Genomic DNA, 55,038 nt, shown 5'->3' with positions numbered 1-55,038 from the left:
AGTCAGCTGCTTGTTGCAAGGTGGCATGGTCAAGGCCACCGAGTTGAGTGCTCATGACAGGGCGCCGTCCAACTCGGCTTCCAGCACCATGCACTGGAACATGGCTTGCCCGATGTATTTGGTGACGGTGCGCTCACTCACGCCGATGCGCTGCGCAATCTCGCGGTAACTCAAACCGTCGATCTGGGCCAGGCAGAACGCCTCGGACACCTTTGCCGGCAACCGATCGAGCATCGCCTGCAAATGCACCAACGCTTCCAGCACCAACGCACGGTGCTCTTCCGAAGGTGCACACGCCTGCGGCCGACTCGCCAACACCTCAAGCCACGCTTGCTCTACCTGTTTACGCCGGAAAAAATCCACACACACATTGCGCGACAACGTACTGAGATACGCACGCGCATGCCCTTCGCTGCCAAATTCACGGGGATGGGTTAAGAGTCGAACAAACACATCATGGGCCAACTCGGCGGCATCGCTGACGTTGCCAAGCTTTCGGGCCAGCCAGCGCTGAATCCAGCCATGGTGAGCGCTATAGAGGCAGCCAACGCTGAGGGGGGAGGCGACGGGCTCAGGAAGCGGAGGCATAAGGAGCCCTACGAATAAGAATTGTTCCCAATAATAATTAGAAACGGAAGGCACTACAACGGGCAAACATCGCCAAAATCATCCCGGCCCCGGACGCTGATTGACAACACCATCGCCCAGGGACACGTCCCTAATCGTCGAGTGATGGTGATTTTGGAGCGCTGATGCACGGGGTTGTTTTTTGCGGTGCAGAACAGTGATCATCGCCCTCCCCCCGTACGCAGAGGAACCGAGACCATGGAATTGACGCTGGAAGCTGTGGCGCTTTTTGCACTTAAGTTGGTGCATGAGCAGGACGGCGGCAGCCCGATTTTGCGCGATGACCCGGTGATGGTGGGCTATGACAGGGAGGTGTTTGGCCTGCTGGTGCGCCAGGCAGACCTGGCCGCGATTCTGGTGAAAGTTGATGAATGTGTGGGGCAAGCGCTTGTCGCGGTGGGCGGCATCGATACCGTACTGGGGCGCGAATTGCAGCGGTTGGCCGCAAGCGTGCAGAACATCGATCAACTCGACGAACTGCCCGCCCCGTTAGCCACGCTTAAGGATTACTTGAAAGACATCCAGTAAGGCAACCTACCGCCGCCCTTCCACCGCCATCCGCACCGCCAACCCCATCAGCACCGAGCCCATCAACCAGCGCTGCACCACCTGCCAACCGGGCCGGGTGACGAAGAACACCGCGATGGAGCCCGCCATGGTGGCAATCGCCGCGTTGACGCTCACACTGATGAAAATCTGCGTAAAGCCCAACACCAAGGATTGCGTCAGCACACTGCCGTGGCCGTTCGGGTCGATGAACTGAGGCAGCAATGACAAATACATCACCGCCACCTTGGGGTTCAGCAGGTTGGTCACAAGGCCCATCGTGAAGAGCTTGCGCGGGCTGTCCTCTGGCAAGTCTCGTACCTGGAACGGTGAACGGCCGCCGGGCTTGACTGCCTGCCAAGCCATGTAAATCAGGTACAGCGCGCCGCCGAAACGTAGCGCGTCATACGCAAACGGCACCGCCATCACCAGGGCGGTGATTCCCAAGGCCGCGCACAGCATATAAACCAAGAACCCCAGCGCCACGCCGCCTAGCGAAATCAACCCGGCCGTACGCCCCTGACAGATCGAGCGCGAAATGAGATAGATCATATTCGGGCCGGGCGTGAGCACCATGCCGAGGGAAATCAGCGCATAGGCAAGCCAGTTGGACAGTTCAGGCATGGTTCGGCTCCGTTTGTTGAAACATCTGGCCAAGGTTGTAGGGTTGGTCGCCATGGTAGGGCGTTCAAAATGCGCGCGTTAGATACAGATCCGCGAGCAAAACGGCATACACCCAAAAAGGCAGACACATGATCGACTTCAACAACAAAGGCTTCTTCAAACTCAAACAAAACAACGAATACGCCGAACGCGTAAGCGCCCTGCTGCTGGACGGCGAGGAAGTGGTCGACGCGTACAAGGCCATGCGCGATGGGGTGGTGTTTACCACCAAGCGCATCATCGCGGTGAACGTGCAGGGGATTACCGGCAGCAAGAAGGACTTCACGTCGCTGCCGTACAAGAACATCGTGGCGTATTCGGTAGAAACGTCCGGGACGTTTGATCTGGATTCGGAGTTGGAGGTTTACTTTTCTTCGTTGGGGAAAGTGAGGTTTGAATTCACGGGGAAGACGTCGATTGTGGAAATTTCGCGATTGATTTCCAAACATCTGCTGGGCTGATCGATAGGCAAAAAAGACCGGCAAGTTCTGACTGAAAGGCAACAACCATGCGTGCCAGTCGGCGATGAAACCAGCTGATTTTTCCCACGAAAACCATCGAAACAGTCCGATTCCCGCCACTGCCCCCATGCCCATAGGCTCACTCCCCCCCCCACACAAGAAGTGAGCCCGGCATGTCAGAACGCGCCTACCCCCTCACCGAGGAAGAACAACTCAAACAGCGAATCCTGACGCCGCAACCGGTGCGGCATTTCGGTGAGTTCGATCATTTGACGGGCAAACAACGTAAGCCAGCTGAGCCTGGAAAAACCGTAGAACCATGAACCACTCAATTATGGGCGTTGTACCTAACGAAGACTTTGCATCCTTTGAAGAAGCGTTACCGCTGTCCACTCAAGAGCTGATGGAAATCATGGGTTGGGAGAAACTCCAGGATTGCGTATTTGACTATCTATTAACGGTAGAACAAGTAAGCAAAATAGAAGACGCGACGGGTCAAAAAAGCCCCCTCACCTTGATTTATTTCTCACCTCACACGAATAAGTTGGCTAAAGAGCATTAATAACCCATGCGCAGACTCTCACTAACCAACAAAAAACTCCGCAACATCCCCAGGCGCCTCAAAGCTCTCACCCGCTGGGCCGACAGCTTCGAAGGCAGCTTCTACTCAGAACTGCCGCTAGAGCGAGGGTTCGAAAACGAAAAAATCCCCGTGATCGAATCCCTCGTCGAAGGCAAACAAACCACACCGGAAATTCTGGCTCACTGTGCTCAACAGCTAATCAGGGCGGCGGGCTACTTGCTTGAAGCCAGGCCGATCGATGCTCCCGAATGCTGGGTTGTCGCCAACATCATGATTCCCGATATGTTCTCCAGCGAGGTCTGTGTCTATACGGACAAACGCCGCTTTCTGGGCAGTACCCAACCCTTTGACTACGAGCAATTCCGTCAAACCCGCATTACGGGCCGAAGCCTCGCCAGTGAGTGGGGCCTGACGGTTCCCTCAGGGCTTCATGAGGTCGGCTTTCACTTTGTGCATGAGGACGAAGACGGGCATACCTTTGAATCGGAGCATTGGTACTACGGCGAAGTCAGTGCGACCGATGAAGATCCGGGGGGTGAACGTTGGAAGTACCAGACCTTCCAATCATTTCGGGCACAAAACCCGGATTCGTTTGCCGCTACGCTTGAGATCGTCCCGTGACTGACGGAATTTCTCGATAGCAGTGTGCCAGGCATATGCATGGGGGCTGAACCACCGCTATCGGGTTCACGCCCCCTCCCACATTAGGTCGGTCTACCTCACGCGCTATGCAGTTAGCCACGATGGGCCATCAGCTCGCCTTCACCCCACTCCCCACCCCGTCCACCGGAACCTGCTGCGCCGGGTCCGTCACATCAAACACATGCTGCTCACACCTCTCCCCTTTGAACTGAAACTCCACCAAATACACCTTGGCCTTCTCCGGGCTAAACGTGCTCATCACTGGCCCGCAGTTGTAGTAAACCCCGTTGCCCTGGCTGCCTGCCGTGCTGGAAACGGTGAGCTTCTTGCCAGGATCAGCCAGGGTTTCCAGTTGCGGGAAACGTTTGAACCCCGCACTCGCGACCGTTTGGTTGAGCTTGGCGATCCAGTTGAAGACTTTGCCTTCGCCGGTGTCCATCACGGTGCCGAGGGTTTCCATGCGCTGGTCGGGGTCGCCTTCGCGGCGGATGGAGAATTCGACGGGGTTGGTGCCGCCGTTGGCTTTCATGATGACTTTGGCGTGGTCGGCGTCGACGGCTACGGTTTTTTGGCGCAGCTGGATGCCGTCTTTGAGCAAGGTTGGGGATGAGTTGCGTTGGTTGGATTGGCAGGCGCACAGGGCTAGGGTGATGAGGGAAAGCAGAGCAATTCGCTTCACAGGGGGATGTCCTTATCGGTGTGAATGGGGGTGATGACTGGACCTGGAAATAAACAGAATGTTCCGCATTGGCGCGGTTGAGATACAGGTACTGCGGTTTGGCAGGTGCACCGAGGTGATCCCTTCGCAGCCTCGCTAAGGCTCGACAGCTCCCACAGGGGATTGGCGGCGGGTCAGAAATCCAACCGTGCGCACAAACCGCCTTGTGCCAAGTTGTGCAGTGCCAGGCGGCTACCGATTTTACCGACGATCATCTCCACAATCGCCAACCCCAACCCGGCGCCGTTGGCGTTACCCCGGCTGTAGAACCGTTCGAACAAGCGGCCCAGTTCCGTTTCATCAATCCCCGGCCCCTGGTCTTCCACGCGTAGGCTGGTGGCACCAATCACCACTTTCACTTCGCTGCCAGCAGGCGAGAAATTCAGCGCGTTGGTCACCAGGTTTTGCAACGCAATCGCCAGGGCGACGGGCTCGGTTTCCACCCAAACCTCCTCCTCTCCCTCCAGCACCAGTTCCACGCCTTTTTCCATGGCCAGTGGCGCCAGCTCAGCCAGTTCTTCGCGCACCAACTCCGTCAGTTGCACACGACTGCGCACCGGGTTGTTCAGTTGCGGCTCGATACGGGCCATGGTCAGCAGTTGGCTGCCGATGCGGGTGGCGCGGTCGACGCCGTTGACCAGGAAGTCCAGGGCTTCGCGGCGTTGTTCCGGGGTCTCGGCGCTTTGGGCGTTTTGCGCGTGGATACGCAGGATCGCCAACGGCGTGCGCAGTTCGTGGGCGGCGTCGGCGATGAAGCGGCGTTCGCGTTCCAGCAATTCATCGACTTGCACCAGCAGCCGGTTCAGCGCGGTTTGCATGGGTTCCAGATCGCTGGGCAAGGGTGCCAAATGCAGGGGCTGCAAGGTGTGGCTGTTGCGTCCGCGAATCGATGAGGCCATCGCACGCAACGGTTTCAGACCCCAGCCGATGAACAACCAGATCAATACCGTGAGCAATGGCACGCCAATCAGCGTGGGCCAGAGGGTGTGGCCCATGATGCGCTGGATCACGTCCTGGCGGATGTCATCGCGCTCGCCCACCCAAATCAGCAATCCCTGTTGTGGGTCGGCCAGAAGAAAGGCGCACCAGTCATTGCCGTTGTCCATCAGGTCATGGGAGCCGAGGGTCGCAGGCGGTGCCGCCAGCACCGGCGCTTCGGCAGAGCGCACCAGCAGTTGGCCGTCAGTGCGCCACACCTGAAAGGTCAGGCGGGTTTCATAAGGGTGGGCGACGCCCTCCTCGCCCACGCGGCTCATCGCCTGGTCAAACGCCTGATACAAACGGTCCCAGTCGGCTTCATCGGGATCGCGCTGGCGCAATACGCCCTGCAGCAGGCGCGCACTTTGGGCGAGTTGGGCGTCGTAGACCTCTTCGATTTCGTGGTGGCTGTCGCGCAGCACCAACCAACTGATCAGGGCATTGCCCAGCAGGATCAGCACCAACACCGGGATGAGGATGCGTGCGCGTACCGAGTTCATGAGGTGAGTACCAGCACGTAGCCGACACCGCGCACGGTGCGGATCAGCTCTGTGGATAACTTTTTGCGCAGGTTATGGATCAACACTTCCAGGGTGTTGCTTTCGACTCGGTCCTGCCAGCCGTACAACGCTCGGGACAGGCGCTCGCGGGTGACGACTTTGCCGGGGCGCACCATCAGTTGGTGCAGCAGTTGGTACTCCATCGGCGTCACGATGATCTCCGCGTCCTGGTAGCGCACTTGCTGGGTCGCCGGGTCGAGGCTGATGCCGGCGTGTTCCAGCAGTGGTTGCGCACGCCCCTGGCTGCGGCGCAACAGAGCACGCACGCGGGCCTTGAGTTCTTCGACGTCGAAGGGCTTGACCAGGTAGTCGTCGGCACCGGCGTCCAGGCCGGCGATGCGTTCGGCGGTGCCGTCGCGGGCGGTGAGAATCAGCACCGGCAGGTCGTGTTGCTCGGCGCGCAGTTGCTGCAATAGGTCGAGGCCATCGAGCCGTGGCAGGCCGAGGTCGAGCAGGAGTAAATCAAACGATTCGGTACGCAGCGCATGCAGGGCCGCGACGCCATCCTGCAACCAATCGAGGGTGTAGCCTTCGGCTCCCAAAGCCACGCGAATCCCCTGGCCGAGGGCACGATCATCTTCGACAAGAAGTAGGCGCATTGTTGGTGCTCTGTAGGAAACGGCGAAATCATGCCGGGTTTTGCGCGGGTCCCCCCGGCAAAGATGTTACGGCTCGTTGCCAACTAAGGTTGCACTAAGGTTGGTTTAGCACTGTGAAATCTCCCACATCTGCTGAGAGCTTTTCCATGCGCAAAATTCTCCTGTTGTCCCTCGTCCTCGCCAGCCCCCTGGCCCTCGCCGGGCCGCAGTGCACCACCGCCGAGCGCTCGCAATGGCAAGACGAAAAAGCCTTCCAGGACAAGCTCAAGGCCGAAGGCTACACAATCAGCAAGTTCAAGGTCACCGACGGCAACTGCTACGAGATCTACGGCTTCGACAAAGACAAGCGCAAGGTCGAGATCTACCACGACCCGGTCACCGGCAAAGCCGTGAAGACTGAGATCAAGGGCTGATGCCAGGCGACTCCCTGCGCCTGTGGGACCCATTGGTACGACTGTTTCATCTGTCGATCGCCGGGGTCTTCGTCGCCAATTACTTCTTTAACGAAGCGGGCGACGACTGGCATGTCTGGCTGGGCTACTACGCCATGGCCTGGCTGCTGGTGCGTTTGGTATGGGGGTTTGTCGGGCCACGCAGCGCACGTTGGGCAGACTTTTGGCCGACACCCAAACGCCTGAATGCTCAGGTGCGCTCACTGCTCAACGGTCAGCCGCAGCATCGCCTGGGTCATTCGCCGATGGGTGCGCTGGTGATGCTGTTGATGTTGCTGGCCTTGCTCACAGTTGGCGTCAGCGGCTTTCTAATGGAAGAAGTCGATGCCCTGTGGGGCGCTGACTGGCCGCTGCAAGTTCACGAGACGGCCGCCAATGTGTTGCTGGGCCTGGTGTGTATCCATGTACTGGCGGCGGTGTTTGAAAGTATTCAGGTGCGGGACAACCTGCCGTTATCCATGCTCACCGGTCGCAGGAAGCGCCTGCCGGATGAGCGTGCGCAGTAATCCTTTTATCCACAGGTCTCCTATGCGCTCCGCCTTATTGATTTTCAGTGTGCTGGTGGTGTTTTTCGCCGCCTGGCAAAGCCACCCGCCCCATGTGCTGGCGCCGTTCGCCCAGGTGAATCCGAACACCGAAAAAGTCGCAGCGGCCCCCCAGTACACCAGTCGATTTGTGTCGACACAGCTCACCGACTTTGTGCACTCATCTTCCGTCACCGCCCTGCCCGGAGGCGACTTGATGGCGGTGTGGTTCGCCGGCTCCCGCGAAGGCGCCGCCGATGTGCAGGTGCGCACCGCGCGCTTTGACGCCCGCAGCGGCGAATGGGGTGCCGAGCAGGTGCTGGCCACACGAGAAAGTACCCGCGACGGTACCCAGCGTTATATCCGCAAGCTCGGCAACCCGGTGATCGCGTTGGCGCCGGATAAACGCCTGTGGATGTTTTATGTGTCGGTGTCAGTGGGCGGCTGGGCAGCCAGTGCGATCAATGTGATGGTGTCGGATGACTTGGGCGCCAGCTGGTCGGCACCTAGGCAACTGGTGACCTCGCCGTTTTTCAATATCAGCACCCTGGTGCGTGCCGCGCCGGTGTTCCACGCCGACGGCTCCATCGGTTTGCCGGTGTACCACGAGTTCATGGGCAAGTTTGCCGAGTACCTGTACTTGAGCGCAGACGGCGCAGTGATCGATAAATTCCGCATCAGCCGTGGCAAGCATTCGCTGCAACCGACCATCGTGCCGCTGGACGGCCAGCGCGCCGTGGCGATGTTGCGTTACGCCGGCGACACCCATCACCGCGTGCTGGCCAGCCGCACCACGGATGCCGGGCAAACCTGGAGCGAGCCTTACCCGCTTGAGCCGGCCAACCCCAACTCATCGCTGGCGGCCGTCGCCACGCAAGACGACGGTTTGCTGGTGGCACTCAACGACCTGCAAGACGGCCGTTTCAAGCTCAGCCTTTACGGCACCGACGCCCAGCTCAGCCAGTGGCGCACGGTGGTGGAGCTGGACCAATCGCCGGACCCACTGGGCCAACCGTTCTCCCCCGAGGCTTACAAAGCGATTATCGGCGAAGGTTTCCGCGCATCCAGCGGCGCCAGGCGCCTGCCTTTGGAAGAACGCTTCCTGAGCAGCCTGGATTACCGCGTGTGCAAACCCGTTGGTTGCGACTTTGAATACGAGTACCCGTATTTCAGTCGCAGCCCGGACGGCACCTACCACCTGGTTTATTCGTGGAATAACACCTTTATCAAACATGTCAGCTTCAACGAAGCTTGGCTGGCGGAGCGACTGTGATGGTTTCCCTGTGGCAGGCCCATTTGAGTTTTGTATTGCTGGGTTTTGTGGCCCTGTGTGCGCTGCGTTTTACCGCACCTTGGCGGCCGTGGTTGCTGCCGATACTGGTGGCGGTGAGTTTCATCCCGGTCAATGAGCTGCCGTTGGCGGCGTATGTACGCAGTTTTACCGATGACCTGGCGATCAGCACGTTGGTGTTGTTGGCGTGGGTGGCATTGAGTCGATTGGGACTGGTGCAGCCGCTGGGGCGCCCTCACCGCGTGCAGATGTTGGGGCTGTTTGGCGTGCTGTGCCTGGTGCTGTACCCGGCGACGTTGGGCCTGACGTATTTCGATCCATACCGCTGGGGGTTCAACCCTCGGCCGATGATTGTGCTGGTGGCCGCCGTGGCGCTGCTGATGTTGGCACTGCGTAACACGCTGGCGGTGTGGATGCTGGCAGTGGGCACGCTGGCGTTTGCGTTGCGACTCAAGGCGTCGGAAAACTACTGGGATTATCTGGTTGATCCGTTGCTGGCGGTCTACTGCGTCATCGCTGGATTAATGCAATTCAAACTGTGGGAGCGGGCTTGCTCGCGAATGCGCGGTGTCAGTCGGTACATGTTTGGCTGACCCACCGCTTTCGCGAGCAAGCCCGCTCCCACATGAGCCCCTTTCCACATAAGATTTGTAGTGTTTTTTAGAATGAGGAAAAAAATGACTGCGTTGCAATCACGCCGCCTGCGCTACGGCGTGGGCGCAATCGGCTTGGTGTTTATGTTGCTGGCTGCACTACGGCTGGTGTTCGTCGTCGGCTTTTCGGGCCTGCCGTTAAACACCCCGCACCTACTGGAAACCCTCGGCATCGGCCTGCGTTTCGACCTGCGCCTGGCGGTGTTGCTCTTGCTACCCCTGGTCGTGCTGGCCTGGCTGCCGCGCTGGAACCTCATCACCTTGCCCGCCTTGCGCTGGCTGGCGCGCGGGTATCTGGTCGTGGCGTTGGCCGTGGTCGGCTTGGTGTACATCATCGACTTCGGCCACTACGCCTACCTTGGCGTGCGTATCAACGCGACCGTGCTGCGTTACCTGCAAGACGCGCAGATTTCTCAACAAATGGTGTGGGAAACCTACCCCGTGCTGTGGATAACCGCCTGCTGGCTGGCAGCCGTGGCGCTGTGGGTGTGGGCGCTGGTGTGCCTGGAACGGTTGACCCTGGATCAGCCCAAACCCGTCATCGGTAAATGGACGCTCGCTTCAGTCTCGCTGATCGGCATTGTCGCCGTGCTGCTGGCCCTGCTCGGTCGCGTCGCCAACCTCAACCTGGAAAACCCGGTGCCCCTGCGCTGGAGCGATGCGTTCTTTTCCGGCAACAGCCAGGTAGCCGCCGTGGGCCTTAACCCGGTGCTGTTTTTGTACGACACGCTCAAGGTCGGCCAATCGCAATTTGATGAGCAAAAGGTGCGCGAGCATTACCCGCAAATCGCCCATTACCTCGGGGTAGACAACCCCGATGCGCAGCAACTGAATTTCACCCGCGAGCAAGACGTGCAGCCCTATCGACTGGCGGGAGAGCGCCCGCCCAATGTGGTTTTCGTGATGCTTGAATCCCTCGGCACCAGTGCCGTCGGCGCCTACGGCAACCCGCTGAACCCCACGCCGAACCTGGACAAACTGGCTACCCAAAGCTGGTTCTTCAAGCACTTCTATGTGCCTGTCACCGGCACTGCCAAGACCGTGTGGGCGAGTATCAGCGGCGTGCCGGATGTCACTCGCCAGGAGACCGCTACGCGCAACCCGTTGATCACGCGGCAACACACGCTGATCAACGCGTTCGAGGGGTATCAGCGGTTCTACATGATCGGCGGCAACGCCGGCTGGGCGAATATCAATGCGCTGATCCGCCAGAGCATCGACGGTGTGCAGTTGTATGAAGAAAGCCACTGGCGTTCGCCACGGGTAGACGTGTGGGGTATTTCTGACCTGGATCTGTTCAAGGAAGGTGACGCGTTGTTACGCGCCGTCCCCAAAGACCAACCGTTCTTCGCCTACCTGCAGACCTCCGGCAATCATCGCCCCTTCACCATCCCCAAGCAGAACGATGGTTTCCAGATAGCAGACGTGACCCTGGAGCAAGTCCAGGCCGCCGGTTCGCGCAGCGTCGAGCAATACAACGCGGTGCGCCTACTGGACTACAACATCGGCCGCCTGATGGAAATCGCCAAGGCCGGCGGCTGGTACGACAACAGCATTTTTGTATTCTTCGGTGACCACAACACACGCATCAGCCAAATCCCGCACATGACGCCCGCCTTCGAACAGCTGGGACTGGAGAGTAACAACGTGCCGCTGCTGATCCACGCCCCCGGCCTCAAGCCTCGGGTCATCGACGAAGCCGTGGGCCTGGCCGACTTGCTGCCCACCGTGGCGGGCATGGCAGGCATGCCGTTTCGCAACGCTGCAATGGGCCGCGATATCCAGCAGCCAGCCCCCGAGGGCGAACGTGTGGTGCCGCTGGTATTGCGCGAAGGCACTTTCCCGATCATCGGCGGCGTGACCCAGCACTTCCTGCTGCAGATGCAACACGATGGCAGTTCGCCAACCCTGCATGACCTGGCGTCGCAAACCCCGCGAGAAGACGTGGCCGAGCAGCACCCCGAAGAATTTCAGCGTCTGCAGGGGCTGACCCGAGGGCTGCACGAGAGTGCGCGGCTGATGTTGTTCCAGAACGTGCGCGAGTGATTATTCCGGCTGGAAGGTTTCGAGGTAGGCCAGGATGTCGGCGATCTTGTCCTGGTCACTGATGCCCCAGAAGATCATGCGCGTGCCGCTCACGACTTTTTTCGGCGCTTCGATATAGGCGGCGAGTTTGTCGCGGGTCCAGACCACCCCGGAGTTTTTCATCGCGTCGGAATATTGATAGTCGGTGGTGGTACCGGCAGGTCGGCCGATGATGCCGTTGAGTTCAGGTCCAAAACCGCCACGCGCGCCTTCGCCGATGCTGTGGCAACCGCCGCAGGTCTTGGTGAAGAGCTTGCCACCCGCCTCGGCATCGCCGGCAGCGAACGCAGGGCTGGTGGTGAGGATCAGGGCGAGGGTCAACAAGGCAGACTTCATGGGAGGCTCCACAGCAGGTGTAGCGGGCGATTATGCCTGTTTGTCAGGAACGCATGCCCATCCAGATCACGGTTTCGGTCCAGGCGGTGACCACCGGTGTGAGCGCGCGAAACCACGGGTCACGCACATCAATCTGCGCAGCCGAATGGTCGTGGTGGTGTTGTTCTTCCTCAACGATAGAGGCAATCGCGGCCACGGCTAGCGGGTCGATCTCCCGCAGTGTGTGCAGTTGATGGGCGAGATGTTTGAGCACCACGCTTTCAACCGCAACAGTGGTGGCGACGATGGCTTTGCGTCCGCACAGGCCAGTCATCAACCCCAACACCAAACCACCGAGGCCACACAGCCAGTAGCTGCGGCAACGGCGGTAAGCGCGCCTTTGCAACTCGGCCTGGAACACAGCGCGATGGCGACGCTCGTGCGACAGAAACTCCTGCAGTTCAGCCACCATGCTCGGGGCAAAGAACCGCGCCATGAACAACTGGCCGCTGTAGATACAGATCGCGCCATGCTCACCGGCATGGTCGACTTTGATCATGCGGTTGCCCAGATCCGGGTCGTTCACGGTTGACTGCCTTGTGCGAGGTTTCTTGAGGTGGGCGGAGTATCCTGCAACGGCATTCTTATGACCACCCATCGCCTTGAATACATCCAATCGAACCTATTTAGACGTGTTCTACTCCACGTTAATGAACCCTGATGGTGGAGTAAGGATCATGGCTCAGCCATCGATTTTAGTATTGGAAGACGACGAGATCATTCGCTCGTTGATGGTGGATGTACTGGAAGATTTCGGGGCGGTAGTGACTTCGTTCCCATCGGCAGATGAAGGGATGATTTACCTGGAACGTGGCGATGACCCGGTGGACCTGATTGTCAGCGATATTCAGATGCCGGGGTTGCTCAATGGCTACGATTTGAGCCGAGTGGTGGCGCATCGTTGGCCAACGGTGCCGGTGGTGCTGACGTCCGGTAACGCAAAGTTGGCGGCGCAACTGGGGAGTTCGGTGCGGTTCCTGCCCAAACCCTGGAGCAGCGAACATCTGATCGAGTGCGTGCAAACCGCGCTGACGCAGCAAGGATCACGCATGCATTGATAGCGCTGCGATATCACTTAAACCGAACTTCGTCACAGGCTCTGCGGTCATTAATGAGGCAAGGAGCGACTTTTCTGATCCGCCGGTCAGCCTTTTCGCCTTGTGCGTTTAGGTGAATGCTTTGAGGTGTGTAGAATCGTCGCCCATTTCACGCGTCATTCATGGCCGAGAGGCCCACAGTTCGAGCTTATTGAATGCATTCACAGGCCACGCCCTCTTTGCTGGAAACGCTGCGCACAGGCACTGCCCTGCTGCACGTAGCGTTGGAAAAGCGCCTGCCGTTTTTCTCCGAGCGCCTGGATACCGAGTGGTACCGGCGTTTGCTCCAAGCGTATTACGGGTTTTATGCGCCAATGGAAGTGGCGCTGTACGACAGTGGTTTGATTACTGAAGGCTTCGACCAGGTACTGCGTGTGAAAACGCCAACCCTTCTGCACGACCTCAACGCCTTGGGTGTGGATGAGCGCACTGCCCACGCCCTGCCGCGATGCACCGAACTGCCAACGTTCGATACACCCGACGCCTGCCTCGGTGCCTTGTATGTGCTGGAAGGTGCGACGCTCGGTGGCCAGGTTTTGCGCCGGGAAATGGCCCAACGCCTGGGTGTGAATGCCGATAACGGTGGAGCGTTCCTTGATGTATACGGCGCCGAGACCGGTCGACGCTGGAAAGACTTTCTCGATTACCTGGGCAGTCTGCCGCTGGACACCCCCGCCAAACAGCGCGCGGTGGACGCAGCCCGTTCGACATTCAGCTGCTTTGAGCAATGGCTCGACAGCCAGGAGGTACTGCTATGAAACCCGACGATTTTGAAGAGCTGCTTGCCAACTGCGCCGACGAGCCCATCCGTTTTCCGGGAGCGATTCAGCCCCACGGCGTGCTGCTGACCTTGTCGGAGCCCGACCTTACGATCATCCAGGCCAGCGCCAACGTCGGCACCTTGTTCGGCCACGCGGCCGAAGCATTGCTGGGCCAGCCCTTGCACACACTGTTGGGCGCCGAGCCCGCCAAAGCCGTGCTGGAGATGGCGCAGAGCAACACATTCATCGATGCACCGCCGCTGCACGTCACCTTCAACGGTGCACAATTTGAAGGCTTGCTGCATCGCCATCAAAACGTGCTGGTGCTGGAATTCGAACCGCTGCTCAAAGACTTCCGACCACGCGCACTGAACGGTCGCACCAGTGACCTGGGCAAGATGCTGCAGCGCTTGCAGTCGGCGAAAACCCTGCAAGCGCTGTACGAAATCAGCGTGAATGAAATCCAGGCGATGACCGGCTACGACCGCGTGCTGATCTACCGCTTCGAAGACGAAGGCCACGGCCAGGTGATCGCCGAAGCGTCGGCGCCGTCCATGGAACTGTTCAACGGGTTGTTCTTCCCGGCGTCCGACATCCCCGAGCAGGCCCGCGAGCTGTATCGCACCAACTGGCTACGCATCATCCCGAATGCGGCCTACGAGCCAGTGCCACTGCTGCCCAAACTGCGCCCCGACACCGGTCAACCGCTGGATTTGAGCTTTGCCACCCTGCGCAGCGTGTCGCCGATTCACTGCCAGTACATGCAGAACATGGGCGTGTTGTCGTCCATGAGCATTTCGCTGATGAAGGGCGACAAACTCTGGGGCCTGATCAGCTGCGGTAACCGCGAGCCGTTGCTGGTACCCAATGACCTGCGCACCGCCTGCCAAACCATCGGCCAGGTGCTGTCGCTGCAGATCAGCGCCATGGAAGCCTTGGAGCTGAACCGCCAGCGCGAAGAAAAAGTCGAAGCCCTGGCACTGCTGGCCGAGGCTATGCAGGCCTCGGAGCAAAACGTGTTCGACGGCCTGGCCCAGCAAGGTCAATTGCTGATGGACCTGACCCTGTCCGGCGGCGTGGCAATCATCGAAGACAAACAACTGCACCGCTACGGCAACTGCCCGGAGCCGGCGCAAATCCGTGCCTTGCACAAGTGGCTGCAGGAAAACGGCGAGCCGGTGTTTTCCAGTCACAACCTGGCCTCGGTGTACCCTCCGGCTGTCGAGTTCCAGCAGGTGGCCAGTGGCGTGTTGGCCATGAGTTTGCCCAAGCCTGTGGATAACGGCGTGCTGTGGTTTCGCCCGGAAGTGAAAGAAAACATCAACTGGAGCGGCGACCCGAAGAAGCCGCTAGACCTGGAAACCTCCGACGCCGGCCTGCGCCTTCGCCCACGTACCTCGTTTGAAATCTGGAAAGTGGAAATGGCCGGCATCTCCACCAAATGGAGTCATGGTGACCGCTTCGCCGCCAATGACCTGCGCCGTTCAGCGCTGGAAAACGACCTGGCCCGCCAAGTGTTGCGTGAGCAGCAAGCGGTACGTGCGCGTGATGAACTGGTGGCGGTGGTGTCCCACGACTTGCGTAACCCGATGACCGTGATTTCCATGCTGTGCGGCATGATGCAAAAAGCCTTCAGCTCCGATGGCCCACACACCTCGCGGCGGATTTCCTCGGCCATCGATACCATGCAGCAGGCCGCTGGCCGTATGAATGTCTTGCTGGAGGACCTGCTCGACACCTCAAAAATCGAGGCCGGACGTTATGTGGTCAAGCCGGTTTCCTTGGACGTGAGCCAGATATTCGAAGAAGCCTATTCCCTGCTCGCACCACTGGCGATGGAGAAAGGCATCGATTTGTCGTTCAACACCGAGCCTGGCCTGCAGATCAATGCCGACCCGGAGCGCCTGTTCCAAGTGCTGTCGAACCTGATCGGCAACGCCATCAAGTTCACGCCGCGCCAAGGCAATATCGGCATCAGCGCCATGAGCAATGGCGAGGAGATTGTGTTCTCGGTACGCGATTCCGGCGAGGGAATTGCGCCGGAGCAATTGCCACATGTGTTTGATCGCTATTGGACACAGACGGAAAACAACCCGACCGGCAGTGGGTTAGGGCTGTACATCACCCAAGGCATCATCCAGGCGCATGGCGGCAAGATCGTTGCCGAAAGTGAGGTGGGCCGTGGCAGTGAATTCCGCTTTACGGTGCCCAAGGTGATTGGGGACTCGCACACTTGATCGGGCGTCATACTTTGATGCCAAGCGTTTAAAGCGCTAGGGCCAGGCCCTCTGTAAGTTGCGCGCTCGTCTTGATAACGGAGCAAGTCATTGCCCGTTATCAATAACGCCAACCTAATATCAGAGGGAAATCTCCATGATGGGTCCGCTTAACAACAACCACGTCTATCCGCTTCCCGTCGACACCACGACCGAAGAGCCCGCACCTACTCGAAAAAAACGCAGCCCGGATGCCGATCCAGGCATCGAGCCGGAGAATGCTGTCAGCAATGAGCGCAGTCGTCAGCGCAAAGGCGGTGGCCTAGACAGCCTAGGTCGCGGAAACCTTCTTTAACCTTGCCTCTCGGGGGCAGCGTTCGCGCTGCCCTTGCCTGTTCTGCTTAACAAAACGCCGACATTCATTGCGTTAACCTCCCCGGCTGAATCTTGCTTGGAACCTGTGCCCGCATGCCCCACTCCGACACGCTGCCTGCCGTACTCGCCGGCCCTATGCTTCGCCGTCTGGAACCCCAGCGCCTGGTGCTGTGGCTGGTAGGCAGCCGCGAACTGACGCTGACGTTAAGACTGAGTGTCGCTGAACAGGCGCGGGACATCCGACTGGACCAACACCAGTGCCAAATCGTACCAGTTGGCCGCCAGGCGTTTATCCATCTGATCGACGTACCACTGGAAGACGCCCTGCCCCAGGACGTGGTCATCTGCTATGACCTGCTGATCGATAACGCCGGCATCGCCGAGTGGGCGCCCCATCTGTTGTACGCCAACGCGCGCACCCCGAACTTCATCCTTCACAGCCGTCTCCATCAACTGGTGCATGGTTCTTGCAGAAAGCCCCATCACCGCGCCGACGAAGGCCTGCTCTGTGTCGACCGCCTGTTGGCTGAAGCCCACATCCCGGCCGAACGTCCAGCCTTGCTCATGATGAGCGGCGACCAGGTGTACGCCGATGATGTCGCCGGGCCGATGCTGCGGGCGATCCACGCCTTGATTGCACGCCTGGGCCTGTTCGACGAATACCTGCAAGGTGCCGTGGTAAGCGACAGCGCCAGCCTCTATGGCCATCGGGCCAGCTACTATCATCGCGCCGACCTGTTGCCGGCGCTGGACAGCAACGAAACCCTGCGCGAACGCTTCTTTGGCGGGGTGAAAAAACCAATCTTCACCAGCAGCACGGCCGACAACCACCTGGTGACCTTCGCCGAGGTACTGGCAATGTACTTGCTGGCCTGGTCGCCCACACCTTGGACACTGATCACCCCGCACCCGCCGCAACTGAGCGTCGAAGAACAGGCACGATATGCCCGAGAGCAGGTGCAGATCGACCGGTTCCGCGACGGCCTGCCAGGCGTCGCACGGGTGTTTGCCCACCTGCCTACCTTGATGATCTTCGACGATCACGACATCACCGACGATTGGAACCTCAGCGCCCAATGGGAAGAAACCGCCTACGGTCATCCGTTCTCCAAGCGCATCATCGGCAACGCCTTGCTCGCTTACCTGCTATGCCAAGGTTGGGGTAACCAGCCGGCGGTGTTTGGTGAACTGGTAAGCCACACCCAAGCGCTTGCCAGCCAGGTCAAGGCCAATCACCTGGACGCAGCCGCACAGGATGAACTGGTCGACGCGCTGCTGAAATTCCAGCAATGGCATTACATATTGCCAACCACCCCGGCCCTGGTGGTACTCGACACGCGTACCCGACGCTGGCGCAGCGAGTTCACCCTCGCGCAACCCTCGGGCCTGCTGGACTGGGAAGCCTTGAGCGAACTGCAACAGGATTTGCTCGACCACCCTTGCGCCATCATCGTCTCGCCCGCGCCGGTCTTTGGCGTCAAGCTGATCGAGACGGTGCAGAAGGTGTTCAGTTGGTGTGGCCACCCGTTGCTGGTGGATGCCGAAAACTGGATGGCCCATCGCGGTGCCGCCCAGGTGATCCTTAATATCTTCCGTCACTCGCGCACGCCGGGTAACTACGTGATTCTCTCCGGTGACGTGCATTATTCGTTCGTCTACGAAGTGCTGATCCGCCATCGCAACGCCGGCCCCCGGATCTGGCAGATCACCAGCAGCGGCATCAAGAACGAATTTCCGCCACGCCTGCTGGAGTGGTTCGACCGCCTCAACCGTTGGCTGTACTCCCCTCGCTCGCCCCTCAACTGGTTCACCCGTCGCCGCACCATGCAGGTGGTGCCGCATATTCCTGAGCACGCCGAGGCTGGTGAGCGGTTATGGAACTCGGCGGGGGTTGGCCAGGTGTTTTTCAACGAGCAGGGTCAACCGGTGGCGATTTACCAACACAACGCAGATGGGAAGGCTCGGACGAAAATGGTAGCACCGAAGTAATAGCTCATTGCCACCCACCTAAAGCAGCACCACCGTCCTATTCAAAGCACCCAAGCCACGTTGTACAGTAGCGCCAGCCACGGAGTATCGGCGTCAAATATGAGCAGGCCTTAAGCGCCTGCCACCGGCAAGGAGCAGGCAAATGGACGATATTTCCGGCAATAGCCCGTTGATGGATGATTTTTCCCACCTCAACGCGGACATGTTGCACACCATTCTGGAGTTGGTCAGCGACGGAATCTGGGATTGGAACGCCAACACGGGGTTCGTCTACCGCAGCCCTGGGTGGTACGAGATGCTGGGCTACCCGCGCCACTCCCTGGAAAACACCGTGTTTACCTGGGAGAGCGTGATCCACCCAGAGGATTACCCCCAGGTGATGACGATCTTTGATAACTACATCACTCGTCGCGCGCCCCACTACCAAATCGAATACCGATGCCGCAAACAAGATGGTAGTTACCTGTGGATCGAAGACCGTGGTTATGTGATTTCGCGCAATGCCGACGGCTCGGTGGCGCGAATGGTCGGTGCGCACCGCGATATCGACCTGCGCAAAAACTCCATTGAGCAACTAGAGCGGCGTAATCAATCCCTGGAGGCCCTGGTCACCGAGCGCACGCGCGAGTTGTCACGGGTCAACCAACAACTGCAATTGCAGTTGGATGAAAACCGCTCCCTGGCGGAACGAGACGCCCTGACCCTGGTCGCCAACCGTTATCGCCTGGAAAAGGTGTTGCTGGAAGAATCCGACCGCGCACAGCGTTTCCGCCTGCCGCTGGCACTGATCGCGGTGGATATCGATGACTTTAAGCCGATCAACGACCTTCACGGTCACAGCGTGGGCGACCAGACCCTGGTGCGAGTGGTGGAGTGCCTGGAAAACTGCGTGCGCGAAGGCGATCTGCTGGCTCGCTGGGGCGGGGATGAGTTCATGGTGATCCTGCCGGAAAGCTCACTGGAAACGGCGAAGGCCGTGGCCGAGAGCGTGCGCCAGAAACTCAAGGACATGCCACTGGGAGGGGCTTTGAACGTGACCCTGAGCCTGGGCGTGGCCGAACGCCAATTGGGTGAATCCCCCGCTGCCTTGATGGCGCGCGCCGATCAAGCGTTGTATCGCGCCAAGGCGGCGGGGAAGGATGGGGTTTCAGAATAAGTGCTGGGTTACCGCACCGGTGGCGCGTACTGGATACCGCCGTTGTTCCACAGGGCATTGAGCCCGCGCTTGATCTTCAGCACGCTGCCTTGGCCGATATTGCGCTCGAACACTTCGTCATAGTTGCCCACCTGCTTGACGATCTGCACCACCCAGTCCTTGCGCAGTTTCAGGTCCTTGCCGTACTCGCCGTCGGCGCCCAGCAGTCGCGCAACGTCAGGGTTGGTGGTGGTCTTGGCCTGCTCTTCGACGTTCTGTGAGGTGATGCCCATTTCCTCGGCGTTAAGCATGGCGAACAGGGTCCATTTGACGATGCTGAACCACTCGTCATCGCCTTTGCGCACCAGCGGTCCCAAGGGTTCCTTGGAGATCACTTCCGGCAAGACTACGAACTCATCCGGGTGGGCCATTTTGATGCGCTGTGCGTACAGTCCCGACTGGTCGGTGGTCAGCACATCGCAGCGCCCGGACTCCAAGCCTTTGGCGCTTTCGTCGGCAGTGTCGAAGGTAATCGGCGTGTACTTCATGCCGTTGGTACGAAAGTAATCGGAAACGTTGAGTTCAGTGGTGGTGCCGGCCTGTATGCACACGGTCGCACCGTCCAGTTGCTTGGCGCCGGTCACTCCCAGCTTGTTGTTCACCAGGAAGCCAATGCCGTCGTAATAGGTCACACCGGTGAACACCAGGCCCATGCCCGAGTCACGGGAACTGGTCCAGGTGGTGTTGCGTGAGATCACGTCAACCTCACCCGACTGCAACGCAGTGAAACGCTCCTTGGCAGTCAACTGGCTGAACTTCACTTTCGACGCGTCGCCGAACACGGCGGCGGCCACCGCATGGCACACATCCACATCGATGCCGGTCATCTTGCCTTTGCTGTCCGGTACACCAAAGCCTGGCAACCCATCGCTGACGCCACACTGGATAAAACCCTTTTTCTGAATCGCATCCAGCGTCGCGCCCGCGTGCGCGGTGCCGGCCAAGCCCAAGACGGCGGTGGCGCTGAGTGCGGCCAAGGTGGTTTTCAATCGGTTCATGCAAGGCGCTCCCTGTCATTCCTTATTATTCGGCGCTGCACAGCCCGCGCCGGTTTATAGTGCTGCCCGGCAGTATCCACGGCTTTACCGCACTGCCACAAACGACCTTTAGGCAATGGCTCCTTCCGATTTGGAATGAACTGCATGATTTCAAAACGCTTGACCCCTTCGATGACCGCCCTGCAATGCTTCGAAGCCGCCGCCCGCCACTTGAGTTTCACCCGCGCCGCCGAAGAGCTGCACCTGACCCAAAGCGCGGTGAGCAAACAGGTGGCGCAATTGGAAGAGATGCTGTGCCACAACCTGTTCGAACGGGTGCGCCAGCGCTTGTACCTGTCGCCGGCGGGCTCGCTGTACCTCACGGAGGTGCACAAGATCCTCACCCAAGTGGACATCTCCAGCCGCTACATCCTCACTTACGGTGGCGAGACCGAAGTGCTGCGCATCGCCACCCAGCCGACCTTCGGTGACCGTTGGCTGGTGCCCAAGCTCAAGGATTTTGCGGCCCTGCACCCGAACATCCACTTGGATGTGCGCAACGAACTGGAACCGTTCGATGTGCTGCAGGCCAAGGCCGACATCGCGTTTTTCTTTGGCCAGGGCTCATGGCCGGGGGCGACGTGCATCGAGCTGTTTCGCGAGGCCGTGGTGCCGGTATGTGCACCAGGCTTTGTCGCCGAGGGCCGCGATGCCTCGTCCCGCCACACGTTGCTGCAATGCACCTCGCGCCCTGAGGCCTGGCACGAATGGTTCCTGGAACAGGGCCTGCATTCGCAGAACAGCTACCACGGGCCGCGTTTCGACACGTTCTACATGTGTATCCGCGCGGCGCAATCGGGTTATGGCGTGGCGTTGGTCCCGCAGTATTTGGTGGCTGAGGAGCTGGCCAACGGCAGCTTGATGATCCCATGGGACTACACGATGCCCAGCGACGGCGCGCACTTTATCGCCCATGCCGAGCATGCCGGCGAGATACCCAAAGTGAAGGCCTTCCTGAGCTGGATGACTGACTATCTGGGCGCACATCCCGACTTTTAATAATGACCCGGCGACTTTATTTCGTTTGCGACAGGGCCCGGCACACGGCTTAGATAAAAAGACGCCCGTCACTGCGAGTCCAGGATTCATGAGCCACGAAACCATCAGCCAATCGATTTCCATCGTTCACCCCATCAGCCTCAGCCACGGTAAAAACGCCGAGGTCTGGGACACCACGGGCAAACGCTACATCGATTTTGTCGGCGGCATCGGCGTGCTCAACCTTGGGCATTGCCACCCAGGTGTGGTCGAGGCGATTCGCGATCAAGCCACCAAGCTCACCCACTACGCCTTCAACGCCGCCCCCCACGCGCCATACATCGAACTGATGGAGCGCCTGAGCGCGTTCATCCCGGTGACGTACCCGGTCAGTGGCATGCTCACCAACAGCGGCGCGGAAGCGGCGGAAAACGCCTTGAAAATCGTACGCGGCGCCACGGGCCGCACGGCCGTGATCGCCTTCGACGGCGCGTTCCACGGTCGCACCCTGGCCACCCTGAACCTCAACGGCAAGGTTGCACCCTACAAGCAAAAAATTGGTGTACTGCCGGGGCCGGTGTATCACCTGCCCTACCCCAGCGCCGATAACGGCGTGACCTGTGCCGAAGCGTTGAAAGCCATGGACCGCCTGTTCAGCGTGGAAATCGACGTTGAAGACGTGGCCTGTTTCATCATCGAACCGGTGCAGGGCGAAGGTGGTTTCCTGGCCCTGGATATCGAGTTCGCAAAGGCACTGCGGCGTTTGTGCGACGAAAAAAACATCCTGTTGATTGCCGACGAAATTCAATCAGGCTTCGGCCGTACCGGCCAACGCTTTGCCTTCTCACGCCTGGGCATTGAGCCGGACTTGATCCTGTTGGGCAAAAGCATCGCCGGTGGCGTGCCGCTGGGTGCGGTGGTCGGGCGTAAGGCACTGCTCGACAACCTGCCCAAAGGCGGCCTGGGCGGCACGTACTCCGGCAATCCCATCGCCTGCGCGGCGGCATTGGCCACGCTGGACGCGATGACCGATGAACACTTAAAAACCTGGGGCTCGCAGCAGGAAGAAGCCATTGTCAGCCGGTATCAAGCCTGGCGCACCCAAGGGCTTTCACCCTACCTCGGCCGTCTTACGGGTGTCGGAGCCATGCGCGGCATCGAGTTGGCGAATGCCGACGGCACACCGGCAGCCAAGCAACTGACCCAACTGCTAAGCCTGGCGAGGGACGCCGGCTTGCTGCTGATGCCCAGCGGCAAGTCGCGCCATATCATTCGCCTGCTGGCACCGCTGACCATTGAGCCGGCGGTGCTGGAGGAAGGCCTCGATATTCTCGAAACCTGCCTCAAGCAGCTGAGCTAGTAACGCGCATCCACGGGTTTACCGCCGTTCGGCCAGTCCTTGACCTTGTCGGGGAAGTCCGGGCGCGGTTGGCCCGAGAAATACGCCGCCACGTCCACCGCTTCCTGGTCGGACAAACCGCCCTGGCCCAACGGGAATTTCTCGTGAAAGCCAATCGGCATGTTGCGTTTGACGAACGCCGCCGCCGTATACGTGCGGGCCATGCCAGCGCCAATATTGAACGACTGCTCGCCCCACAGCGGCGGGTAGATCAGTTCGCCGTCTGCCCGCGCCAGGCCCTGGCCATTGTCGCCATGGCACACCGCGCATTGCTTGGCGTAGACCTGCTTGCCATTGACCAGGTCCGGCTTGATCGCCGGGTCGACCTTGCCCACGCCACGCCCGGCGACCTTGTCTTCGGGGCGGGTGTTGTTTTTCATCCAGTCGAAGTACGCGACCATCGCCTGCATGTCCACTGACTGCGGTGGCAGCGGCGTTCCATTCATCGAGCGACGGAAGCAGCCGTTGATGCGCTCTTCCAATGTCACCACCTTGCCCGCACGCGGCGCATAGCTGGGGAAAAACGCCGAGACGCCCACGAACGGCGAGCCGTCCGCCACAGTGCCAGCGTTGAGATGGCAACTGGTGCAGTTAAGCGCGTTGCCGACGTTGTTGGGCAGCAGTGCCTTAGTCTGCAAGTGAAGGCGCATACCGCGAACCACTTGCTCGGCATTCGGTGCGGCGAGCAGATCGGCCAGGCGCGGGGTTTCAAAGGCTGACGAATCGGTGGTGACCGGGTTGAGCTGGTCGCGCAGCTTTTTTACCTGGGCTGCGCTGATGGGCGTGCCTTCATTGCCCCAGCGTGTGCGCACGAAGCTGAGGATTTCAGCGATTTCCTGATCTTGTAGCCGGGCGAAACCGGGCATGGTGTAGACCCGTGGGTGAGCGGCCGTTTGCGCGGTTTCCCAGCCGGTGAGGGTGATGTGCAGCAGCGACGTCGGGTTGCTTGAAACAATGCCCGGGTTCCCGGCCAGCGGCGGAAACAGCCCCCTTACGCCAGCGCCATCGCTGCGGTGACAGTCGCTGCAAAACTGCATGTAACCCAGCCCGCCACGGCTGGTGAATAAATCGGCAGGCGGCTCGGCGGGGGCATGGGCCACGGAGGGCATCGGCAAATCGTCTTTACCCGGCGGCAGGGACTTGAGGTAACTGGCGATGGCCGTGAGGTCGTAGTCACTGAAATGCTGGGTGCTGTGGTGAATCACATCGGCCATGTTGCCGGCGACCGTGGCAAAGCGGTTTTGCCCGGTCTTGAGCAGTTGCACGGTGTCTTCCACCGTCCACAGGTTGCGCAGGCTCAGGGCACGCCAGTGTTCGACGGTTTCGCCGGCCAGGTAATGCCGGCCGCTGCGGCCTTCATCACTCATGGCTTTTTCCTGGAACGCGAGGCCCCGTGGGGTATGGCAGGAACCGCAATGGCCGAGGCCCTGGACCAAGTAGGCGCCACGGTTAAGTTGTTCGTCACGGGCCGGGTCTGGTTTGAAGGGTTGCTTATCGAGGAAGGCAAAGTTCCACAACGCCAGGCCCCAACGCTGGTTGAAGGGGAAGCCCATGTCGGCGTCGAGGTTAGCCTTTTGCACCGGCTCTACGCCTTGCATCAGGTAGGCATACAACGCGCGCATGTCCGCTTCGCTCATCTTGGCGTAGGACGGGTACGGCATCGCCGGGTACAGGTTCATACCGCTCGGCGTCACCCCTTCGCGCATGACCCGGTCGAATTGTTCAAAGCTGTAGTTGCCGATGCCGGTGTCACGGTCCGGTGTGATGTTGCTCGAAAAAATCGTACCCATCGGCGTGCTCAGCTCCAGCCCGCCGGCCATCACTTGTCCTTGCTTGGCGGTGTGACAGGCGATGCAGTCGCCCAATTGCGCGACGTACTTGCCTTGTTCAATGAGTGAGGTGTCGGGGGAGTTGGCGTGCAGGGGTAGCGCCAGACACAGCGTCGCCCCCAGCAAGGCCAGGCGTGCAAGAGAAAGCGCCATCGCATTAATCCTTTAATCACCTGGCGTGGGGTGGTCCCCTCGGCGCAGGTCAGTGGTTGTTCTTATGTGTTCATCAGGCCTGGGTGTTGTAACGGATTTTTCGGCGAGCGGTTTTGATGTGGGTCAGGGGCAAATCGAAGTACAGCGTCGTAACCACAACCGTTGATAAGATGCCTCTTGAAGACATGTACGTATTTCTGTACGTTCTCTCCATCGAATCAGGAGCCCCACCATGGAAACTATCAACTACACAAATGCTCGTGCTCATCTGTCCGAAACGATGGACCGAGTTAACGAAGACCACATCCCTCTCCTGCTGACCCGACAGAAAGGTGAGCCGGTGGTGATGATCTCGTTATCCGAGTTCAATGCGCTGGAAGAGACGGCCTATTTGCTGCGCTCGCCTAAAAACGCAGAGCGCCTGATCAACTCAATCAACAGCCTGCGAGGCGGTAAAGCCAAACCAAGGCGGTTGATTGAAGAATGAAAATACTCTTTACCCCTGAAGGCTGGGACGACTATCTCTGGTTTCAACAGAACGATAAGGCAGGGCTCAAACGCATCAACCTCCTGATCAAGGCAATCCAACGAGACCCGTTCGACGGTGTCGGAAAACCCGAGCCCCTCAAACACAACCTCAGTGGTTTTTGGTCCCGGAGGATCACTTCAGAGCATCGTTTGGTCTATGGAATAGAAGACGATGAGGTTCAGATACTTATGTGCCGCTATCACTACTGACCACCTAATGCGCCTTACCTGAAAATAGCCCTGTATTTCTGCAAGGAAGCGTTCAATGCTCGACATCCTCCAAGGCACGCCCCTGTGGGTCTACGCCGCCTATCTGTGGATTTGCTACTACGGTATCAAGGCCTGCCTGGGGGGGCGCGAGAACCGCCGCTCGTTGATGATCCTGCCGGTGGTGCTGGTGGTGTGGTCACTGATTTCGCTGGTGCCTTCACTGCTGTCGAGCAGCGCCTGGGTCGGCGGCGCACTGGCCGGCAGCGTGGTGGGGATCTTGCTGTTCAACGCCAAGGGAGCCCAGCTCGACGCCAATGGCGAAACCCTGGTGCTGCCGGGCACTTGGAAGACCCTGCTGATCTCGCAGCTGTTCTTCGCGGTGAAGTATTACTTCGGCTTTCAGCAGGCCGTGCATCCTTTGCTGTTAAGCACGCCATCGATGTTGATGGCCATCGGCGCGGTTTCGGGGTTTACCGTAGGTCTGTTTTGCGGGCGCGCAGCCCGGCTGCAGCGCGCGCTGAATGCCTTGCGTCGCGATAAGGGCATTGTGCTGCCTTGACCTGATCCCCCTCCCCCCTGAAAATGCCCGACGCTTTTTTGTCCCCGTTTACTGAAGTGAAATTTCAATGTCCGATTCCCACCACGAAGAATCCGTAGTCGCCTTGCACTCCAAAGCTGAATACGAAAACGCCATCAATCTTTCACAGCATCTGCCAGCGGCCAAGATCATCAGCGAGATGGTGCTGGACGCGTTCCACACCTCCAAGGAAAGCGACCAGATCCGCGAACTGCGCGTCGCCATTCGCCAGGCCCACGACGCCTTCGACGACGACAAGGCGTACGACCTGATGGGCCAGCTCAAGCAACTCAAAGACGCCGAGGCGGCTGACAACGCCGCCCTGGAAAACCTGAGCAGCCAGTTTTCCATCAGCCGCATCCTGTCCAGCTTCAAGGACGACCCTGAGTTCCAGGAACTGGTCTACGGCCTGGCCCTGAAGGTGCTGAACCAAAGCCACCAGGCCATCAGCAACCCAAGCTCGGGCAAGAGCAAGGCCGCACGCCCCAAGAAAGAAGCCGAAGTGTTTGTGATCAGCAAGGACGGCATCAGTGTCACCCTGCCGCTGCGCACGCCGCGTTCCAAGCTGAACGTTGACCGCGAGGCATTTGAGTTCCTCGGTTTCGCCTTTGTGGGTGAAGGCGATGAGGCCGAGCTGGAAGTGGAAAGCTTTGTGGATAACTCGGGCACCGAACAGCCGTTGAGCCGCAAGAGTGTGATCACTGCACTGCAGCAGCAAAGCGCGTTCGAGGGGTACAGCATCGTTCAGCAGTAACCTGGATCCCGCCCCAAAAAAAGCCCCGCTCTTCTCTCGAAGGCGGGGCTTTTTCACAGCGGTGACACTCAGTGAGCGTAGGTCAGCAACAGCTCTTTCGGCACTTGGAAATCCAGGGACATCATCACGCTGAGCGCGGTGATGGTGAAGATCGAGAACACGAACAGCTTGCGCGCCCAGACGGTGTCATCCACCGCCTTGTAGCCCGTCCAGGCCATGTACAACCAGTACATGCCCATGGCGGCGGCGACGGCGAGATAGCTCATGCCGGCGTAGCCACTGAAGGTCAACATCAAGGTCGCCACGAGGAAGGCCAGGATGTACAGCAGGATGTGTTTCTTGGCCACCTGGATGCCACGCTTGACCGGCAGAACCGGAATCGAGGCAGCCAGGTAGTCATTGAAGCGAAAGATCGCAATGGCGTAGGAATGCGGCATCTGCCACAGGCTGAACATCACCAGTAGCGTCAGCGCGGCCATGTCGAAGCTATTGGTTACAGCCACATAACCAATCACCGGCGGCATCGCCCCCGACAGACTGCCCACCAGCGTGCCGTGAACCGACTTGCGCTTGAGGTACAGGCTGTAGAGACCGACGTAGATGACAAACCCGATCACGGCGAACAGCGCCGCCAGCGGGTTGGCCACCTTGTACAACAACGCCACACCGGCAACACCGAGGACGGTCGCGTAGACCAGTGCCAGTTTCAGGGAGATAAGGCCCTGGACCAGCACGCGGTTCTTGGTGCGCTCCATCTTGATATCGATGTCACGGTCGATGCAGTTGTTGAACACACATCCGGAAGCTACCACCAGGGACGTGCCGATCATCGCAGCCAGGAAGATGGCCAGATCGACATGCCCCTTGGAGGCCAGGAAGAAGCCGCCTGCCACAGAAAGCACGTTACCGAAAATGATCCCCGGTTTGGTGATTTGGATAAAGTGCTTAAGCGACATCGGGTCTTACCTCACTTCGCCATCATGAACGTATGGATGCTGAACATGATCCATATCGACAGGCCAACCAGCAGCAGGATTACGAGGCCTGCGAACACAAACGCAATCACGTTATCGCGCTGCTCTTTCGAGCGATCCAGGTGCAGGAAGTACACCAGGTGAACCAGAACCTGAATCACCGCGAATGCCAGCACGATCATCAAGGTGATCGACTTTGGCAGGGTCGGGTACATCACCAGACCAAACGGGATGAGCGTCAGGATTACCGACAGGATGAAGCCGATGGCGTACGACTTAACGCTGCCGTGGCTCGCATCATGGCTGTCATGGTCATGGGAGTGTGCATTAGCCATTACAGAGTCCCCATCAGGTAAACAACGGTGAAGACGCAGATCCAGACCACGTCCAGGAAGTGCCAGAACAGGCTCAGGCAGCTCAGGCGAGTCTTGTTGGTGTTGGTCAGGCCGTGTTTATTGACCTGATACATCATCACCGCCATCCACAGCAGACCGGCAGTTACGTGCAGACCGTGGGTGCCTACCAGCGTGAAGAACGCAGACAGGAAGCCGGAACGGTGCGGGCCGTAGCCTTCGGAGATCAGCAGGTGGAACTCGTTGATCTCCATGCCGATGAAGCCCAGGCCGAACAGGAAGGTCAGTGCCAACCAGCTCAGTACGCCCTTCTTGTTGCCCTTGTAGAAGGCCAACATGGCGAAGCCGTAGGTGATCGAACTGAACAACAGCAAGGCGGTTTCGCCGAGCACGTAAGGCAGTTCGAAGATGTCGTGGCCCGACGGGCCACCCGCTACGTTGTTTACCAGTACCGCGTACACCGCGAAGATCGACGCAAACAAGATGCAGTCGGTCATCAGGTAGAGCCAGAAACCGAAAACGGTCATCGGCCCCGAGTCGTGGTGATGGTCATCGTGCCCATGGTCATCGACATGGGCGTGTCCAGCATTGGTCACTAAGTTCGACATGGTTTAAGCCTGTTCCAACGAGGTTTCTACACGGTTGGCCGGGATTTTCTTCTCGGCGACCAGGCGAGCGTGCTGCTCGGCTTCGATGCGCTCGATCGTTTCGACCGGGACCATATAGCCTTGATCATCACGTGCTGCGTGGACAATGAAGTAGCCGATGGTGCCCACCAGGCTAACGATTGCCAGCCACCAGATGTGCCAGATCATCGCGAAACCGAACACGGTCAACAGCGCGCCCATCACCACGCCAGTGGCGGTGTTGTTCGGCATGTGGATCGGTTCATATTTAACCGGCTTCTGGTACGCAGTACCGTCTTCCTTGGCTTCGGTGAACGCATCAATGGTGTTCGCAGTAGGGATCACGGCGAAGTTGTAGAACGGAGGTGGCGACGAAGTCGACCATTCCAGGGTGTGGCCATTCCATGGGTCGCCGGAGTCGCAAGCGTTCTGCTTACGGTCACGGATACTCACGTACAGCTGGATCAACTGGCAGGCGATACCCACAGCGATCATTACCGCACCGAACATGGCAACGTACAGGTAAGGCACCCACTCAGGGTTGGTAGTAGCGTTCAGACGACGAGTCATGCCCATGAAGCCCAGTGCATAGAGCGGCATGAACGCGACGAAGAAGCCCGAGATCCAGAACCAGAATGCAGCCTTGCCCCAACCTTCGTGCAGCTTGAAGCCGAACGCTTTAGGGAAGTAGAAGCTGAAACCAGCGATGTAACCGAATACAGCACCACCGATGATCACGTTGTGGAAGTGAGCGATCACGAACAGGCTGTTGTGCAGTACGAAGTCAGCACCCGGAATGGCCAGCAGTACGCCGGTCATGCCGCCGATGGCGAAGGTCACCATGAAGCCCAGGGTCCACAGAACCTGGCTGGTGATACGCAGACGGCCGTGGTAGATGGTGAATAGCCAGTTGAATAGCTTCACCCCCGTCGGGATGGAAATCAGCATCGTCGCCAGGCCGAAGAAGGCGTTGACGCTGGCCCCCGAACCCATGGTGAAGAAGTGGTGCAGCCAAACCATGAAGCCCAGTACAGAGATCGCGCCCGATGCGTAAACCATCGAGTGGTGACCGAACAGACGCTTGCCGGTAAAGGTCGAGATCACTTCGGAGAAGATACCGAACGCTGGCAGGATCAGGATGTACACCTCAGGGTGACCCCATGCCCAGAACAGGTTCACGTACATCATTGGATTGCCACCAAGCTCGTTGGTGAAAATGTGGAAATCCAGGTAACGGTCAAGCGACAGCAGCGCCATGGTAGCGGCCAGGATCGGGAACGAAGCCACGATCAGGACGTTTGCCCAGGTGCAGGTCCAGGTGAAGATCGGCATGTCCATCAGTTTCATGCCAGGGGCGCGCATTTTCAGGACGGTGGCCAGGAAGTTGACCCCCGTCAGCGTCGTCCCTAGTCCTGATAACTGTAGCGCCCAGATGTAGTAGTCCACACCCACGCCAGGGCTGTACTGAATGCCCGACAACGGCGGATACGCAACCCAACCGGTCTTGGCGAATTCGCCGACACCCAGGGAAACGTTGATCAGCACCACGCCGGAGACCAGCAGCCAGAAGCTCAGGGAGTTCAGGAACGGGTAGGCAACGTCACGGGCACCAATCTGCAGCGGCAAGGCAAGGTTCATCAGGCCGGTGAAGAAAGGCATCGCCATGAAGATGATCATGATCACACCGTGAGCGGTGAAGATCTGGTCATAGTGTTCAGGCGGCAGGTAGCCAGGCGAACCCTCGGTGGCCATGGCCAACTGGGTACGCATCATGATGGCGTCGGCAAAACCACGCAGCAGCATGACCATGGCAACGATGACGTACATGACACCGATTTTCTTGTGGTCGACAGACGTCAGCCACTCGGTCCACAGGTAAGTCCACTTCTTGAAGTACGTGATTGCCGCAAACAGGCCCAGACCACCCAGCGCGATCATGGCGATGGTCACCATTACGATCGGCTCGTGGAACGGGACCGCATCCCAACTTAATTTACCAAACATCGTTTACTCCTCTGCCCCAGCAGTTGAATGCGAGCCCGTGTCAGAACCTTCAACCGCGGCCACTTCTTTCTTCTCGTGCTTGACCGGCTTGCCTGGCTTCATACCTTCGTACTTGTCGACGATTTTCTGAAACAGGTCCGGCTCGTACGTGGAGTACAGGGCGACTGGGTTGTTCTGGCTTGGTTTGGTCAGGGCGTCGTATTCAGCTTGATCAAGCTGTTTAGGTGCGGCCTTGACTTCGGCTACCCAGGCGTTGAAATCTTCCTGGCTCGTCGAGATCGCTTTGAATTTCATGCCGGTGAAGCCAGCGCCGCTGTAGTTAGCGGAGATGCCTTCCATTTCAGCTTTTTCGTTGGCGATCAGGTGCAGGCGAGTCTGCATGCCTGCCATCGCGTAGATCTGGCCGCCCAGAGCAGGGATGAAGAACGAGTTCATCACAGCGTCGGAGGTGATCCGGAAGTTAAGCGGGGTGTTCTCCGGGAACTGGATCTCGTTGACAGTGGCGATACCCAGGTCCGGGTAGATGAACAGCCACTTCCAGTCCAGCGCGACCACTTCGATGTTGATCGGCTTGACGTCGGATTCCAGCGGACGGTAAGGGTCCAGCTCGTGGGTCGACTTATAGGTGATGTAACCCAAGGCGATGATGATGAGAACCGGGACCAGCCACACCGCGATTTCGATCTTGGTGGAGTGCGACCACTTCGGCGCGTAGGTCGCGCTGGTGTTCGACGCACGGTATTTCCAGGCGAAGGCGAAGGTCATGATGATCACAGGCACCACAACCAACAGCATCAGCAGGGTGGCGGTGATGATCAGGTTTCGTTGATCCAGACCGATCTGTCCTTTCGGGTCCATCAAGGTCCACTTGCAGCCTCCAAGCATTAACATCATGCCAAGCAGCGGCAAAAAGCCTAGTAATCGGGGGTACCTGTTTTTACTCATCTCACGACCTCTAAAGCAGCTTGCGCAATGCAGTTGGGTTTTGATCGCCAACACTTCACCCTGCCAAGGGTTGGCATTTCTCTTCGATTGAATAAGAGCCTGCCCGTCACGCCATAACTGTACGTTTCACGGACCTGCGGTGAGTTCTTATTCGATTTCGTGGTTAAAGGCCTTGTTACAGACCAATTCCATTTGGTGCGGGTAGTTGAAAGGCTGCCGGAACCTTGGGGTCGCACAGAGCCATCCATCTGCCCCTCGACCGCTCCAGTGCTCAAATATTGAACAGCACCGGACATTCAGTGCGGGCGATTGTAGTTAGCTAGCGATGTATAAACCATGTCTTATAAAGAAATAATTTTTATCGATTACAGCAATAATCCTTCACCATTATTGCAAGGGTTCGCGATCTTATCGCGTTCGATTCTCAACAAAAACCACAAAAATTGCCGTGTTATTGGGCAACCCACCCCATCCCTTACGCGCTGTAAGGGCATGCAAAACCGTTGCAACCCCCCATAAAACAAGGCATTCGGACATCACCGAATGACTCACGTGGCGCACGCCTTGTGGCGGCGTGTAAACGACGAACTGACAGCACAATTTACCCTTGCGATGCAAATTTAAGCGCCGGTTTATCGGGTCAGAAGCGTCCTGCGGCAACCTCCGTGTGACAACATGTCGCACATTGCGCACACCTGAAATTGTCCTGCGTCACGCTCCGTTCACAAATCCCCGCAAGCAAAAAAACGCCCCGGCCTTCCCTCAAGAAGGACCGGGGCGTTTTGGAGGCAGCGACTCAAGTGTTGCGTTGGCGATTGCGATAGATGCCCAGCGGCACCAGGATCACCGTCAGCACGAACGCCACCAGCGCCCATTGCGCCAAGGACAGGCCCAGCACCGGCGGGTAAGGCGTGCTGCAGAAGCCATCGACCTGGAAGCCCAGCGGGAACACTTTGGCCAGTGGCAGTTCATCGACAATCGGTTGCAGCACATCGACGCCGCAACTGACCTCTGGGAAGAACTGGGTGTACACATGGTGACCAGCTGCCGCCACACCGCCGAGGGCACTGAGTATCACCAGCCCTTCAAAAAACGTGAGGGCACCCTTGGTGCGCATGGCTGCGCCGATGAACGCGAAGATCGCGATCAACAGCAAGGCGTAACGCTGCAGGATGCACAGCGGGCAAGGTGCCTCGCCCAGTACCACCTGCATATAAAGTGCACCGCCGATCAGCGCCAGGCAGATGATGCCCAGCAACACCAGAAAGCGCCGCTCCCTGCCTAAACGCAATTCGTCACTCATCTTAAGTTTCCCTTTGTCTGGTCGAGCCAATGGCCGCAAGTTTACACACAGAGAGTGGTTTAAACAGAGGGGGGTTAACGGCAGATTAATCAGAAGGAACACAGAGCCAAATGTCGCACCGCCGCTCCCACATTTTTGACCGCGTTACTCCAGCGCCGCAGCCGGCCCAAAGAACTCATACCGGCTTTGCTTCTCCGGTACACCCAACGCCTTGAGGTGGCGCTTGATCGCCGCCATGAAACCTTTAGGCCCCAGGAAGTACGCGTCCACATCCCGCTGCTCCGGCAACCACGCCGCCAGTTGCTCCTGGTTCAGCAGGCCGACCTTGTCCGCCGCCGGGCTCACGCCATCGTCCTCGGCGTAGCAATAAAAACGCTTGAGCTGCGGATGCTGCGCCGCCAAGCCATCGACCCAGTCACGGAACGCATGCACCCCGCCGTTGCGCGCGCAGTGGATGAAGTGCACCGGGCGCTGGGTGGCCAGGGCCGCTTCCAGCATCGGCAAGGTTGGGGTGATGCCCACGCCGCCGCTGATCAGCACCAGGGGCTTGTCGCTGGCGGCCAGGGTGAACTCACCGGAGGGCGGGAACAGGTCGATGGTTGCGCCGACAGGCACCTGATCATGCAGGTAGTTGGACACCCGCCCACCCGCCTCACGCTTGACGCTGATGCGGTACAGGCCCGAATCGCTCAGGGCCGACAGCGAGTAGTTGCGGCGCACTTCCTCGCCATCCAGCACCAGTTTCATGCCGATGTATTGGCCTGGGGCTGCGGCCAGGATCGGGCCGTTATCCACCGGGGCAAAGTAGAAGGAGATGATTTCGTCGCTCTCCTCCACACGCTTGACCAGCAGAAACGGCCTCGCACCACGCCAGCCACCCGGCGCCTGGGCTTTCTCGTCGTAAATCGCCGCTTCAGCGCCGATCAGGATATCCGCCAATTGGCCATAGGCCGCCCCCCAGGCACTCATCACCTCAGGGGTGGCGATCTCATCGCCCAGCACTTCGGAAATGGCCCGCAGCAGGCACGCGCCCACGATCGGGTAATGCTCCGGCAAGATCTGCAGGGCCACGTGCTTGTTGATGATCTTGGCCACCAAGTCGCCCAGTTGGTCTAACTGGTCGATGTGCCGTGCGTACATCAACACGCCATTGGCCAAGGCACGGGGCTGGTCGCCGCTGGCCTGGTGAGCCTGGTTGAACAACGGGCGAACTTCTGGGTACTCGGAGAGCATCATGCGGTAGAAATGGGTGATCAGCGCTTCGCCGCCGCTTTCCAGCAGGGGCACAGTGGATTTGACGATGGCACGGTCTTGGGCACTAAGCATGGCAGACTCCTGGGTCTTTTGACTGATTACCCTTGCTTACTCAGTATTCGTGCCAACTTATAAATCGTTATTTTTCAATGACTTAAAATCAATGTAGTCAGTATGACTTCCTACGCCGTATAGTCATAAGGACTACAAGGAGTCATTATGACTGCGCAATCGCTGCTCACCACCCTGCTGCCCCTGGTCGCCGACCTGTCCCGCGAACTGCCTGAAGGCGAGCGCTACCGCCGCCTGCTGCAAGCCATGCGCGCCCTGCTGCCGTGCGATGCCGCCGCCCTGCTGCGCCTGGACGGTGAATGGCTGGTGCCGCTGGCGGTGGACGGCCTGAGCCCAGACACTCTGGGCAGGCGCTTCAAGGTCAGTGAGCACCCACGCTTTGCGGTGCTGCTGAGCAGCCCTGGTCCGACGCGCTTCGACAGTGACAGCGAACTGCCCGATCCCTATGACGGCCTGGTCGATGGCTTGCATGGGCATCTGGAAGTCCACGATTGCATGGGCTGCCCGCTGTTCGTCGACGATCAGCCCTGGGGGCTGTTGACCCTCGACGCCCTCGACACTGAGCGCTTCGAACGCGTCGAGCTGGACGCCCTGCAAGCCTTCGCCAGCCTCGCCGCGGCCACCGTCAACGTGGCCGAACGTATCGAGCGCCTGACCCTGCGCGCCGAAATCTACCGCGAGGCCAGCGGCCAGCAACACAAGGAAATGATCGGCCAGAGCAAGGCGCACAAGCACCTGGTGGAAGAGATCAAGCTGGTGGGCGGCAGCGACCTTACCGTGCTGATCACCGGCGAAACCGGGGTCGGCAAGGAGCTGGTGGCCCAGGCGATCCACGCTGCCTCAACGCGAGCCGACAAACCGCTGATCAGCCTCAACTGTGCCGCCCTGCCGGAAACCCTGGTGGAAAGCGAGCTGTTCGGCCATGTGCGCGGCGCCTTCACCGGCGCGCTGAACGAGCGGCGCGGCAAGTTCGAGCTAGCCAATGGCGGCACGCTGTTCCTCGATGAAGTGGGCGAGCTGTCCCTGTCCGTACAGGCCAAGCTGCTGCGGGTATTGCAAAGTGGCCAGTTGCAGCGCCTGGGTTCGGACAAGGAACACCACGTGGATGTGCGCCTGATCGCCGCCACCAACCGCGACCTGGCTGACGAAGTGCGCAACGGCCGCTACCGCGCCGACTTCTACCACCGCCTCAGCGTCTACCCGCTGCAAGTGCCAGCCCTGCGCGAGCGCGGGCGGGATGTGCTGCTGCTGGCCGGCTTCTTCCTCGAACAGAACCGCTCACGCATGGGCCTGGGCAGCTTGCGCTTGACCGCCGATGCGCAGGCGGCGCTGTTGGCCTACAACTGGCCGGGCAATGTGCGCGAATTGGAACACCTGATCGGCCGCAGTGCGCTGAAAGCCTTGGGTAACTGCCGCGAGCGGCCGAAGATTCTCAGCCTGAGTGCCCAGGACCTGGACTTGCCGGACGTTAGCGCGCCCGCCATCGAAGCACCGACCGAGGTGATCCCCGTCGTCACCGGCGACCTGCGCCAGGCCACCGAGCACTATCAGCGCCAGATCATCAGCGCCTGCCTGGAACGCCATCAGCACAACTGGGCCAGCGCCGCCCGCGAACTCGGCCTGGACCGCGCCAACCTCGGCCGCATGGCCAAGCGCCTAGGCCTCAAATAGAAAGGGTCACCACATTAGATTTGTTTTGCCTTGAAGACTGGGTTCGCCAACTGGGCTGGCTTAGGCTTTCTGAACACCAACACATTCCCCAACATCACCAGCACCAACCCCGCCAGCGCTGGTGCCGTCCACTGGTAGCCCTCGGCAAACGCCGACACATTCAACGCCACCACCGGGAATAACACGGTGCAATACGCCGCACGCTCCGGCCCCATGCGCCCAACCAGGGTCAGGTACGCGGTAAAACCAATCACCGAACCCGGAATGACCAGGTACCACAGCGCGCCGATGTACCGCGCACTCCAATCCATCTCGAATGGAATACCGCGCACCGCGCAGTACGTGGCCAACATCGCTGAGCCGTAGGCCATGCCCCAGGCATTGGTGGTCAGCGGCTTGAGCCCGGCCTTCTGTTGCAAGCTCGAGAGCATATTGCCAGCCGAGAAACACATCGTCCCCAGCAACGCCAGGCCCAGGCCGAGCAAGGTCTGTGGGCTGGCGGTATGCCCCACCAGTTCTGGCCAGAACAGCAAGCCCAGCCCTGCCAGACCAAGCCCGCCGCCCATCAATACATTGCGCGCCACCCGCTGGCCGAAAAACACTCGGGCATTCAGCGCGTTCCACAGGGTGGCCGTGGAAAACACCACCGCCACCAGGCCGCTGGGGATCCATTGGCTGGCGGTGAGAAAGCACATGAAGTTCACGCAAAACAGGCACAGCCCCTGGGCCAGGCAGATCAAATGCCCGCGCCGGTTCATCACCTGCAACTTGCGGCTCACCAACAACAGCGCAAACAGCACCAGCGCCGCCAGGCCAAAGCGATAGACGATGGACACCGGGATCGCCACTACGCCCAACTGCCATTTGAGGGCAATCCAGGTGGTGCCCCAGATCAGCACGGTGAGTAGGTACAGGGAAAGGTTCATAGCGAGCTCCATCGATTGAGCCACAGTGTTGCCCTGAACCCGCGCAAGGCGCTTGCACAATCTTGCGCTTTTGTCGGGAGGTGGGATCACAGCAATCGCCGCGCGGAGTAGGATGCAAGGCGTCAAAGAGTACTCACCATGCCTGATCTGGAATCCCTGCAAGTCTTTCAAGCCCTTAACCGCTCGCCCAACGCACGCCTGGAGGCCTGCGCCGAGCTCGGTGACGGCTTGTCTGCGGCCTTGTGGAGCAACCATCACGATGCCCAGGACTACCAGGCGCCGAGCCATCACACGTTGTCGTGCTACATCGGCGGTGGCACCGGTACGTTTCGACGTGACCAGCCGGGCACCAAGGGCGGGCCCGACAAGCTGTGCATCCTGCCAGCCGAACATCAATCCGCCTGGGTGATCAACGGCGAAATCCGCCTGGCCCACGTGTATTTCAGCCCGGAGCAATTCGCCCTCGGCTGCGTCACCCTGCTGGACCGCGAACCGCGCACGCTGCAATTGCGCGAAAGCACGTTCCTGGAAGACGCCAGCCAAGCGCGTCGCTTCCATCAGCTTATTGCGCTGAACTGGCACGAACCCGCCGAACGCTTGCTGACCAGCAGCCTGGCCCATGAAATGCTCAGCCACACCCTGCTCAGCCAGGTCGGCGCCCGCGAAGGGTTGCGCTTGAAAGGCGGACTGGCCGCGCACCAACGCCGGTTGTTGGTGGAGTACATCGACCAGCACCTGGAAGACCCGATCAGCCTCGGGCAACTGGCCGGGATGTGTGCGCTGTCCGAATACCATTTCGCGCGGATGTTCCGCCAAAGCTTCGGCTTGCCGCCTCACCAATATCTATTGGCGCGCCGGCTGACCCGCGCCCAGGCCCTGCTGCGCAGTGGCGCCCTGCCCTTGGGTGAGATCGCCTGGATGTGCGGTTTCTCCAGCGCCAGCCACTTTACCCATCGCTTTCGCCAAGCCATGGGCGCCACGCCCGGCGAGTACCGCCAGGCGTTCTGCGCCTAGACCATCAAGCCCAACGTCTTGGCCTTGGCCACCGCTTGCGTGCGCCGCTCCACACCGAGCTTGCTGTGGATGCGCCGCGCGTGCGTCTTGACGGTGTGCAGGGAGATAAACAGCCGGTCGGCGATTTCCAGGTTCGAGCTGCCCTGGGCGATGAGTTGCAACACTTCCAACTCGCGCTGGCTGAGGGGGTTTTCTACGGTACCTGGCGTTGAGGCCTGAGGCTCCATGCCCAACTCACTCAACAAGCCCGGCGAACGCAGACGCAGCTCGCGAATGGCCTGCTGAACCTGGCAGCGCGCCGCCAGCTCCAGCCCGGTTTGCAGCGACCGTCGGGCAAGAACAGGATCGCCGACTCGCCAGGCCACTTCCCCCAGCACCAGGTGCAACTCGGTCTCCAGGCAGAGCATGCCGCGCTGATGAGTGCTTTCCAACAATGCCATCAGCCGGGCCACCGGCTGCTCGGCGCAGCCCACTTTGACCTCCGCCAACACCAGCAGGTACTCAAGCCGTGGGATCAGTTCCAGGGTAGCCGGCGGCGCTTGCTTGGCCGTGGGCCCACGGAAATGGCGCAGCACGCGGCGCACCGCTTCCACCGTCAACTCCGCACGGCCCTGCTGCAACCAGAAGTGCCCGCTGACCAGCAGCAATACCGCGCGGTATACCGTGTCCGGGACCTGGCGTTGCTGCATCAGGCGCTCGGCGTCGCGTAACTGGACAAAAGCCTGGGCATAGTCGCCCCGGTTGGCAGCCAGCAACGCCAGGCCAAGAAACCCGTAGAGCACACGTTTGTCCTGACTGTGCAGGCACATCTTCAAGCCGTTCTCGAAACATGCTGCGGCCAGGCTGTCCTGCCCCTGGCGCAATGCCAAATGCCCACGCCGCAAAGCGATACGCCCTACCAAGGGCCCGGCCTTGAGCCGCTGTTTGAGCAGTATCCCCTGCACATTCTCCAGCAAGCTTTGCGCGCGATACGGTGCGCCGCGCTGCTCCAGCAACTGTGCATGGTCCAGCTCAAGCAGCGCTTCCAGCAGCAACGAGCCATGGGCCCGCGCCAGGCACAGTGCCTCACGATTAAGTGACTGGGCCACGTCCAGCTCACCGCGCAACAAGGCTTGTTGGGTGAGCCCCGACAGGCACATCAGTCGCGACGTCCACGCGCTGTCGGGCAACGCTTGCAGCGCTTCAAGAAAATGCACACGAGAACGCTCGGCATCACCGCCCAAATGCAACAGCCAACCCCATTGCGCCTGCCATCGCGCCAGCAGGTAGCGTTGCTGCGCTGCCGTCGGCTGTGGCGCAAACCGCGCCAACTGGTCGATGCATTGCGCGGCCTGGTCAAAACGCCCGGCAAACAGCAACGCCGCGGTAACCAGCCCCACCAGTTGCGCCGAGCCGAGCATCAATTCATCGCCGTGCTGCTCATGCAGGCGCAGCAGCAACACGGCGTTCTGTTGACGGAACAGGTCCTCGAAACTGAAGTGCTGCAACAGGCTCACTGCCACTTCGTATTCTTCGGCCAGCAACGCCTGCTCGAAGGCGGCCTGCCAGTCCTGTTCGGCGGTAAACCACTGGCAGGCGCGTCGGTGCCAGGAGCGCTTGGCTGGCCACGGCTCGTCACGCAGCAATTGCGCGAGCGGCGGGAAGACCTGCAGCCAGTCGGTGTCTTCCCACGGCTGGATAAACGCACCGAGGGCCTGCAAGTCGCGCAAATACTGATCACCGTCGCCATAGCCAAACAGGTGCTCACACAGCCCGGCGTTGAAGCGCGGCAAGTGGGCGAGCACGCGCCAGGCGTCGGCCAATTCGGTTGGCAAGGTGCTGAACAGTTCGTGTTGCAGGTAGTCGAGCAAGGTCTTTTGCGGATGACCATCGCCCAGCAACGCGATGCGCACGCCGGCGCACCAGCCGGCGCTGAACTGCAGCATGTCGTCGACAGACTGCCCCGGCGAATGGTTGAACAACTGCTGGATTTCGGCAGGGGTAAACGCCAGGTCGGCGCCGCATTCAAGCAGTTCATCGTCGAGCAGCAAGCGCGGCCAATTGCACATCGGGCGCCGCCGTGCCCCCAACCACCAGGTCAGCGCCGGGCTGCTGGCGGTGAGCAGACGGTCGAGCAAAGCATCGGTGTCCGGCGCAGGGAGCCGGCAGAAATCATCAAGGAACAGCCATGCACGAGACTGCCAGCGGGAGAGGTCCAGCAGCAGCGTGGCTTCATCGGTGAACGCCAGGCCCAGGTTCTGCGCCAGGCGTTCGCAAAGATCGAGGGGGCTCAAGGCCGCGCCATTGAGCGGCAACCAGTACACCTGGCAGCCCTTGGGTGCTTGTAAGGCGCATTCGGCTAGCAGCGCGCTCTTGCCGCTGCCGCCAGAGGCGCACAGCAACTTGACCCTGGCTTGCGCTGCCAACAAAGGCTCGGCCAGGCGCGGGCGCAATAAATGATGGGAGGACAGCCGGGGCATGAATCCAGGACGGTCCAGGCAGCGTGTCATGGCGGTCATTGCTGCATCCTGCTTTTTTATTGTTTTGCAACCTGGCGCCTACCCTAGTCCTGTGGCTGGCGGTTGTTGAAGAAGTATTCAGCAGGGTGATTGGTGCCCATAAAATTCAAGCCTTACACAACTCAATGTGGGAGCGGGCTTGCTCGCGAATACAGAGTGTCAGTCGATACATGAGTGACTGACCCACTGCCTTCGCGAGCAAGCCCGCTCCCACATTTGATTGCATTTCAAATCAAGGATCAGCGAATGCCCTCGGACCTCAGCGCAGCCGGGGTGTAGTCCGCCGCCTTGGCCGCGAAGCCGAACACGAAGCTGCTCTTCTCCTCGTTTTTCATGCCCAGGGCGATGTAGCGACCGGCAATGATGTCGTACAGGGTTTCCACGGTGTACGCCGGCACCTGGTGGTCGTAGTAGAACTGCGCATGGCCTTCGGCGACACGCCACAGTTGGCCACGACCGTCGTAGTGGTCCACCAGCGCGACTTGCCAGCTGTCTTCGTCGATGTACATGTGGCGCTTGGCGTAAATGTGCCGCTCACTCGGCTTGACCGTGCCGACCACTTCCCACACGCGGTGCAACTCGTAGCGGGTCAGGTCCTGGTTGATGTGGCCGGCCTTGATGATGTCGTCGTACTTGAGCGTCGGCTGATCCAGCTTGTAGCTGTTGTAGGGGATGTACATCTCCTTCTTGCCCACCAGTTTCCAGTCGTAGCGGTCGGGGGCACCGGAGAACATGTCGAAGTTATCCGAGGTACGCAGGCCATCGGAGGCGGTGCCCGGCCCGTCATACGCCACTTGCGGTGCACGCCGAACGCGGCGTTGGCCGGCGTTGTAGATCCACGCCAGCCGCGGTTCCTTCACCTGGTCGAGGGTTTCATGCACCAGCAGCACGTTGCCCGCCAAGCGCGCCGGCGCGGTGACCGATTGCTTGAAGAAGGTCAGCACGTTGGCGCCCTTGGCCGGGTCCATGTCGGGGATCAGTTGCGGCACGGCCACTTCTTCCTCGAAACGGATCGGCGTGTAGCTGCCGTTGGTCTGCGGGGTGGCCTGGGTGATGATGCGGCGCAGGTTGCCGCCGTGGTAACGGGTGATGTGGTTCCACAGCACTTCCACGCCGTTCTTCGGAATCGGGAACGCGTAGTAGCGGTTGCCGGTGAAGTTTTCCAAGCCATTGCCGTCGTTGATCGCATGCACGTTCAAGGCACTGCGCTTGATCGACTCGTAGATATCCGGCGGCAGGTTGACCGTGCGGTGAGTTGGGTACACCGGGATCTTGTAGGTCTCGGGGTAGCGCTTGAACATCGCCACCTGGCCCTCGGAAAGTTTGTCCTTGTACTTGTCGACCGTCGCCGCGGTGATCACGAACAGCGGTTTTTCAGTGGCGAACGGGTCGGCGAGGAAGCCCTTGCTGTCCACGGCACCGGCGTTTTTAGGAATGCCGCCGGTCCAGGCCGGGATCGAGCCATCGGCGTTGCCGGCTTTTTCGGCGCCGACCGGGGTCAGGGTGGTACCCAGCTTGGCGGCTTCTTCCGGGGTCACGGCGGCCATGACGTTGGCAGCCAACAGGCTCAGGGCCAATACGCCGCATTGCAGAATCATCTTGCGCATGAAGTTATCCTTTTCAAACCGTGATCAGAAGTTCGCGCCGACGCTGAAGGAAAGGAAGTCGCGGTCGGTCAGGGTGTTGTAGTCGCCACCGAAAAAGTCGGTGTAGCTGAGGCTGGCGGTATAGGTGCTGCGGTAATCCGCATCCACGCCGATGCTGATGGCCTTGGCGCCTTTGTTGAACAGGCCGTTGGGGCCATAACCGGCCACGTCATGGGACCACGACAGGTTGGGCTTGAGGTTCACCCCGAACAGCGCGTTGTTGTAGTCGAGGATCGCCCGGGCGCGGTAACCCCAGGAGTTCGCCGTGACAAAACCGTCGGTGTCGCCTTGGAAACCATAGGCGCCGTAGACCGAATCGCGGCCGTAGCGAAGCTTGGATTTGTCTTCCAGCCCGCCGACGTGCACGTAGGCCGCCTCGCCCACCAGGGTCAGACGCTCGGCACCGAGCACTTGGTCGAAGAACTGGGTCATGGTGCTTTGGATCTGGGTGATTTCCTTGCGGCGGTAGCCTTTGTTGTCGTCGCCGAAGTTGCTGCGGATGGGTGAGGCCAGTTGGCCGGAGACTGGGTTGATCAAGGCCAGGGTCAGATCAGTCGTATTGAGCTGCACCGGCGCATTGGGCCGGTAGCTGATTTCCCCGGTCCACGCCGTGCCGGTGGGCAAGGTGGTGGAAAAGCTGGCACCGAACAGGCGGATATTTTCCGGGTAATCGAGGTAGTACTGGCCGCGTCCGAGCATCAGGCTCTGGACCAGGCCAGGGCCGCTGTTGGGCGCACGAGCGTTGGCGGCGGCGGAGATCGCGGCAAGTGTGAGTGGGTTCGCGGTATTGGTGATGGTACCGACGGTCGGTGTACGACTGTGGTAATTCATGAAGTACAGGCCGTACTCGGTGTCATCCCCCAACCAGCGCAAGGCCGCACCGAACTGCCCGCCATCGCGGGCATCCCGATCCCGTGCGCGCTGCACAATCACACCTTCGCGCGTTACCTCAAACCCCTGCCCAAATGCTGCAGCCACAGGTTGCAACGGCGCGATCGCCGGATTACCCACGGTGTAATTGCTATTGCACCCATGGGCTGCCACATCCCCACCGAAGAACGTGCCGCAGTTATCCAGCACCGTGTTTTCCCAGTTCAACTGGTAGAAGCCTTCTACCGTCAGTTGGTTGGTCAGGCTCTGGGAGGCAAACAGCATGTTCACCGGAATCAGCCCTTCCTTGATCTCGGCCCCCGGACGGCGGAAAGCCGAAACGTCGATGGGGTTGATGCTGTTGATGGAGTTACCAATAAAGGTACTTTCGCCCCAACTGACCACTTGCTTGCCCAGTCGCACGTTGCCCGGCTGATCGCCAATGGCGTAGTTGTGATACACAAAAGCATCGAGCAACTCATAGCCGGATGAGCGAGCGCCCTCGTCGCGATGGTGATTGCTGATCTGTTTGAATTCGCGGTCTTCGTCCTGCAGCTCAAAGTCGTACCAGTACTTGCCGCGCACGAACACGCCGCTGTCGCCGTACTTGAGTTCCAGGTCGTGAATACCCTTGAAGATCTTGGAGAAGGTCTCGCCCTTCTTGAAGTTCAGCCGGCCGTCATCTCCGGTAGACGCCTGCCCGGTGCCACCGTTGACGGTGCCCACCAGCTTCTTGTCGGCGTCGCGCATGCCCCAACTCGCGCCCACCGAGAGTGATGAGTCGAATTGCCCTTCGATCTCATCGCCAATATTGAACGAAACAGCCTGTACCTGGGCACAGCAACCCAGTGCAACCGCAGCGGCCAGCGCCTGTGGCCTGAAGATGGCGCGCATTGTTGTTTTTGTCATGCGTCTTCCCCGGTGAGTGACAGAAGGCCCCACCCTACTGCCGCGCATCAGGAGCGATAAGCGCACCAAGGAGGGATTCGTGTTGTCGCTCAAAAGGATTAACGGGCGCTCTGGCCGGGGTCTTGGCGCGGGCATGGATCGGGTGGATGGCGGGTTATCAGGGGAATGGATAGCGCCCAGATCGACTGTTGCCAGTTTCGCAACAGTCCTTGTCATGAATCGGGATTACTCATTTTGTTACAAGCGACTATTCTTATCTCGCTTTCAGGGCAAACGGCCCGCTTCCCCAACCGGAAGAAAAGCCAGTCTTGAATGGATTGATGCCTGTTTTCAATCTGTTAACGGTGTTCACTGACGTTGATTTGTCGCTCCTTGATCCAACGTCTTACTTCGGCCGCTGCCTTTGCAGCGGCCTTTTTTATGCCAAAAATAAAACGGGGCGCCATCAGCGCCCCGCAGGATTCAAATCTTTTCAAGCAACGATCAGAGGCTGTACTTCTGTAAGTTGGCCATCATCTCCTTCAACGCCTCGATGTTGTCCTTAGGATGAGCCGCACCGTCGAAGTCGCAAATCTGCTGCCAATGCGCTGCCACATCGTCGGGAGAGAAACCGGCCTCAGGGTCAAAGCCCACCCCCAGGCTGCGCTCCCAACGAGTCTTGCCGATCCAGCCACCGCCCACTTCGAACAACCCCGACGTTTCCTGGCACGCTTCGCTGCCCAGGTACACCACCAGCGGGCTAACCAGCTCAGGTTTGAGGCGCTCGAACACCTGCGGCGGGATCAACCCTTCGGTCATGCGCGTGCCGCCGGTGGGGGCAATGGCGTTGACCAGGATGTTGTTCTTGCGCCCTTCCAACGCCAGGGTGCGAGTCAAACCGTACAGGCCCAGCTTGGCCATGCCGTAGTTGGATTGGCCGAAGTTGCCATAGATGCCCGAGGTGGACGCGGTGAAGATCACCCGGCCGTAACCTTGCTCGCGCAGATGGGGCCAGGCGGCACGGGTGACTTTGTAGGCGCCTTCGACATGCACCCGGTAAACCAGGTCCCAGTCGCTGTCGTCCATTTTGTGGAAGGTCTTGTCGCGCAGGATGCCGGCGTTGTTGACCACCACGTCGATACGGCCGAAAGCGTCGAGGGCGTTCTGGACGATCTTGTCACCGTCGGTGACAGAGTCATGGTTGGCTTCGGCGATACCGCCGGCCTCGCGGATTTCAGCAACCACCCGGTCGGCAGCCGAGGCATTGGCGCCCTCGCCCTGGGTGGAACCGCCCAGATCATTGACCAGCACTTTAGCCCCGTGTTTGGCGAACAGCAGCGCATGAGCCCGGCCCAATCCGCCGCCGGCACCGGTGACGATCACGACCTTATCCTGGAACTGCACTGACTCACTCATACCGAACTCCAATGGCGACAATGGGAATAGGTCGAGTGTCAGGCACACAGGCGCGGGTCACAATAAAGTCGGCTGGGGCTGAATGGTGCGCGATAAGGCTGGGGGATGATGGCCGATGGGCCGCTGATGCTTTAACTGGGAAACGGGCTTTTTGTGGGAGCGGGCTTGCTCGCGAATGCGGTGCGTCAGCTGAATATTCATTTGCTGGTCCACCGTATTCGCGAGCAAGCCCACACACATTGGACCAGCGTGCATTCAGGAGTAGGCCGCTCGCGACACAGGGCCGGCAATCCGTTCGCGAAACGCCCAGTAATGCTTGAGCACCTGCACCGGCGCCTCGATCTGCGGGTAGTGGCCGATGTTGGCCAGCAATACCGTGTCGGCGTGCGGGACCAGCTCACGGTAACGCTCCACCATGTGCGCGCCGGAAATCGGGTCGACTTCACCGTCGATCACTCGCAGCGGAACCTCATCGCGCTGCATCGCTTGCACCCACCGTTCGCGCATACGGCGACGCTGGGGGATATAGGCAATGAGCTTGTGCAGGATGCGCGTGCCTTCGTTGCAATTGATCAGGCTCCAGAAATCATCCAGGGCGCTTTCGCTGGGGCGGGTGTTGGGGCCAAAGATCTGGCTGAAGCTGTTGGACAGCGCATTACGACCGAACGCGCGACCGATCATCCAACCCAGGGGGCTGAGCAGGAGCTTCTGCACCAGCGCCGGGCGATGGGTTTCGGGGAACAAGCCACCGTTGAGAAACACGCAGCTGGCCATCTGGAAACGGCCTTCATAGTGCCGGGCCAGCAGTTCCTGGGCCACGCTGTCGCCGTAGTCATGGGCCAACACATGCACTGCCTGGTCGACCCCGACGTGTTCCAACAAGGCTTGCTGCAAATCGGCCTGTTCCAGCAAACAGTACGCGTGATCCAACGGTTTGGCCGAATCGCCAAAGCCCAGCATGTCGCAGGCGATGACCAGGTTGCGCTGGGCCAGGGGTTGCCACAGGTAATGCCAGTCCCAACTGGCGGTGGGAAAACCGTGGATCAGCAGCAGGGGTTCACCCTGCCCCGCCACCCAATAACGGATGGTGCGACCACGGAACACAAAGCTCTGCCCGCGCTTGCGCCAGGCTCTGAGCGGGATCTCGGCGAGTGGCATCAGCTTTTATACCCCGGGTCTTGGCTGTCCAACTTGCGCAGCAACGCTGGCCACGCCAGCGCGCCACCCATACCTTGTGCGCTCTTGGTGACGGCGGCGACCATCGCTTTAGCACCTGCAAGAATCTGCGGCCCGATGGGAATCAACTCCGCACCGCCATTCTGCGCCAGCACTTGGATATCGCAGGCGCGCTGGAAGGTGAACATCATCAGAAAAGTGTCGGCGATGGTGCTGCCACAGGTCAGCAGGCCGTGGTTGTGCAGCATCAGGAAATTGTTGTCGCCGAGGTCGGCCTGCAAGCGCGCCTTCTCTTCATGGTTCAACGCCACGCCTTCGTAGGCGTGATAGGCCAGGCTCGACAGCACGAAGATTGATTGCTGGCTGATGGGCAATACGCCCTGCTTCTGCGCGGCCACCGCAACACCCGACGCAGTGTGGGTGTGCAGCACGCAAGTGACGTCATGGCGCACTTCATGGATGGCACTGTGGATGGTGTAGCCCGCCGGGTTGATCTCGTAGGGGCTGTCCATCAGCTTGTTGCCGGCCTGGTCGACCTTGACCAGGCTCGACGCCGTGATCTCGTGGAACATCAACCCATAGGGGTTGATCAGGAAGTCTTCAGTGCCCGGCACCTTGGCCGAGATGTGGGTGAAGATCAGGTCGTCCCAACCGTGCAACGCCACCAGGCGATAGCAGGCCGCCAGGTCGACGCGGGCCTGCCACTCGGCAGCGCTGACCTGATCTTTGACATTCTGTGGCGATAGAACGGGGGCTAGGCTCACGACAATGACCTCCTTGGCGCACTTTCTTATTGTTTTTTTGAGTGATGGGCCAGTCTAGTCAGACGCCCTGCCCGCCGTAGTTGCCTTGGCAGCCAGCTTGATGACCGTACGAGTCAGCGTTGAGAATAGTTTAAATCTGGCTAACCGGCGTCAGAGAAGCGCCGCCAATAAAGGCGCGGCGAGCAGGTTGAGCAAGCCCGTCAACACCATCACCAAGCCCGCCACAGAGCCTTCTTCGCCGCCCACTTCCCGCGCACGGCTGACACCCACGCCGTGGGCGCCAACGCCAAACAATGCGCCCCGCGCCATCGGTGTACGCAACGGCAGCCACTTAAGCAGCACGCCGCCAAGCATGGCGCCGAACACACCGGTGAACATCACAAAGACAGCAGTGAGTTCCGGCACGCCGCCGAGGTCGGAAGACACCGGCATGGCGAACGGCGTGGTGATCGAACGGGGCACCAGGGACAGCGTCACCGAACTGTCCAGCGCCAATGCCTTGGCCAAACCGAACGAGGTGGCAATCGACGCCACGCTCCCCGCGATCATGCCGAGCAACAACGCCGACCAGTGACGCGCGAGCAAGCGACGCTGTTGCCAGATCGGCACGGCAAACGCCACGGTGACCGGGCCTAGTATCAACATCAGCCAATGGGTGTCGGCGGCATACTCGGCATACGCGGTATTCAGTGGCACGGCCACCGCCAGCAGCAGCACCGGCACCAGGATCGCCGGTGACAACAGGTAGCGCCCGGTGCGACGGTAGATCCAACGGCTGAACACATAAGCGCTCAAGGTCAGGGCGAGCCAGAACACCGGCATCAGTTCAAGCTTCATGGCGCAGCTTCCAGCGACACACCAGTTCCACGGTAAAGGCCGTCACCAGCATCACCGCCAACGTACTGAACGCGATCACCAGCAGGATGCGCCAACCGTCATTGCGCAACAGGCCGCCGTAGTCCAACAGACTCATGAGTGCTGGAATAAAGAACAGCAGCATTTCTGCCATCAACACACCCGCGCCCAGTTGCAGGGTCGCCGGCTTGACCAGGCCGCTGGCGAAGGTTGCCAACAGCAAACCCAGGCCGACCACACCGCCAGGGATCGGCAACGCAAGCCACGCCGCCAGTTGGCAGCCAAACAGGTAAATGGCCAATAACACGACCAGTTCAATCAGCAGACGGATGAAACGTTTCATGAGCTTTGATTCCTCGCAGGCGCTCATTTTAAAGAGTCACCTGTCATCCCCACAGCGAATTGTTAGACTGTCAGCCATTCCAAACTGGAATTACGATCATGGAATTCAAACAGCTGCGTAGCTTTGTCGAAGTCATCCATCGAGGCGGTTTCACCCAAGCGGGCAAAACCTTGCACATCAGCCAGTCCGCCGTCAGCAAACAGGTGGCACAGCTTGAACAGAGCCTGGGCACGCCGTTGCTTGAGCGCACCGGCTCGCAGATCCGCCTGACCGCCGCCGGCCAGGTGGTGTTGCAACGGGCCGAAGCCATGCTGCGCCTGCAGGGCGAGTTGCTCAGCGAGTTGGATGACATGCAGCAACTGACCCGCGGCGAACTGCGCCTGGGCTTGCCGCTGTTGGCGGGCGACACCTTGTTCGCCGGGCTGTTTGCCGAGTACCGGCGGCGCTATCCGAAGGTCACCATTCAACTGCTGGAAGGCGGCAGCCGTACCATCGAACAGGCGATTCTGAGCGGTGAGTTGGATGTGGGCGGCAGCCTGATGCCCAGCGACCCGGCATTCGCCTGGCAGCCCTTCTGCGATGAGCCGCTGGACGCCCTGCTGCCGATGGATCACCCGCTGGCGCAAAACGCCCAAGTGCGCCTGGAGGAATTGGCCGACACGCCATTTTTGATGTACCAACGCAGTTTTGTGCTGAACGACCGACTGCTGCAGGCCTGCCAAGGGGTGGGCTTTACGCCGAAGGAGGTTGGGCGTAGCGGGCAGGCAGATTTTCTGGCGGCGTTGGTCGCGGCCGGTCAGGGTGTGGTGCTGTTGCCCAGCGTGGTTGCCCGTGCGCTGGTGCGACCGGGTGTGGTGCGCCTGACGCTCAAGGCGCCCGACTACCTACGCTGGGACATCGCGTTTATCTGGCGTGAGGGCGCCTATCTGTCGAAAGCCGCCCAGGCCTGGCTGGCGTTGTTGCGCGAGTTTCCGGTCAACCGCGCAGTGCAGTGACCAACTCGGCCAACCAGGGTTCGGCGTCGGCCTCGGGGGTGACGCTTTCGCTGGCGTCCAGGCGCAGCATCGGCAGCACTTCACGCACGCCCAGTTCGCCGAACAGCTCGCGCATTTGCTCGCCGCCGCCGCAGAAGGTATCGCCGTAGCTGGCGTCGCCCAGGCCAATCACTGCGCCGGGCAGGCCACGGAAGGCGGCGGGCAGTTGATCGCGAAGGGTCGAGTACAGCGGTTGCAGGTTGTCGGGCAGCTCACCCATGCCGGTGGTGGATGTCACCGCCAGGAACGCATCCGGTGCAAACGCTTGCACATCCGCCAGGGTGGCGCGGGGGTTGTGCCAGGCCTCGAAACCGGCCGCATTGAGGATACCGGCGGCGTGGCGGGCAACTTCTTCTGCCGTGCCGTAGACCGAGCCGGAAAGGATGGCGACTTTCATCAATCTGATCCTGTAGTTGAGCGAAAACGTGGGATGTTAGCAGCTCAACTGCGACGGACGAAAAAACGTCTCGATCACATGGACAGATTGCTACGTTGTCTTAGACTTGCGACAACCTTAAAGCACGGATTTGCCCGCAATGATTAACGCCCAACTGATGCAAATGGTCATCAACGCATCCAACGACGGCATTGTTATCGCCGAACGGGAAGGCAAGGACTTGCCACTGATCTACGTCAATCCGGCTTTCGAGCGGCTGACCGGCTATTCCCGCGACGAGATCCTCTACCAGGACTGTCGTTTCCTGCAGTCCGGCGACCGTGACCAACCAGCCCTGATCGCTATCCGCGAAGCCCTCGCCAGCGGCGGCAGTTGCCGTGAAACCCTGCGCAACTACCGCAAGGACGGCACACACTTCTGGAACGAGCTTTCGCTATCAACCACTTACAACCCGGCTGACAAGCAGACGTACTTCGTGGGCGTGCAAAAAGACGTCACGGTCCAGGTCAAGGCTCAACAACGTGTGTCCCAGCTGGAAGCCCAAGTGGCCGAGCTCAAGGCCGAGCTGGCAGCGCTCAAAGCGACGAGCGGATCTAACATTAATTAGAAAAAACGGTCATTAAGAGGATAATGGCGTTTTAACACCTAGCCCTTGAGCAAGCCCCATGCAACGCGACACATTGTTGACGCAGGACGAGCTGGATTTCATTCAGATGATGCACCACAACCCGCAGCTCAACCTGCGGGACGCATCGTCGAGCCTGACCGTCAACGGCGGCGCACAGATTCGTGATTTGCTCACTCGGCTGGCCGCCCACGACCACGTGACGATCCAGGCGCAGTTCGACAACCAGCAACTCACCTTCCCCCTGCACTTGGTGGAAGATGAGTTTCACGCGGTGCACCTGCGCCTGGGCGTGCCGACGATCTTCGAAGACGGCCCCATGATTCGCCCGTGGCGCCTGGCGCTGGAAGCAGCGGTGGCGCTGGAAAACATCAAGGGGCACGCCAGCGCATTGTGGGTGCATGAAGTGTCGTTCAAGGGTGTGCTGGTTGAGATACGTGGCCGGGTCAAACCGCCCAAAACCTTCTCCCTGTGGTTCAGTCCCTCGGGCTATGAGCGCATTGCGCTGCGCGGGACCTTCGAGCGCGAAACCGCGCGCGGGCTGTTTGCCTACCGGCTAAGCCAGGCGGATGCCGACGAAACCGAGCGCCTGCGCCAGTTCATCCTGCATCAGCACCGCCTGGTGCATCCCGAAGTCCACGCCTGAGATCAGGTGTCCAGGTGACCACTTAGAAACTGCTGCAAGCGGCGCTGCATCAGGCGCCCTTCATTGCCCAGGCAGCCGATGGAAGAACCCGACAAGTCGGGCTGGATCAGGTCTGACGCATCGCCGGCCAGCAGCAAGGGACAATCCAACGTCAGCGCCAGGCGCTGGAGCCGCAGCGGCAGCTCGCTACTCGGGGAGCGGTTGGAAAAAAGCACCAGCGCTTGGGGGCGGGTCTTTTCACACACCAGCGTCAGTTCATCGAAAGGCTGGCCGACACCGACCACCTTGACCGAGTATTTCTCTCCCGACATCAACACACCGGCCACCAGTAGTTCCAGCTCACGGCACTCTCCGGCAATGGCCGACAGCAGTACCCTGGGCACCGGCGCAGCACAGGCCAGTTGCAGGCGTTGGGCAGTGCGTGAACGCAGGAAGTTGTCGTAGAACAGCCATTCACTGGCTTGGCCAAAGTGGCCCTGATGACGCAGCAACTGTTGCCACAGCGGCATCAAAATATCTTCAAACACCACGTCGATGGGATAGGCGCAGAAGATCTGGCCGTAGAGCCGGTCGAGTTGACGGTCGTCGAAGGTGCTGATGGCCGAGCGCAGTTGGCTCTGCCACTGGCTCCAGTCCACCTCGGTGTCTGCTCTTGCGAGCGCAGCGGTTTCGGCGTGCTGAGCGTCACGGGCAAGGATTCTGCCGACTTTGCTCACCGCAACGCCGCGCTCGATCCAATCGAGGATGCGGTGCACGGTGTCGATATCAGTGCTTGAGTACAGCCGATGCCCACTTTCGGTGCGAACCGGCTGGATCAAACCGTAGCGCCGTTCCCAAGCGCGCAGTGTGACGGGGTTCACGCCTGTCATGCGCGCAACTTCGCGAATCGGGAACAACACCTCGCTATCGCCGTGGATAGCGGATGCGGTTTCGCGAAGAGGAGCAGTGATTTCGGGCATCTGGAGTCGCAAACGTCCATGTAGGGAGGGTCGCATTTAACGCTGTTTAGCGCACCTGATTCAAGGTTTTCGGCGGTCCGTCAGAAGTGTCTGGCGTATTTTGGCAAAACAGGAATAATCCTTGCCTGCTTTTTCAAGCGTAGCAGCTCTACCCGCCGCTATGCCTGGTGCACCGCCTACCCGGTCAAGTGCACCCACAAATACGGAGATACACAATGTCTACCTCTCCCGTCACCCTGATGGTTGCGCGTCGCGTGGCCAAGGGTCGCTACGAAGAATTGATGGCCTGGCTGCGCGAAGGCGAGCAATTGGCTACTGACTTCCCCGGTTACCTGGGGTCCGGCGTGCTCGCCCCGCCGCCCAATGATGATGAATTCCAGATCATTTTCCGCTTCGCCGATGAAAAGACCCTGCATGCCTGGGAATTTTCCGCCTCGCGCAGTGCCTGGTTAAGCCGTGGCAGCGAGCTGTTTGCCAACCCCTCGGAACATCGCGTGAGTGGCATTGATGGCTGGTTCGGCGCAGTCGGCGCACGCCCGCCACGCTGGAAACAAGCCGTGGCGATCTGGCTGGCGTTTTTTCCGGTGTCGCTGATCTTCAACTTTGTACTGGGCCCGTTGCTCAGTGAGTTGGACCTGCTCCCTCGTGTGTTCGTCAGCACCCTGGCCCTCACGCCGCTGATGGTTTACCTGTTCATTCCGCTGTCGACCCACCTGCTGGCCAACTGGCTGCATCCCACGCCCACACCGCGCAAGGCCACCGAAGCCGCCGCGTGAGTACAGGGGGCCCGGTCGCTGGTATGATTTGAGCCTGCCAGCAAATCGAGCCCTCCATGACTGCAACGAACGCCCCGATCCTGATCACCGGCGCCGGCCAGCGTGTCGGCCTGCATTGCGCCCAGCGCTTGCTGGACGAAGGCCACTCGGTGATTTTCAGCTACCGCAGCGAACGCCCCGGCGTGCAAGCCCTGCGCGAACGCGGGGCGATCAGTGTGTTTGCCGACTTCTCCAATGAGGCCGGCATCCTGGCGTTTATCGCAACGCTGAACACCCACACCCAAAGCCTGCGCGCAATCATCCACAACGCCTCGGCCTGGATCGCGGAAACGCCTGGCGAAGAAAGCCGCGCGTTTACCGACATGTTCAGCGTGCACATGCTTGCGCCGTACTTGATCAACCTGCATTGTTCACCCTTGCTGCAACGCTCGACACCCGCCGACATCGTGCACATCAGCGATGACGTGGTGCGCAAGGGTAGCCGCCAGCACATCGCCTATTGCGCCACCAAGGCCGGGCTCGACAGCCTCACGCTGTCGTTTGCCGCGCAGTTCGCGCCGTCGATCAAGGTCAACGGCATTGCCCCGGCAATGGTGATGTTCAACGAAGGCGATGACGCGGCCTACCGCGCCAAGGTGCTGGCCAAGTCGGCACTGGGCATCGAACCCGGGCCCGAGGTGATCTACCAGAGCGTGCGTTACCTGCTGGATAACCCTTATGTCACTGGTACCACCCTGACCGTCAACGGCGGGCGGCATATCAAGTAAGCCGTTTGTGAGGATGTTGTATGACCTTATCCCTGCCCCAACACTACCGCGAGATTCTCAAAGGCCTGGGCGAAGACCCGGAGCGTGAAGGCCTGCTCGACACCCCTAAGCGTGCCGCCAAGGCGATGCAGTACCTGTGCCACGGCTACGAGCAGAACCTGGAAGAAATCGTCAACGGCGCGCTGTTCACCTCCGATAACGACGAGATGGTGATCCTCAAGGACATCGAGTTGTACTCGCTGTGTGAGCATCATCTGCTGCCCTTTATCGGCAAGGCCCACGTGGCCTATATTCCGACCGGCAAGGTGCTGGGCCTGTCGAAACTGGCGCGCATCGTCGACATGTATGCGCGGCGCCTGCAGATCCAGGAAAACCTCACGCGACAAATCGCCGACGCCATCCAGTCTGTGACCCAGGCCGCCGGTGTGGCGGTGGTGATCGAAGCCAAGCACATGTGCATGATGATGCGCGGCGTGGAAAAACAGAATTCAACCATGAACACCTCGGTGATGCTCGGCGCGTTCCGCGAGTCGAACACCACGCGCATGGAGTTCCTGCAACTGATCGGACGGAGCAAGTAGCAATGCCACAACTTCAACCAGGCATGGCGCGCATCCGGGTCAAGGACCTGTGCCTGCGCACCTACATCGGCATCAATGAGGACGAAATCCTCAACAAGCAGGATGTGCTGATCAACCTGACCATCCTGTATGCCGCCCAGGAAGCCGTGCGCGACAACGACATCGACCACGCGCTGAACTACCGCACCATCACCAAGGCGATCATTGCTCACGTCGAGGGCAACCGCTTTGCCCTGCTGGAGCGCCTGACCCAGGAACTGCTGGACCTGGTGATGGGCAATGAATCGGTGCTGTACGCCGAAGTCGAAGTGGACAAGCCCCATGCGCTGCGCTTTGCCGAGTCGGTGTCGATCACCCTGGCGGCCAGCCGCTAACTCTAGAGATTTGCGTGAACCCTATGAACGACCAACAACGCCTCGAACTCGAAGCCGCCGCCTTCCGCCGGCTGGTGGCGCACCTGGACAGCCGCAAGGATGTTCAGAACATTGACCTGATGAACCTCTCCGGTTTCTGCCGTAACTGCTTGTCCAAGTGGTACAAGGCCGAGGCCGATGAGCGCCATATCGAGCTGAGCCTCGATGACGCCCGCGAAGTGGTGTACGGCATGCCGTACGCCGAGTGGAAAGCCCACTACCAGAAAGAAGCCAGCGCCGACCAACAAGCGGCGTTCGCCAAAGGAAAAACCCATGACTAATTTGAATGCCCTGCGTGCCAGCCTTGAAAGCGGCGAACACTTCTTTGACGATACTTTGGCCTTTGTCGAAGAGGGTTACGACTACCAGCCGCAAGCCTTCACCAAT

At 59.9% G+C, this 55,038-nt stretch carries 60 protein-coding genes (2 of these 60 running past the window's edge); 32 read left to right on the top strand and 28 right to left on the bottom strand.

Going from position 1 to position 55,038, the window contains the following annotated elements:
- Positions 1–55: the start of a FecR domain-containing protein gene (locus HF257_RS31580; protein WP_185710320.1), read on the bottom strand. Its footprint begins 911 nt before the window's first position; the window shows 55 of its 966 coding nt (coding positions 1–55); the start codon lies at positions 53–55; its stop codon lies off the left edge, out of view.
- Positions 52–588, bottom strand: a complete 537-nt coding sequence (locus HF257_RS31575; RefSeq protein WP_185710321.1) for a sigma-70 family RNA polymerase sigma factor — start codon at positions 586–588, stop codon at positions 52–54. The genes HF257_RS31580 and HF257_RS31575 overlap by 4 nt, the downstream gene beginning before the upstream one ends.
- 237 nt (positions 589–825) lie before the next feature.
- On the opposite strand from HF257_RS31575, the gene HF257_RS31570 reads away from it, so the two are divergent.
- Entirely contained in the window at positions 826–1,155 is a 330-nt protein-coding gene (locus tag HF257_RS31570; protein WP_185710322.1) for a hypothetical protein, read from the top strand.
- Positions 1,156–1,161: 6 nt separating this feature from the next.
- On the opposite strand, the gene HF257_RS31565 is transcribed toward HF257_RS31570, so the two are convergent.
- Positions 1,162–1,797 (bottom strand): LysE family translocator, encoded by a 636-nt coding sequence (locus HF257_RS31565; RefSeq protein WP_185710323.1) that lies wholly within the window; start codon positions 1,795–1,797, stop codon positions 1,162–1,164.
- A gap of 128 nt (positions 1,798–1,925) precedes the next feature.
- Between HF257_RS31565 and HF257_RS31560 the strand changes: the two genes are divergently transcribed.
- From HF257_RS31560 to HF257_RS31545, 4 genes are all read left to right on the top strand, one after another.
- On the top strand, positions 1,926–2,297 hold the full coding sequence (locus HF257_RS31560; protein WP_057013158.1) for a PH domain-containing protein: 372 nt from the start codon (positions 1,926–1,928) through the stop codon (positions 2,295–2,297).
- A 173-nt stretch (positions 2,298–2,470) separates the two neighbouring features.
- A complete protein-coding gene (locus tag HF257_RS31555) occupies positions 2,471–2,620 on the top strand; it encodes a hypothetical protein (protein WP_185710410.1) in 150 nt (49 codons plus the stop codon).
- Complete coding sequence (locus HF257_RS31550) at positions 2,617–2,859, top strand: hypothetical protein (protein ID WP_185710324.1); 243 nt, start codon at positions 2,617–2,619, stop codon at positions 2,857–2,859. Before HF257_RS31555 ends, HF257_RS31550 begins: the two co-directional genes overlap by 4 nt.
- A gap of 6 nt (positions 2,860–2,865) precedes the next feature.
- Positions 2,866–3,501, top strand: a complete 636-nt coding sequence (locus HF257_RS31545) for a DUF3916 domain-containing protein (RefSeq protein ID WP_185710325.1) — start codon at positions 2,866–2,868, stop codon at positions 3,499–3,501.
- A 130-nt stretch (positions 3,502–3,631) separates the two neighbouring features.
- On the opposite strand, the gene HF257_RS31540 is transcribed toward HF257_RS31545, so the two are convergent.
- From HF257_RS31540 to HF257_RS31530, 3 genes are all read right to left on the bottom strand, one after another.
- Positions 3,632–4,201: a hypothetical protein gene (locus HF257_RS31540; RefSeq protein ID WP_185710326.1), complete on the bottom strand. Its 570-nt coding sequence runs from the start codon at positions 4,199–4,201 to the stop codon at positions 3,632–3,634.
- A 173-nt stretch (positions 4,202–4,374) separates the two neighbouring features.
- Positions 4,375–5,718 carry a sensor histidine kinase gene (locus tag HF257_RS31535; protein ID WP_185710327.1) on the bottom strand — a complete coding sequence of 448 codons (1,344 nt, stop codon included), beginning with the start codon at positions 5,716–5,718 and terminating at the stop codon, positions 4,375–4,377.
- Entirely contained in the window at positions 5,715–6,377 is a 663-nt protein-coding gene (locus HF257_RS31530) for a response regulator (protein WP_185710328.1), read from the bottom strand. The genes HF257_RS31535 and HF257_RS31530 overlap by 4 nt, the downstream gene beginning before the upstream one ends.
- A 146-nt stretch (positions 6,378–6,523) precedes the next feature.
- On the opposite strand from HF257_RS31530, the gene HF257_RS31525 reads away from it, so the two are divergent.
- The 5 genes from HF257_RS31525 to HF257_RS31505 all read left to right on the top strand — a co-directional run bounded on the left by HF257_RS31525 (position 6,524) and on the right by HF257_RS31505 (position 11,343).
- A complete protein-coding gene (locus HF257_RS31525) occupies positions 6,524–6,790 on the top strand; it encodes a PepSY domain-containing protein (protein ID WP_017736857.1) in 267 nt (88 codons plus the stop codon).
- Complete coding sequence (locus tag HF257_RS31520) at positions 6,790–7,335, top strand: cytochrome b/b6 domain-containing protein (RefSeq protein WP_185710329.1); 546 nt, start codon at positions 6,790–6,792, stop codon at positions 7,333–7,335. Before HF257_RS31525 ends, HF257_RS31520 begins: the two co-directional genes overlap by 1 nt.
- A 22-nt stretch (positions 7,336–7,357) precedes the next feature.
- The gene (locus HF257_RS31515) at positions 7,358–8,626 is read left to right on the top strand and encodes a sialidase family protein (protein ID WP_185710330.1); all 1,269 of its coding nucleotides are present in this window, start codon (positions 7,358–7,360) and stop codon (positions 8,624–8,626) included.
- On the top strand, positions 8,626–9,237 hold the full coding sequence (locus tag HF257_RS31510) for a hypothetical protein (protein ID WP_185710331.1): 612 nt from the start codon (positions 8,626–8,628) through the stop codon (positions 9,235–9,237). The genes HF257_RS31515 and HF257_RS31510 overlap by 1 nt, the downstream gene beginning before the upstream one ends.
- 84 nt (positions 9,238–9,321) lie before the next feature.
- Positions 9,322–11,343: an LTA synthase family protein gene (locus HF257_RS31505; RefSeq protein WP_185710332.1), complete on the top strand. Its 2,022-nt coding sequence runs from the start codon at positions 9,322–9,324 to the stop codon at positions 11,341–11,343.
- Here the strand turns inward: HF257_RS31505 and HF257_RS31500 are convergent, their stop codons facing one another.
- Together HF257_RS31500 and HF257_RS31495 are read right to left on the bottom strand one after the other, a co-directional pair.
- Entirely contained in the window at positions 11,344–11,718 is a 375-nt protein-coding gene (locus tag HF257_RS31500) for a c-type cytochrome (RefSeq protein ID WP_185710333.1), read from the bottom strand. It lies immediately after the preceding gene.
- 43 nt (positions 11,719–11,761) lie between these two features.
- On the bottom strand, positions 11,762–12,283 hold the full coding sequence (locus tag HF257_RS31495; protein ID WP_332872246.1) for a demethoxyubiquinone hydroxylase family protein: 522 nt from the start codon (positions 12,281–12,283) through the stop codon (positions 11,762–11,764).
- A 151-nt stretch (positions 12,284–12,434) separates the two neighbouring features.
- Between HF257_RS31495 and HF257_RS31490 the strand changes: the two genes are divergently transcribed.
- The 5 genes from HF257_RS31490 to HF257_RS31470 all read left to right on the top strand — a co-directional run bounded on the left by HF257_RS31490 (position 12,435) and on the right by HF257_RS31470 (position 19,351).
- Entirely contained in the window at positions 12,435–12,815 is a 381-nt protein-coding gene (locus tag HF257_RS31490) for a response regulator (protein ID WP_185710334.1), read from the top strand.
- Between the two features lie 194 nt (positions 12,816–13,009).
- Positions 13,010–13,612 (top strand): biliverdin-producing heme oxygenase, encoded by a 603-nt coding sequence (locus HF257_RS31485; RefSeq protein WP_185710335.1) that lies wholly within the window; start codon positions 13,010–13,012, stop codon positions 13,610–13,612.
- Positions 13,609–15,852: an ATP-binding protein gene (locus HF257_RS31480; protein ID WP_185710336.1), complete on the top strand. Its 2,244-nt coding sequence runs from the start codon at positions 13,609–13,611 to the stop codon at positions 15,850–15,852. Before HF257_RS31485 ends, HF257_RS31480 begins: the two co-directional genes overlap by 4 nt.
- Positions 15,853–16,299: 447 nt before the next feature.
- Positions 16,300–18,195 carry an alkaline phosphatase D family protein gene (locus HF257_RS31475; protein WP_185710337.1) on the top strand — a complete coding sequence of 632 codons (1,896 nt, stop codon included), beginning with the start codon at positions 16,300–16,302 and terminating at the stop codon, positions 18,193–18,195.
- A gap of 142 nt (positions 18,196–18,337) precedes the next feature.
- Positions 18,338–19,351, top strand: a complete 1,014-nt coding sequence (locus tag HF257_RS31470; protein WP_185710338.1) for a sensor domain-containing diguanylate cyclase — start codon at positions 18,338–18,340, stop codon at positions 19,349–19,351.
- 8 nt (positions 19,352–19,359) lie between these two features.
- On the opposite strand, the gene HF257_RS31465 is transcribed toward HF257_RS31470, so the two are convergent.
- A complete protein-coding gene (locus HF257_RS31465; protein WP_185710339.1) occupies positions 19,360–20,388 on the bottom strand; it encodes an amino acid ABC transporter substrate-binding protein in 1,029 nt (342 codons plus the stop codon).
- Between the two features lie 144 nt (positions 20,389–20,532).
- On the opposite strand from HF257_RS31465, the gene HF257_RS31460 reads away from it, so the two are divergent.
- Positions 20,533–21,426 carry a LysR substrate-binding domain-containing protein gene (locus HF257_RS31460; protein WP_185710340.1) on the top strand — a complete coding sequence of 298 codons (894 nt, stop codon included), beginning with the start codon at positions 20,533–20,535 and terminating at the stop codon, positions 21,424–21,426.
- A gap of 88 nt (positions 21,427–21,514) precedes the next feature.
- Complete coding sequence (locus tag HF257_RS31455) at positions 21,515–22,765, top strand: 2-aminoadipate transaminase (protein ID WP_185710341.1); 1,251 nt, start codon at positions 21,515–21,517, stop codon at positions 22,763–22,765.
- Here the strand turns inward: HF257_RS31455 and HF257_RS31450 are convergent.
- Positions 22,762–24,786: a c-type cytochrome gene (locus HF257_RS31450; protein ID WP_185710342.1), complete on the bottom strand. Its 2,025-nt coding sequence runs from the start codon at positions 24,784–24,786 to the stop codon at positions 22,762–22,764. The genes HF257_RS31455 and HF257_RS31450 overlap by 4 nt on opposite strands.
- A gap of 232 nt (positions 24,787–25,018) precedes the next feature.
- On the opposite strand from HF257_RS31450, the gene HF257_RS31445 reads away from it, so the two are divergent.
- The 4 genes from HF257_RS31445 (at position 25,019) to HF257_RS31430 (ending at position 26,855) form a co-directional block, all read left to right on the top strand.
- Positions 25,019–25,273, top strand: coding sequence for a type II toxin-antitoxin system prevent-host-death family antitoxin (locus tag HF257_RS31445; RefSeq protein WP_185710343.1), 255 nt, complete (start codon positions 25,019–25,021; stop codon positions 25,271–25,273).
- Complete coding sequence (locus HF257_RS31440) at positions 25,270–25,524, top strand: Txe/YoeB family addiction module toxin (protein WP_185710344.1); 255 nt, start codon at positions 25,270–25,272, stop codon at positions 25,522–25,524. The genes HF257_RS31445 and HF257_RS31440 overlap by 4 nt, the downstream gene beginning before the upstream one ends.
- Before the next feature lie 55 nt (positions 25,525–25,579).
- Positions 25,580–26,083: a DUF6622 family protein gene (locus tag HF257_RS31435; RefSeq protein WP_185710345.1), complete on the top strand. Its 504-nt coding sequence runs from the start codon at positions 25,580–25,582 to the stop codon at positions 26,081–26,083.
- A gap of 67 nt (positions 26,084–26,150) precedes the next feature.
- Positions 26,151–26,855, top strand: a complete 705-nt coding sequence (locus HF257_RS31430; RefSeq protein WP_185710346.1) for a hypothetical protein — start codon at positions 26,151–26,153, stop codon at positions 26,853–26,855.
- Between the two features lie 68 nt (positions 26,856–26,923).
- Here HF257_RS31430 and cyoE read toward each other — a convergent pair whose 3' ends face one another.
- From cyoE to hmpA, 7 genes are all read right to left on the bottom strand, one after another.
- Positions 26,924–27,811, bottom strand: a complete 888-nt coding sequence (gene cyoE, locus HF257_RS31425) for a heme o synthase (RefSeq protein WP_034100500.1) — start codon at positions 27,809–27,811, stop codon at positions 26,924–26,926.
- Between the two features lie 11 nt (positions 27,812–27,822).
- Positions 27,823–28,164, bottom strand: coding sequence for a cytochrome o ubiquinol oxidase subunit IV (cyoD, locus tag HF257_RS31420; RefSeq protein ID WP_010206434.1), 342 nt, complete (start codon positions 28,162–28,164; stop codon positions 27,823–27,825).
- Complete coding sequence (locus HF257_RS31415) at positions 28,164–28,790, bottom strand: cytochrome o ubiquinol oxidase subunit III (protein ID WP_010206435.1); 627 nt, start codon at positions 28,788–28,790, stop codon at positions 28,164–28,166. Before HF257_RS31415 ends, cyoD begins: the two co-directional genes overlap by 1 nt.
- Before the next feature lie 3 nt (positions 28,791–28,793).
- Positions 28,794–30,812 (bottom strand): cytochrome o ubiquinol oxidase subunit I, encoded by a 2,019-nt coding sequence (cyoB, locus tag HF257_RS31410; protein WP_185710347.1) that lies wholly within the window; start codon positions 30,810–30,812, stop codon positions 28,794–28,796.
- Between the two features lie 3 nt (positions 30,813–30,815).
- Positions 30,816–31,757, bottom strand: a complete 942-nt coding sequence (gene cyoA / locus HF257_RS31405; protein WP_105697895.1) for a ubiquinol oxidase subunit II — start codon at positions 31,755–31,757, stop codon at positions 30,816–30,818.
- A 796-nt stretch (positions 31,758–32,553) separates the two neighbouring features.
- A complete protein-coding gene (locus HF257_RS31400; protein ID WP_185710348.1) occupies positions 32,554–33,060 on the bottom strand; it encodes a disulfide bond formation protein B in 507 nt (168 codons plus the stop codon).
- Between the two features lie 144 nt (positions 33,061–33,204).
- Positions 33,205–34,386, bottom strand: a complete 1,182-nt coding sequence (hmpA, locus tag HF257_RS31395) for an NO-inducible flavohemoprotein (protein ID WP_185710349.1) — start codon at positions 34,384–34,386, stop codon at positions 33,205–33,207.
- Positions 34,387–34,533: 147 nt separating this feature from the next.
- Between hmpA and norR the strand changes: the two genes are divergently transcribed.
- A complete protein-coding gene (gene norR, locus HF257_RS31390) occupies positions 34,534–36,057 on the top strand; it encodes a nitric oxide reductase transcriptional regulator NorR (RefSeq protein ID WP_185710350.1) in 1,524 nt (507 codons plus the stop codon).
- Between the two features lie 14 nt (positions 36,058–36,071).
- Here norR and HF257_RS31385 read toward each other — a convergent pair whose 3' ends face one another.
- Complete coding sequence (locus HF257_RS31385) at positions 36,072–36,983, bottom strand: DMT family transporter (protein WP_185710351.1); 912 nt, start codon at positions 36,981–36,983, stop codon at positions 36,072–36,074.
- 138 nt (positions 36,984–37,121) lie between these two features.
- On the opposite strand from HF257_RS31385, the gene HF257_RS31380 reads away from it, so the two are divergent.
- The gene (locus HF257_RS31380) at positions 37,122–37,997 is read left to right on the top strand and encodes a helix-turn-helix domain-containing protein (protein ID WP_185710352.1); all 876 of its coding nucleotides are present in this window, start codon (positions 37,122–37,124) and stop codon (positions 37,995–37,997) included.
- Here the strand turns inward: HF257_RS31380 and HF257_RS31375 are convergent.
- The 8 genes from HF257_RS31375 to HF257_RS31340 form a co-directional block, all read right to left on the bottom strand.
- The gene (locus HF257_RS31375; protein WP_185710353.1) at positions 37,994–40,495 is read right to left on the bottom strand and encodes a LuxR C-terminal-related transcriptional regulator; all 2,502 of its coding nucleotides are present in this window, start codon (positions 40,493–40,495) and stop codon (positions 37,994–37,996) included. The genes HF257_RS31380 and HF257_RS31375 overlap by 4 nt on opposite strands.
- Before the next feature lie 239 nt (positions 40,496–40,734).
- Positions 40,735–42,102, bottom strand: coding sequence for a DUF1329 domain-containing protein (locus tag HF257_RS31370; RefSeq protein ID WP_185710354.1), 1,368 nt, complete (start codon positions 42,100–42,102; stop codon positions 40,735–40,737).
- A 24-nt stretch (positions 42,103–42,126) separates the two neighbouring features.
- Entirely contained in the window at positions 42,127–43,905 is a 1,779-nt protein-coding gene (locus HF257_RS31365; RefSeq protein ID WP_185710409.1) for a DUF1302 domain-containing protein, read from the bottom strand.
- Between the two features lie 498 nt (positions 43,906–44,403).
- Positions 44,404–45,315 carry an SDR family oxidoreductase gene (locus tag HF257_RS31360; protein WP_185710355.1) on the bottom strand — a complete coding sequence of 304 codons (912 nt, stop codon included), beginning with the start codon at positions 45,313–45,315 and terminating at the stop codon, positions 44,404–44,406.
- Positions 45,316–45,570: 255 nt separating this feature from the next.
- Positions 45,571–46,473: an alpha/beta fold hydrolase gene (locus tag HF257_RS31355; protein ID WP_185710356.1), complete on the bottom strand. Its 903-nt coding sequence runs from the start codon at positions 46,471–46,473 to the stop codon at positions 45,571–45,573.
- A complete protein-coding gene (locus HF257_RS31350) occupies positions 46,473–47,255 on the bottom strand; it encodes a class II aldolase/adducin family protein (RefSeq protein ID WP_185710357.1) in 783 nt (260 codons plus the stop codon). Before HF257_RS31350 ends, HF257_RS31355 begins: the two co-directional genes overlap by 1 nt.
- Before the next feature lie 150 nt (positions 47,256–47,405).
- Entirely contained in the window at positions 47,406–48,092 is a 687-nt protein-coding gene (locus HF257_RS31345) for an LrgB family protein (protein ID WP_185710358.1), read from the bottom strand.
- Positions 48,082–48,453 (bottom strand): CidA/LrgA family protein, encoded by a 372-nt coding sequence (locus tag HF257_RS31340; RefSeq protein WP_185710359.1) that lies wholly within the window; start codon positions 48,451–48,453, stop codon positions 48,082–48,084. The genes HF257_RS31345 and HF257_RS31340 overlap by 11 nt, the downstream gene beginning before the upstream one ends.
- A gap of 98 nt (positions 48,454–48,551) precedes the next feature.
- Here HF257_RS31340 and HF257_RS31335 point away from each other — a divergent pair, with 98 nt between their 5' ends.
- A complete protein-coding gene (locus tag HF257_RS31335; protein WP_185710360.1) occupies positions 48,552–49,448 on the top strand; it encodes a LysR family transcriptional regulator in 897 nt (298 codons plus the stop codon).
- On the opposite strand, the gene HF257_RS31330 is transcribed toward HF257_RS31335, so the two are convergent.
- Positions 49,429–49,884: a flavodoxin gene (locus HF257_RS31330; RefSeq protein ID WP_185710361.1), complete on the bottom strand. Its 456-nt coding sequence runs from the start codon at positions 49,882–49,884 to the stop codon at positions 49,429–49,431. The genes HF257_RS31335 and HF257_RS31330 overlap by 20 nt on opposite strands.
- 139 nt (positions 49,885–50,023) lie before the next feature.
- Here HF257_RS31330 and HF257_RS31325 point away from each other — a divergent pair, with 139 nt between their 5' ends.
- The gene (locus HF257_RS31325) at positions 50,024–50,491 is read left to right on the top strand and encodes a PAS domain-containing protein (RefSeq protein ID WP_185710362.1); all 468 of its coding nucleotides are present in this window, start codon (positions 50,024–50,026) and stop codon (positions 50,489–50,491) included.
- A gap of 58 nt (positions 50,492–50,549) precedes the next feature.
- Positions 50,550–51,155 (top strand): hypothetical protein, encoded by a 606-nt coding sequence (locus HF257_RS31320; RefSeq protein ID WP_185710363.1) that lies wholly within the window; start codon positions 50,550–50,552, stop codon positions 51,153–51,155.
- Positions 51,156–51,157: 2 nt separating this feature from the next.
- Here HF257_RS31320 and HF257_RS31315 read toward each other — a convergent pair whose 3' ends face one another.
- Complete coding sequence (locus tag HF257_RS31315; RefSeq protein ID WP_185710364.1) at positions 51,158–52,114, bottom strand: MerR family transcriptional regulator; 957 nt, start codon at positions 52,112–52,114, stop codon at positions 51,158–51,160.
- Positions 52,115–52,329: 215 nt separating this feature from the next.
- Between HF257_RS31315 and HF257_RS31310 the strand changes: the two genes are divergently transcribed.
- The 6 genes in view from HF257_RS31310 to HF257_RS31285 are tightly spaced (at most 56 nt apart) and all read left to right on the top strand, a layout consistent with a single transcriptional unit that may run on beyond the window.
- The gene (locus tag HF257_RS31310) at positions 52,330–52,890 is read left to right on the top strand and encodes an antibiotic biosynthesis monooxygenase (RefSeq protein WP_185710365.1); all 561 of its coding nucleotides are present in this window, start codon (positions 52,330–52,332) and stop codon (positions 52,888–52,890) included.
- A gap of 56 nt (positions 52,891–52,946) precedes the next feature.
- Positions 52,947–53,657, top strand: coding sequence for a dihydromonapterin reductase (gene folM / locus HF257_RS31305; protein ID WP_185710366.1), 711 nt, complete (start codon positions 52,947–52,949; stop codon positions 53,655–53,657).
- A gap of 20 nt (positions 53,658–53,677) precedes the next feature.
- Complete coding sequence (folE, locus tag HF257_RS31300) at positions 53,678–54,238, top strand: GTP cyclohydrolase I FolE (protein WP_185710367.1); 561 nt, start codon at positions 53,678–53,680, stop codon at positions 54,236–54,238.
- Between the two features lie 2 nt (positions 54,239–54,240).
- Positions 54,241–54,612 carry a dihydroneopterin triphosphate 2'-epimerase gene (gene folX / locus HF257_RS31295; protein WP_033896194.1) on the top strand — a complete coding sequence of 124 codons (372 nt, stop codon included), beginning with the start codon at positions 54,241–54,243 and terminating at the stop codon, positions 54,610–54,612.
- A 23-nt stretch (positions 54,613–54,635) separates the two neighbouring features.
- Positions 54,636–54,932 (top strand): DUF1244 domain-containing protein, encoded by a 297-nt coding sequence (locus HF257_RS31290; RefSeq protein WP_176996953.1) that lies wholly within the window; start codon positions 54,636–54,638, stop codon positions 54,930–54,932.
- Positions 54,925–55,038, top strand: the 5' portion of a protein-coding gene (locus tag HF257_RS31285) for a HopJ type III effector protein (RefSeq protein WP_185710368.1). It continues 228 nt past the right edge of the window; the window shows 114 of its 342 coding nt (coding positions 1–114); the start codon lies at positions 54,925–54,927; the stop codon falls past the right edge of the window. Before HF257_RS31290 ends, HF257_RS31285 begins: the two co-directional genes overlap by 8 nt.

Source organism: Pseudomonas cremoris (assembly GCF_014230465.1).
This window is presented reverse-complemented; position numbering and strand designations above follow the sequence as displayed.

Excerpts from the sequence above, each read along its gene's own strand:
- cyoD (WP_010206434.1), bottom strand. The coding sequence starts at position 28,164 with ATGGCTAATGCACACTCCCATGACCATGACAGCCATGATGCGAGCCAC.
- HF257_RS31505 (WP_185710332.1), top strand. The coding sequence starts at position 9,322 with ATGACTGCGTTGCAATCACGCCGCCTGCGCTACGGCGTGGGCGCAATC.
- HF257_RS31430 (WP_185710346.1), top strand. The coding sequence starts at position 26,151 with ATGTCCGATTCCCACCACGAAGAATCCGTAGTCGCCTTGCACTCCAAA.
- HF257_RS31335 (WP_185710360.1), top strand. The coding sequence starts at position 48,552 with ATGGAATTCAAACAGCTGCGTAGCTTTGTCGAAGTCATCCATCGAGGC.
- HF257_RS31570 (WP_185710322.1), top strand. The coding sequence starts at position 826 with ATGGAATTGACGCTGGAAGCTGTGGCGCTTTTTGCACTTAAGTTGGTG.
- HF257_RS31450 (WP_185710342.1), bottom strand. The coding sequence starts at position 24,786 with ATGGCGCTTTCTCTTGCACGCCTGGCCTTGCTGGGGGCGACGCTGTGT.
- norR (WP_185710350.1), top strand. The coding sequence starts at position 34,534 with ATGACTGCGCAATCGCTGCTCACCACCCTGCTGCCCCTGGTCGCCGAC.
- HF257_RS31550 (WP_185710324.1), top strand. The coding sequence starts at position 2,617 with ATGAACCACTCAATTATGGGCGTTGTACCTAACGAAGACTTTGCATCC.
- HF257_RS31320 (WP_185710363.1), top strand. The coding sequence starts at position 50,550 with ATGCAACGCGACACATTGTTGACGCAGGACGAGCTGGATTTCATTCAG.
- HF257_RS31315 (WP_185710364.1), bottom strand. The coding sequence starts at position 52,114 with ATGCCCGAAATCACTGCTCCTCTTCGCGAAACCGCATCCGCTATCCAC.
- folM (WP_185710366.1), top strand. The coding sequence starts at position 52,947 with ATGACTGCAACGAACGCCCCGATCCTGATCACCGGCGCCGGCCAGCGT.
- HF257_RS31355 (WP_185710356.1), bottom strand. The coding sequence starts at position 46,473 with ATGCCACTCGCCGAGATCCCGCTCAGAGCCTGGCGCAAGCGCGGGCAG.
- HF257_RS31340 (WP_185710359.1), bottom strand. The coding sequence starts at position 48,453 with ATGAAACGTTTCATCCGTCTGCTGATTGAACTGGTCGTGTTATTGGCC.
- HF257_RS31545 (WP_185710325.1), top strand. The coding sequence starts at position 2,866 with ATGCGCAGACTCTCACTAACCAACAAAAAACTCCGCAACATCCCCAGG.
- HF257_RS31560 (WP_057013158.1), top strand. The coding sequence starts at position 1,926 with ATGATCGACTTCAACAACAAAGGCTTCTTCAAACTCAAACAAAACAAC.
- HF257_RS31475 (WP_185710337.1), top strand. The coding sequence starts at position 16,300 with ATGCCCCACTCCGACACGCTGCCTGCCGTACTCGCCGGCCCTATGCTT.
- HF257_RS31515 (WP_185710330.1), top strand. The coding sequence starts at position 7,358 with ATGCGCTCCGCCTTATTGATTTTCAGTGTGCTGGTGGTGTTTTTCGCC.
- cyoB (WP_185710347.1), bottom strand. The coding sequence starts at position 30,812 with ATGTTTGGTAAATTAAGTTGGGATGCGGTCCCGTTCCACGAGCCGATC.
- HF257_RS31565 (WP_185710323.1), bottom strand. The coding sequence starts at position 1,797 with ATGCCTGAACTGTCCAACTGGCTTGCCTATGCGCTGATTTCCCTCGGC.
- HF257_RS31490 (WP_185710334.1), top strand. The coding sequence starts at position 12,435 with ATGGCTCAGCCATCGATTTTAGTATTGGAAGACGACGAGATCATTCGC.
- HF257_RS31345 (WP_185710358.1), bottom strand. The coding sequence starts at position 48,092 with ATGAAGCTTGAACTGATGCCGGTGTTCTGGCTCGCCCTGACCTTGAGC.
- HF257_RS31460 (WP_185710340.1), top strand. The coding sequence starts at position 20,533 with ATGATTTCAAAACGCTTGACCCCTTCGATGACCGCCCTGCAATGCTTC.
- HF257_RS31415 (WP_010206435.1), bottom strand. The coding sequence starts at position 28,790 with ATGTCGAACTTAGTGACCAATGCTGGACACGCCCATGTCGATGACCAT.
- HF257_RS31360 (WP_185710355.1), bottom strand. The coding sequence starts at position 45,315 with ATGAGTGAGTCAGTGCAGTTCCAGGATAAGGTCGTGATCGTCACCGGT.
- HF257_RS31385 (WP_185710351.1), bottom strand. The coding sequence starts at position 36,983 with ATGAACCTTTCCCTGTACCTACTCACCGTGCTGATCTGGGGCACCACC.
- HF257_RS31380 (WP_185710352.1), top strand. The coding sequence starts at position 37,122 with ATGCCTGATCTGGAATCCCTGCAAGTCTTTCAAGCCCTTAACCGCTCG.
- HF257_RS31485 (WP_185710335.1), top strand. The coding sequence starts at position 13,010 with ATGCATTCACAGGCCACGCCCTCTTTGCTGGAAACGCTGCGCACAGGC.
- cyoA (WP_105697895.1), bottom strand. The coding sequence starts at position 31,757 with ATGAGTAAAAACAGGTACCCCCGATTACTAGGCTTTTTGCCGCTGCTT.
- HF257_RS31455 (WP_185710341.1), top strand. The coding sequence starts at position 21,515 with ATGAGCCACGAAACCATCAGCCAATCGATTTCCATCGTTCACCCCATC.
- HF257_RS31440 (WP_185710344.1), top strand. The coding sequence starts at position 25,270 with ATGAAAATACTCTTTACCCCTGAAGGCTGGGACGACTATCTCTGGTTT.
- cyoE (WP_034100500.1), bottom strand. The coding sequence starts at position 27,811 with ATGTCGCTTAAGCACTTTATCCAAATCACCAAACCGGGGATCATTTTC.
- HF257_RS31470 (WP_185710338.1), top strand. The coding sequence starts at position 18,338 with ATGGACGATATTTCCGGCAATAGCCCGTTGATGGATGATTTTTCCCAC.
- HF257_RS31375 (WP_185710353.1), bottom strand. The coding sequence starts at position 40,495 with ATGACCGCCATGACACGCTGCCTGGACCGTCCTGGATTCATGCCCCGG.
- HF257_RS31330 (WP_185710361.1), bottom strand. The coding sequence starts at position 49,884 with ATGAAAGTCGCCATCCTTTCCGGCTCGGTCTACGGCACGGCAGAAGAA.
- folE (WP_185710367.1), top strand. The coding sequence starts at position 53,678 with ATGACCTTATCCCTGCCCCAACACTACCGCGAGATTCTCAAAGGCCTG.
- HF257_RS31435 (WP_185710345.1), top strand. The coding sequence starts at position 25,580 with ATGCTCGACATCCTCCAAGGCACGCCCCTGTGGGTCTACGCCGCCTAT.
- HF257_RS31500 (WP_185710333.1), bottom strand. The coding sequence starts at position 11,718 with ATGAAGTCTGCCTTGTTGACCCTCGCCCTGATCCTCACCACCAGCCCT.
- HF257_RS31525 (WP_017736857.1), top strand. The coding sequence starts at position 6,524 with ATGCGCAAAATTCTCCTGTTGTCCCTCGTCCTCGCCAGCCCCCTGGCC.
- HF257_RS31365 (WP_185710409.1), bottom strand. The coding sequence starts at position 43,905 with ATGCGCGCCATCTTCAGGCCACAGGCGCTGGCCGCTGCGGTTGCACTG.
- HF257_RS31465 (WP_185710339.1), bottom strand. The coding sequence starts at position 20,388 with ATGAACCGATTGAAAACCACCTTGGCCGCACTCAGCGCCACCGCCGTC.
- HF257_RS31325 (WP_185710362.1), top strand. The coding sequence starts at position 50,024 with ATGATTAACGCCCAACTGATGCAAATGGTCATCAACGCATCCAACGAC.
- HF257_RS31575 (WP_185710321.1), bottom strand. The coding sequence starts at position 588 with ATGCCTCCGCTTCCTGAGCCCGTCGCCTCCCCCCTCAGCGTTGGCTGC.
- HF257_RS31310 (WP_185710365.1), top strand. The coding sequence starts at position 52,330 with ATGTCTACCTCTCCCGTCACCCTGATGGTTGCGCGTCGCGTGGCCAAG.
- HF257_RS31520 (WP_185710329.1), top strand. The coding sequence starts at position 6,790 with ATGCCAGGCGACTCCCTGCGCCTGTGGGACCCATTGGTACGACTGTTT.
- HF257_RS31530 (WP_185710328.1), bottom strand. The coding sequence starts at position 6,377 with ATGCGCCTACTTCTTGTCGAAGATGATCGTGCCCTCGGCCAGGGGATT.
- HF257_RS31480 (WP_185710336.1), top strand. The coding sequence starts at position 13,609 with ATGAAACCCGACGATTTTGAAGAGCTGCTTGCCAACTGCGCCGACGAG.
- HF257_RS31555 (WP_185710410.1), top strand. The coding sequence starts at position 2,471 with ATGTCAGAACGCGCCTACCCCCTCACCGAGGAAGAACAACTCAAACAG.
- folX (WP_033896194.1), top strand. The coding sequence starts at position 54,241 with ATGCCACAACTTCAACCAGGCATGGCGCGCATCCGGGTCAAGGACCTG.
- HF257_RS31445 (WP_185710343.1), top strand. The coding sequence starts at position 25,019 with ATGGAAACTATCAACTACACAAATGCTCGTGCTCATCTGTCCGAAACG.
- HF257_RS31400 (WP_185710348.1), bottom strand. The coding sequence starts at position 33,060 with ATGAGTGACGAATTGCGTTTAGGCAGGGAGCGGCGCTTTCTGGTGTTG.
- HF257_RS31370 (WP_185710354.1), bottom strand. The coding sequence starts at position 42,102 with ATGCGCAAGATGATTCTGCAATGCGGCGTATTGGCCCTGAGCCTGTTG.
- HF257_RS31535 (WP_185710327.1), bottom strand. The coding sequence starts at position 5,718 with ATGAACTCGGTACGCGCACGCATCCTCATCCCGGTGTTGGTGCTGATC.
- hmpA (WP_185710349.1), bottom strand. The coding sequence starts at position 34,386 with ATGCTTAGTGCCCAAGACCGTGCCATCGTCAAATCCACTGTGCCCCTG.
- HF257_RS31290 (WP_176996953.1), top strand. The coding sequence starts at position 54,636 with ATGAACGACCAACAACGCCTCGAACTCGAAGCCGCCGCCTTCCGCCGG.
- HF257_RS31510 (WP_185710331.1), top strand. The coding sequence starts at position 8,626 with ATGGTTTCCCTGTGGCAGGCCCATTTGAGTTTTGTATTGCTGGGTTTT.